Source organism: Rhizobium sp. BK060 (assembly GCF_014193145.1).
Taxonomy (GTDB): domain Bacteria; phylum Pseudomonadota; class Alphaproteobacteria; order Rhizobiales; family Rhizobiaceae; genus Rhizobium.
This window is the reverse complement of sequence record NZ_JACHYW010000023.1, coordinates 1-57,671: the sequence shown is the minus strand read 5'-3', so window position 1 is coordinate 57,671 and position 57,671 is coordinate 1. Positions and strand designations below refer to the sequence as shown.

The 57,671-nt window shown below is 59.9% G+C and carries 46 protein-coding genes and 2 pseudogenes; 24 read left to right on the top strand and 24 right to left on the bottom strand.

From position 1 onward, the window contains the following. Window positions 1–11: 11 nt before the first annotated feature. From FHT71_RS22780 to FHT71_RS22770, 3 genes are all read right to left on the bottom strand, one after another. Window positions 12–1,346 carry a HAMP domain-containing sensor histidine kinase gene (locus tag FHT71_RS22780; protein ID WP_132592981.1) on the bottom strand — a complete coding sequence of 445 codons (1,335 nt, stop codon included), beginning with the start codon at window positions 1,344–1,346 and terminating at the stop codon, window positions 12–14. Beyond that, window positions 1,346–2,083 carry a response regulator gene (locus FHT71_RS22775; RefSeq protein WP_007791399.1) on the bottom strand — a complete coding sequence of 246 codons (738 nt, stop codon included), beginning with the start codon at window positions 2,081–2,083 and terminating at the stop codon, window positions 1,346–1,348. The genes FHT71_RS22780 and FHT71_RS22775 overlap by 1 nt, the downstream gene beginning before the upstream one ends. Before the next feature lie 350 nt (window positions 2,084–2,433). Further along, window positions 2,434–3,339, bottom strand: coding sequence for a universal stress protein (locus FHT71_RS22770; RefSeq protein ID WP_183722150.1), 906 nt, complete (start codon window positions 3,337–3,339; stop codon window positions 2,434–2,436). A 266-nt stretch (window positions 3,340–3,605) separates the two neighbouring features. On the opposite strand from FHT71_RS22770, the gene FHT71_RS22765 reads away from it, so the two are divergent. Next, window positions 3,606–4,634 (top strand): CorA family divalent cation transporter, encoded by a 1,029-nt coding sequence (locus FHT71_RS22765; protein ID WP_132592977.1) that lies wholly within the window; start codon window positions 3,606–3,608, stop codon window positions 4,632–4,634. A gap of 32 nt (window positions 4,635–4,666) precedes the next feature. On the opposite strand, the gene FHT71_RS22760 is transcribed toward FHT71_RS22765, so the two are convergent. Further along, the gene (locus tag FHT71_RS22760) at window positions 4,667–5,293 is read right to left on the bottom strand and encodes a hypothetical protein (RefSeq protein ID WP_132592975.1); all 627 of its coding nucleotides are present in this window, start codon (window positions 5,291–5,293) and stop codon (window positions 4,667–4,669) included. A gap of 298 nt (window positions 5,294–5,591) precedes the next feature. Between FHT71_RS22760 and FHT71_RS22755 the strand changes: the two genes are divergently transcribed. After that, window positions 5,592–6,086, top strand: coding sequence for an Rrf2 family transcriptional regulator (locus FHT71_RS22755; RefSeq protein WP_132592973.1), 495 nt, complete (start codon window positions 5,592–5,594; stop codon window positions 6,084–6,086). 162 nt (window positions 6,087–6,248) lie between these two features. Here the strand turns inward: FHT71_RS22755 and FHT71_RS22750 are convergent, their stop codons facing one another. Continuing rightward, window positions 6,249–7,280 carry a porin gene (locus FHT71_RS22750; RefSeq protein ID WP_132592971.1) on the bottom strand — a complete coding sequence of 344 codons (1,032 nt, stop codon included), beginning with the start codon at window positions 7,278–7,280 and terminating at the stop codon, window positions 6,249–6,251. 362 nt (window positions 7,281–7,642) lie between these two features. After that, on the bottom strand, window positions 7,643–8,704 hold the full coding sequence (locus FHT71_RS22745) for an NAD/NADP transhydrogenase subunit alpha (RefSeq protein ID WP_132592969.1): 1,062 nt from the start codon (window positions 8,702–8,704) through the stop codon (window positions 7,643–7,645). Window positions 8,705–8,979: 275 nt separating this feature from the next. On the opposite strand from FHT71_RS22745, the gene FHT71_RS22740 reads away from it, so the two are divergent. Both FHT71_RS22740 and FHT71_RS22735 read left to right on the top strand, forming a co-directional pair. Further along, window positions 8,980–11,031: an NAD(+) synthase gene (locus FHT71_RS22740; RefSeq protein ID WP_183722147.1), complete on the top strand. Its 2,052-nt coding sequence runs from the start codon at window positions 8,980–8,982 to the stop codon at window positions 11,029–11,031. Window positions 11,032–11,044: 13 nt separating this feature from the next. Beyond that, window positions 11,045–11,317 (top strand): hypothetical protein, encoded by a 273-nt coding sequence (locus tag FHT71_RS22735; protein ID WP_210294262.1) that lies wholly within the window; start codon window positions 11,045–11,047, stop codon window positions 11,315–11,317. Window positions 11,318–11,361: 44 nt separating this feature from the next. On the opposite strand, the gene FHT71_RS22730 is transcribed toward FHT71_RS22735, so the two are convergent. Beyond that, a complete protein-coding gene (locus FHT71_RS22730; RefSeq protein WP_132592965.1) occupies window positions 11,362–12,264 on the bottom strand; it encodes a LysR family transcriptional regulator in 903 nt (300 codons plus the stop codon). Window positions 12,265–12,397: 133 nt separating this feature from the next. Here FHT71_RS22730 and FHT71_RS22725 point away from each other — a divergent pair, with 133 nt between their 5' ends. From FHT71_RS22725 to FHT71_RS22715, 3 genes are all read left to right on the top strand, one after another. Next, window positions 12,398–13,564, top strand: coding sequence for an HlyD family secretion protein (locus FHT71_RS22725; RefSeq protein ID WP_132592963.1), 1,167 nt, complete (start codon window positions 12,398–12,400; stop codon window positions 13,562–13,564). Between the two features lie 118 nt (window positions 13,565–13,682). Further along, window positions 13,683–15,302, top strand: a complete 1,620-nt coding sequence (locus tag FHT71_RS22720; RefSeq protein WP_183722144.1) for an MDR family MFS transporter — start codon at window positions 13,683–13,685, stop codon at window positions 15,300–15,302. Between the two features lie 47 nt (window positions 15,303–15,349). Continuing rightward, on the top strand, window positions 15,350–16,537 hold the full coding sequence (locus FHT71_RS22715; protein WP_245505526.1) for an adenylate/guanylate cyclase domain-containing protein: 1,188 nt from the start codon (window positions 15,350–15,352) through the stop codon (window positions 16,535–16,537). A gap of 2 nt (window positions 16,538–16,539) precedes the next feature. Here FHT71_RS22715 and FHT71_RS22710 read toward each other — a convergent pair whose 3' ends face one another. Continuing rightward, window positions 16,540–17,469, bottom strand: coding sequence for a LysR family transcriptional regulator (locus FHT71_RS22710; protein WP_132592957.1), 930 nt, complete (start codon window positions 17,467–17,469; stop codon window positions 16,540–16,542). Between the two features lie 195 nt (window positions 17,470–17,664). Between FHT71_RS22710 and FHT71_RS22705 the strand changes: the two genes are divergently transcribed. Continuing rightward, window positions 17,665–18,129 (top strand): Rrf2 family transcriptional regulator, encoded by a 465-nt coding sequence (locus tag FHT71_RS22705; protein ID WP_132592955.1) that lies wholly within the window; start codon window positions 17,665–17,667, stop codon window positions 18,127–18,129. Between the two features lie 3 nt (window positions 18,130–18,132). Here FHT71_RS22705 and FHT71_RS22700 read toward each other — a convergent pair whose 3' ends face one another. Beyond that, window positions 18,133–19,233, bottom strand: a complete 1,101-nt coding sequence (locus FHT71_RS22700; RefSeq protein WP_132592953.1) for an acyl-CoA dehydrogenase family protein — start codon at window positions 19,231–19,233, stop codon at window positions 18,133–18,135. 159 nt (window positions 19,234–19,392) lie between these two features. On the opposite strand from FHT71_RS22700, the gene FHT71_RS22695 reads away from it, so the two are divergent. Beyond that, window positions 19,393–20,130 (top strand): metallophosphoesterase family protein, encoded by a 738-nt coding sequence (locus FHT71_RS22695; RefSeq protein ID WP_007791443.1) that lies wholly within the window; start codon window positions 19,393–19,395, stop codon window positions 20,128–20,130. Here the strand turns inward: FHT71_RS22695 and FHT71_RS22690 are convergent, their stop codons facing one another. The 6 genes from FHT71_RS22690 to FHT71_RS22660 form a co-directional block, all read right to left on the bottom strand. After that, window positions 20,131–22,488 carry a polysaccharide biosynthesis tyrosine autokinase gene (locus FHT71_RS22690; protein WP_132592951.1) on the bottom strand — a complete coding sequence of 786 codons (2,358 nt, stop codon included), beginning with the start codon at window positions 22,486–22,488 and terminating at the stop codon, window positions 20,131–20,133. It abuts the gene before it with no gap. Between the two features lie 4 nt (window positions 22,489–22,492). Further along, on the bottom strand, window positions 22,493–23,500 hold the full coding sequence (locus FHT71_RS22685) for a glycosyltransferase family 2 protein (protein ID WP_132592949.1): 1,008 nt from the start codon (window positions 23,498–23,500) through the stop codon (window positions 22,493–22,495). Further along, a complete protein-coding gene (locus tag FHT71_RS22680) occupies window positions 23,497–24,423 on the bottom strand; it encodes a glycosyltransferase family 2 protein (protein WP_132592947.1) in 927 nt (308 codons plus the stop codon). The genes FHT71_RS22685 and FHT71_RS22680 overlap by 4 nt, the downstream gene beginning before the upstream one ends. Beyond that, window positions 24,420–25,418, bottom strand: a complete 999-nt coding sequence (locus FHT71_RS22675; protein ID WP_183722192.1) for a glycosyltransferase family 2 protein — start codon at window positions 25,416–25,418, stop codon at window positions 24,420–24,422. Before FHT71_RS22675 ends, FHT71_RS22680 begins: the two co-directional genes overlap by 4 nt. Window positions 25,419–26,683: 1,265 nt before the next feature. Next, a complete protein-coding gene (locus FHT71_RS22665; protein ID WP_132592944.1) occupies window positions 26,684–27,478 on the bottom strand; it encodes a glycoside hydrolase family 16 protein in 795 nt (264 codons plus the stop codon). A gap of 3 nt (window positions 27,479–27,481) precedes the next feature. Then, window positions 27,482–28,600 (bottom strand): acyltransferase, encoded by a 1,119-nt coding sequence (locus tag FHT71_RS22660; RefSeq protein WP_132592942.1) that lies wholly within the window; start codon window positions 28,598–28,600, stop codon window positions 27,482–27,484. A 546-nt stretch (window positions 28,601–29,146) separates the two neighbouring features. On the opposite strand from FHT71_RS22660, the gene FHT71_RS22655 reads away from it, so the two are divergent. Next, entirely contained in the window at window positions 29,147–30,106 is a 960-nt protein-coding gene (locus tag FHT71_RS22655; RefSeq protein ID WP_183722141.1) for a glycosyltransferase family 2 protein, read from the top strand. Between the two features lie 11 nt (window positions 30,107–30,117). Here the strand turns inward: FHT71_RS22655 and FHT71_RS22650 are convergent, their stop codons facing one another. Both FHT71_RS22650 and FHT71_RS22645 read right to left on the bottom strand, forming a co-directional pair. Beyond that, on the bottom strand, window positions 30,118–31,119 hold the full coding sequence (locus FHT71_RS22650) for a glycosyltransferase family 2 protein (RefSeq protein WP_132592938.1): 1,002 nt from the start codon (window positions 31,117–31,119) through the stop codon (window positions 30,118–30,120). A gap of 128 nt (window positions 31,120–31,247) precedes the next feature. Further along, entirely contained in the window at window positions 31,248–31,514 is a 267-nt protein-coding gene (locus FHT71_RS22645; protein WP_132592936.1) for an exopolysaccharide production repressor protein, read from the bottom strand. A 774-nt stretch (window positions 31,515–32,288) separates the two neighbouring features. Here FHT71_RS22645 and FHT71_RS22640 point away from each other — a divergent pair. The 4 genes from FHT71_RS22640 to FHT71_RS22625 all read left to right on the top strand — a co-directional run bounded on the left by FHT71_RS22640 (window position 32,289) and on the right by FHT71_RS22625 (window position 36,647). Further along, window positions 32,289–32,969, top strand: a complete 681-nt coding sequence (locus tag FHT71_RS22640; RefSeq protein ID WP_007791466.1) for a sugar transferase — start codon at window positions 32,289–32,291, stop codon at window positions 32,967–32,969. A gap of 75 nt (window positions 32,970–33,044) precedes the next feature. Then, window positions 33,045–34,316, top strand: coding sequence for a polysaccharide biosynthesis/export family protein (locus FHT71_RS22635; protein WP_132592934.1), 1,272 nt, complete (start codon window positions 33,045–33,047; stop codon window positions 34,314–34,316). Between the two features lie 10 nt (window positions 34,317–34,326). After that, a complete protein-coding gene (locus FHT71_RS22630; protein WP_132592932.1) occupies window positions 34,327–35,592 on the top strand; it encodes an O-antigen ligase in 1,266 nt (421 codons plus the stop codon). A 47-nt stretch (window positions 35,593–35,639) separates the two neighbouring features. After that, window positions 35,640–36,647 (top strand): acyltransferase, encoded by a 1,008-nt coding sequence (locus FHT71_RS22625; protein WP_132592930.1) that lies wholly within the window; start codon window positions 35,640–35,642, stop codon window positions 36,645–36,647. Here FHT71_RS22625 and FHT71_RS22620 read toward each other — a convergent pair. Next, window positions 36,642–39,836, bottom strand: coding sequence for a multidrug efflux RND transporter permease subunit (locus FHT71_RS22620; protein ID WP_132592928.1), 3,195 nt, complete (start codon window positions 39,834–39,836; stop codon window positions 36,642–36,644). The two genes, FHT71_RS22625 and FHT71_RS22620, sit on opposite strands and share 6 nt — an antisense overlap. After that, window positions 39,833–41,011 carry an efflux RND transporter periplasmic adaptor subunit gene (locus FHT71_RS22615; RefSeq protein WP_132592926.1) on the bottom strand — a complete coding sequence of 393 codons (1,179 nt, stop codon included), beginning with the start codon at window positions 41,009–41,011 and terminating at the stop codon, window positions 39,833–39,835. The genes FHT71_RS22620 and FHT71_RS22615 overlap by 4 nt, the downstream gene beginning before the upstream one ends. A gap of 414 nt (window positions 41,012–41,425) precedes the next feature. Here FHT71_RS22615 and FHT71_RS22610 point away from each other — a divergent pair, with 414 nt between their 5' ends. Genes FHT71_RS22610 through FHT71_RS22600 form a run of 3 tightly spaced genes read left to right on the top strand, consistent with a single transcriptional unit; the run spans window position 41,426 to window position 44,637 of the window. Next, window positions 41,426–41,890, top strand: a complete 465-nt coding sequence (locus FHT71_RS22610) for a MarR family transcriptional regulator (RefSeq protein WP_183722138.1) — start codon at window positions 41,426–41,428, stop codon at window positions 41,888–41,890. Next, entirely contained in the window at window positions 41,883–43,106 is a 1,224-nt protein-coding gene (locus FHT71_RS22605; protein WP_183722135.1) for an HlyD family secretion protein, read from the top strand. Before FHT71_RS22610 ends, FHT71_RS22605 begins: the two co-directional genes overlap by 8 nt. Further along, window positions 43,099–44,637: a DHA2 family efflux MFS transporter permease subunit gene (locus FHT71_RS22600; protein ID WP_132592920.1), complete on the top strand. Its 1,539-nt coding sequence runs from the start codon at window positions 43,099–43,101 to the stop codon at window positions 44,635–44,637. The genes FHT71_RS22605 and FHT71_RS22600 overlap by 8 nt, the downstream gene beginning before the upstream one ends. A gap of 3 nt (window positions 44,638–44,640) precedes the next feature. Here FHT71_RS22600 and FHT71_RS22595 read toward each other — a convergent pair whose 3' ends face one another. Genes FHT71_RS22595 through FHT71_RS22585 form a run of 3 tightly spaced genes read right to left on the bottom strand, consistent with a single transcriptional unit; the run spans window position 44,641 to window position 46,519 of the window. Next, a complete protein-coding gene (locus FHT71_RS22595; protein WP_183722132.1) occupies window positions 44,641–45,231 on the bottom strand; it encodes a DNA-3-methyladenine glycosylase in 591 nt (196 codons plus the stop codon). A 28-nt stretch (window positions 45,232–45,259) separates the two neighbouring features. After that, the gene (locus FHT71_RS22590; protein WP_007790580.1) at window positions 45,260–45,580 is read right to left on the bottom strand and encodes a hypothetical protein; all 321 of its coding nucleotides are present in this window, start codon (window positions 45,578–45,580) and stop codon (window positions 45,260–45,262) included. Between the two features lie 48 nt (window positions 45,581–45,628). Further along, entirely contained in the window at window positions 45,629–46,519 is an 891-nt protein-coding gene (locus tag FHT71_RS22585; RefSeq protein ID WP_183722129.1) for a LysR family transcriptional regulator, read from the bottom strand. A gap of 121 nt (window positions 46,520–46,640) precedes the next feature. Between FHT71_RS22585 and FHT71_RS22580 the strand changes: the two genes are divergently transcribed. Then, window positions 46,641–47,381 (top strand): SDR family oxidoreductase, encoded by a 741-nt coding sequence (locus FHT71_RS22580; protein WP_132592914.1) that lies wholly within the window; start codon window positions 46,641–46,643, stop codon window positions 47,379–47,381. A 95-nt stretch (window positions 47,382–47,476) separates the two neighbouring features. Further along, entirely contained in the window at window positions 47,477–48,376 is a 900-nt protein-coding gene (locus FHT71_RS22575) for an SDR family oxidoreductase (protein ID WP_183722126.1), read from the top strand. 239 nt (window positions 48,377–48,615) lie between these two features. On the opposite strand, the gene FHT71_RS22570 is transcribed toward FHT71_RS22575, so the two are convergent. After that, window positions 48,616–49,527, bottom strand: a complete 912-nt coding sequence (locus FHT71_RS22570) for a LysR family transcriptional regulator (protein WP_007790571.1) — start codon at window positions 49,525–49,527, stop codon at window positions 48,616–48,618. A gap of 167 nt (window positions 49,528–49,694) precedes the next feature. Here FHT71_RS22570 and FHT71_RS22565 point away from each other — a divergent pair, with 167 nt between their 5' ends. The 5 genes and pseudogenes from FHT71_RS22565 (at window position 49,695) to FHT71_RS22545 (ending at window position 57,508) form a co-directional block, all read left to right on the top strand. Beyond that, complete coding sequence (locus FHT71_RS22565; protein WP_007790569.1) at window positions 49,695–50,516, top strand: alpha/beta hydrolase; 822 nt, start codon at window positions 49,695–49,697, stop codon at window positions 50,514–50,516. Between the two features lie 41 nt (window positions 50,517–50,557). Then, window positions 50,558–51,748, top strand: a complete 1,191-nt coding sequence (locus FHT71_RS22560) for an efflux RND transporter periplasmic adaptor subunit (protein WP_007790566.1) — start codon at window positions 50,558–50,560, stop codon at window positions 51,746–51,748. A 123-nt stretch (window positions 51,749–51,871) separates the two neighbouring features. Next, window positions 51,872–55,078, top strand: a complete 3,207-nt coding sequence (locus FHT71_RS22555; RefSeq protein ID WP_132592910.1) for an efflux RND transporter permease subunit — start codon at window positions 51,872–51,874, stop codon at window positions 55,076–55,078. Window positions 55,079–55,187: 109 nt separating this feature from the next. After that, a pseudogene (locus FHT71_RS22550) lies at window positions 55,188–55,548 on the top strand (NAD-binding protein); the annotation flags it as partial. A 178-nt stretch (window positions 55,549–55,726) separates the two neighbouring features. Next, window positions 55,727–57,508 (top strand): GGDEF domain-containing phosphodiesterase, encoded by a 1,782-nt coding sequence (locus FHT71_RS22545; protein WP_007790560.1) that lies wholly within the window; start codon window positions 55,727–55,729, stop codon window positions 57,506–57,508. Between the two features lie 16 nt (window positions 57,509–57,524). Here FHT71_RS22545 and FHT71_RS22540 read toward each other — a convergent pair. Next, window positions 57,525–57,671, bottom strand: a pseudogene (locus tag FHT71_RS22540) (UDP-glucuronate 5-epimerase); the annotation flags it as partial.

The following is a 57,671-nucleotide window of genomic DNA, read 5'->3' as shown; positions in this document are numbered from 1 at the left end:
CGGTGCGTAATTCAAGCCGCCGTTTGATTGATGGCGATTTCGGCCACAAGGCCGCCGCCGTCCCGATTGCGCAGCGTCAGCGATGCACCGATCGCGGTCGCCAGCTGTACAGCAATGGCGAGGCCAAGCCCGGTTCCGCCGGTGTCGCGATTACGCGACTGCTCAAGGCGGAAGAATGGCTTGAGGACGGCTTCCAGCTGGTGATCGGGAATGCCGGGCCCATGATCCATCACCCTGATGACGATGGCCTCGTCGGCCCGACGTTCCACTTCGATCTCAGCGCTGCCGCCGAACTTCAGCGCGTTGTCGATGAGATTGGCCAGAACGCGCCTCAAGGCGTGCGGCCGTGTCATGATCGCGCCGCCACGCATCTCCGTTATCGCAACGTCCTTGCCGGTGTCCTGATAATCGTAGACAAGGCTCTCGATGAAGGAAGACAGGTCGATGCGCGAGGCTTTCTCGACATTGCCATGGGCGCTGCGAGCATAGGCGACACCTTCCTTGACGAGGCGTTCGATCTCGGCGAGATCCTGCATCAACTTGTCTCTATCACCGAAATCCTCGGCCATCTCAGCCCTGAGCTTCATACGGGTGATTGGTGTTTGCAGATCGTGCGATATGGCCGCGAGTATCTGTACGCGCTCCTCGAGATATTGGGCGATGCGCTCGCGCATTGCGTTGAAGGCGGTTGCGGCATAGGCGACTTCGCTTGGCCCTGTCTCGCTGAGGCGAGGGGCCTTCACATTCGGATCGAGCGTGTCCGCGGCTCTTGCGAGATTGACGAGAGGGCGAATGGCCTGGTGCACGGCAAACCAGCTGCAGAGCACCAGCAAGGCGAGTTGTGTGACGAGCACATAGGGCAGCCAGTCGGCGAGAGGCATGACGCCAGCGGGATTGACGTCGATCGTCAAGGGCGTGCCATCGCTGAGGGCCAAATGCGCCTGGAGGCGAAAGTTCGGGCCGGGGATGGTTTCGACCGTGATCGGATATTTCGGCCCGATCGCCGCCCGAATTTTGGCGGCAAGTTCGGTGCTGCGCGCGTCGAACGCGGGCTGTCCCGGCAAGCCCGGCCCAAGAACAAATCTGTAGCTTCCCCGATCAAGGCGATCGAGCCAGTCCGCGCGCTCATCCGGTCGGAGGCGATCAAGGATGGCGATCGAGGTCGAGATATCGTTTTCGAGGGTGTTGAACATCACCGACTTTGCCGCCGTATAGCGCTCGAAGAACAGCACCGTGAACGACATGGCATGCGCGATCGCGAGACCCGCAAGCAGGATAAGAAATAGCCGCGCTCCGAGAGTGCGCGGCCACAGACGAAATCCATTCAGAAGGGCGTGCGTCGCCATCAGCGGGCCTCGGTGATCTCGATCGGCATGGAAAAGACATAGCCCTCGCTGCGGACCGTCTTGATGTAGGTCGGCTCTCGGGCATCGTCGCCGAGGCGCTGGCGGACACGGCTGACGAGAAGGTCGATCGAACGGTCGAAAAGCTCAGCGTCGCGGCCCTGCGTCAGGTTGAGAAGCTGGTCGCGGTTGAGCACGCGCTGGGGATGGTCGATGAAGACGCGCAGCAGGCGATATTCGGCGCCGCTGAGTGCGATCACCGTCCCATCAGAATCGACGAGATGGCGTGCCGTCGTGTCGAGCTTCCACTTGCCGAAGCTCAGCAGCTGGCCGGCTTCCGACACCTGCAGATTGGGGGGCAACATCCGGGTGCGCCGAAGGACAGCCTTGATGCGGGCCAGCAATTCGCGCGCCGAAAATGGCTTGGCGAGGTAGTCGTCCGCACCCATCTCGAGACCGATGATGCGATCCATTTCGTCGGTGCGGGCCGTCAGCATGACGATGGGAATGGCCTTGTGTCGGCCGGCACGCAACTCGCGGCTCAGAACGAGGCCGTCGTCGCCGGGCATCATAACATCCAGGATGATGAGATCGACTGAATTTGCTTCGAGGAAGGAACGCATATGCCGCCCGTCGGCAACGGCGGTGACGCGCAGGCCATTCTTCTGCAGGTAGCTCGATACGAGCTCCCTTATTTCGCGATCGTCATCGACGATCAGGATGTGGTCGATGTGCTCCATCGCGCGATCTTCCTTGTTGCACTGTTAGTGACGCCCTTGATGTATCCGCCGTATGTTTGCGGCATCCGGGCTTGCATGTTGCCGTATCCTGCGGTTCGTTGGATACATTCGGATACAATGTCTGCATTTTGAAAGGCTGTCCGATCGAACCCATGGCGGGCCGGCAGCCGAAGCCGCGATCACGAGTTCGGGCGGTGATCGCCCTCTTTGATTGCGACGTCTATCAAAGCACATTCCAAATGGCGAGGTAGATCAATACAAACTTCGATGTCGATAATGACCCGAAAGCTGCCGTCGACGGCATTCTCTGCAATATCGGAGTTCCGTCGATAGTGCGCTTCGCCGCTCTATCAATGGCTCATCAGCAGGGGAACAGTGGCATGCGACAGCAGGCGATAGGTGACGCGGCCGAGAAGCAATTCGAGCAGATAGCCGTGCTTGAACGCGCCGATCAGAATGCAGGTCGCGTTCACCGATGCTCCAAAGTCGAGAATCGTGTTGCCGACCGAGCGGCCTGTTGACGAGGTCACGACGATCTCGGCATCGAGTCCCAGCTGACGGCAGATTTGCCTCGCGGTGGTCTCGTAGTGCCTGTTCGGCTTGTCGTCGACGCAGAGGACGGTGATGCGGTTGGCGGCAAGGAGCCAGCGCCTTGCTGCAACCATTGTGCGCCGCGCGTGGTCATGCGGCTTCCAGCCGATCAGGACATGGTCCAACAGACGTCCGCGGTAGCCACCGGCCGGTGGGACGAGCACAAGCTTGCCTTCATGAAAAAGGACATTGTGAAAGACATCACGCGCATCGAGATTGCCCCTGTAGGGCGCGATGACAAGCGACGCATTCTGACAGACGTCGCCCACGCAGCGGCGCAGGTCACCCTGGCAATCGCCGAGCACTAGGCTTTGCCGGTGAGGAGCGCCGAGTTTCCATTCGCCGAAGAGCCGCTTGACGTGCTCGAACCGCTCGTGCGTCGATCCTTCCTCGAGGTCCCGCAGCATCTGCAATTCGATTTCCTCAGCCGACACAAGCATCGCCAGTGGGTCGGCACCGATATGTACGGCGGCGATGCTATCCTGCACGGCATCGGCCGCGTCGTCGGCCAGATCGAGGCAGGACTGTGCCGAGGCTGGATCGGGCAGCAGCACGATAATATCGGCATCCTGGGTGAGGTCACGAACGTTACGCGGCGCTGCGCCTGGGCTAGGTGCGTTGAAGCCTTGTGACCGATTTTGGTGATCGCTGGTTGTCGTGGTCAAGCTGGCCCTCCTTCTTGGATCGGCCTCGCAAAGTTACTCGGGAATAATACGCCAATATGGTCGTTGTTGAAATCGTCTCGGCAGACGAAGGCCGACCTATTTGAGAATTCGTCGGCTGGATGAGCGTCGCATCATAGGCTGCGGGATATCGATGGTGATGTTTCTGGCGGTCTTGCGCCCTGATCGCGACCTGTTAGAATTTTGGGTTGCCAAGCTTTTGTGTTGGCTGCATTTTTGGGTTCCCTCTGGCTTGTATGCGGTGCGCGATGGAGAGGACAGTTGTCTCTAGGCTGAGTTACGGCGCGGAGCCCGGATTGCGCTTCGCCCTGCTCTTGGATGGGCAGGGCGGCTGCAGGCAGCTGGACATTGCCCAAGCACGACGATGGAAGCCGGACGATGGGATCATCTGGCTGCATTTGGAGCGAGACCATGCAGCGGCGGCCGATTGGGTCAAGGGGGAAAGTGGCCTCGATAGCTTCGTGACGGAAGCGCTTCTGGAAGAGGAGACGCGGCCGCGCGTCGAGCCAGTCGACGATGGCCTGTTGATCATCCTTCGCGGCGTATGTGCGACTGCGCCGGACGAAGAGCCGGAGAAACAGACCGACATCGATCTCGTGCCGCTTCACATGTGGGTCGACGCCAACAAAGTCATCTCGCTACGCGACAGCGGCCATTACATCACCGCACTTCGCGACATTCGCCTGGCGCTAGAAAAAGGCAAGGGCCCGCATCGCACCGGGGATCTTTTGGCGCTGATCGGCGACAAGCTCGTCCGTGACCTGGAGCCCGTACTAGACTCCATGGATGAGGAGGTGGACGAACTTGACGAAATGATCTTTCACGGTGAGGCAAGCGAGGTCCGCGAGCGCCTCAAGCTCTTGCGCCGGCGCTCCGTGCAGCTTCGCCGCTACCTTGCGCCGCAACGCGATGCTTTGAACCGCATCGAGCATGATGACGCACCATGGCTGTTTGAACGCGACAAGCTGCGGATGCGCGAGGTGATCGACAAGCTGATGCGCTTCATTGAATACCTCGACGCTATCCGCGACCGCACGGGCATCCTGCACGACGACCTCTCGACGGTGATCAGCGAGCGCATTGCGCGCAACTCCAACCGGCTGGCGGCGCTGGCGGCGCTGCTGCTGCCGCCGAGCGTGGTGGCCGGCTTGTTCGGGATGAACGTCGGAGGCATTCCGGGGGTCAACGACACCTGGGCGTTCGTCATCATCGTCGTGTTTGTGACGGTCACATCGGTAGCGACGCTCTGGCTGCTTCGGCGGATCGGCTGGCTTTAGCCAGCCATCCGCCGTCCCGTAATCCCTTGCCGTCAATTGGCTGCGAAGCAGTAGAACAGGCCGTCACCTCCGGTCCCGTTGAAGGCCTTGACCGTGCAGCCGCCGCGTGTCGCGTGCGAGGAATTCCATGATTTGGCTTCCGCGGAGTCGTTCAGGCCCGTTCGGTCGCTGTGACCTACGATCGCGGCACCCTCTTCGCCGCCCATCGTCCAGTTGCCGCATGTTTCCGGCGCGGCAGTACCGTCGGCTTTCGAGCCGGTCAGGATGTCGTGTCGGTTCGGCGTATCGCCGCGGCCACTAATGACTTCACCCTTCTCGTTCAGGGCGGTCTGCTTGGTCAGGTTGTTTTTGTCGCTGTGCAGCGAGGCCACGTCGTCGGCGACTTTTTCGCCCTTGGCGTTGTGCCACGGCCCGGAACCGATGCGATCCTTTGCGTTTTCAGCGTCGGTAGACAGATAGGCTTTCCAGGTCTTGCCGGTCACGCCGGCGGCCGTGGCAAGCGTATTGCAGTATGCGTCGGCACCGGCGAGGCCGCCAAGATCGCCGCCCTTGCCCGGATTTACACTGGTCACGAAGAAGCTCATGGAGGTGTCTTGAGCATGGACCCCAACTGCTGAAAAGGCCAAAGCGGCCGCGATATAGGCAAACCTACGTCTCATGGCGTCTCTCCCTGGTTGAAGTTTCTAGCGAGGCGAAGCGTATTGCAGGTAAGTGCCGGCGTAAAATCGAAATCGCGTGATGGGTCACTGTAGCTGGATGGTCAGAAGCTGGATGGTCTGAAGCGGCTACGGCCCCATTACCCTGGGCTTCGACTTCATTTCGCGGTGCGTCGCCGATGTGCGAGCCTTACCCCAGGCTTCAGTCACGTCGCCGTGATTTCAACCAAGCGTTCTTGACAATGAATTCGCGCGGCAAATATCTGTGATCTCTGGCTTCAGACGCAAGGCCCAGCTCAGCATGATCGACACGCGCTTTTCGACTGCTTTACAGATTGTCATCAGTGTGGCCGTCAACGACGAGGCAAATCTGCGCACCACAAGCCGATCACTTGCGCAAGGGCTCGATACAAGCGCCAGCTTCGTGCGCAAGCTGCTGTTGCCGCTCAATGAAGGCGGCATCCTCGCCACCGCCCAGGGCGGCAAGGGCGGCATTCGCTTGGCACGAGCGCGCGACCAGATATTGCTCAGCCAGATCTATGCTGCCGTGACTGGCGACAAGAAGATCTGGGAGACCCGGCACGACATTCCGCATGAGGGCCTTGTGGGCGAGAATATCGGCGATCTCTCGGAGTTTCTTTGCGATCGAGCCGAGCAGGCCGTCGTCGACATGCTTGGCTCGGTGACCATCGAAGACAGCGTGGCGGAGCTACGCCGCCTCGAGGCGCAGAAAGCTGCCGGCCATCCGCAGCCGGTGGACGCCGGCCTCGTGCGCGATCGCCACGCCGCCGAATAGCTTCATCCTCAAAATGAAAGGGGCGGCCCGGGCAGGGAACCCGAGCCACCCCTCCTAACTGATCGGAGGTCAATCTGATCAGAAACGTCAAGCGCCGCGCCGCGCTGCCTCGCCGCGCAACTATAGCCGCAGAGAGAGGCGAAAACGCGGCGCCGCTTCTGATTAGAATGCGCGCTGGAGGCGGAAGAAGCCCGACGTTACGTCGTTGCCCTGGTCCGGATCGAGGTAATTCACGGTCGCCTTGGCATAGAGGTTGTCGACGATCTGATAGTCAACCGTCAGACCAACCTTCCAGGCGTCGTTGTTGTCGTTGAAATCGCCAGCGACGATGCCGTAGTTGCCGTAGTACTGGGCGGCTGGGGTGATCTTCAGCTTGTCGGTAGCGTTGATGGCGTATTCAGCGGCGATAGCCCATTCGGCAGCCTGATAGTAGGAGTTCGGGCCGCTGGAGTAGACGCCTGCGAGGCCGAGGGTGCCTGGGCCGATAGCGACGGTACCCATGGCGCGAACGGCGCCTTCTTCGTTGTCGGTGTCGTAGCCGGCCGTGATCTGGTAGCCGAATACGCCGGCCTTGCCGCCGATGCCGATTGCTACGCCAACGTTGTTCGGCTGTTCGCCGGCGCTGTAGTAGCCGTCTTCCAGCTCGTCAACGCTGATGCCAGCGTAGAAGTTGTCGGCTTCGTACTGATAACGGATCGAGTTATGCAGCGTAACCTTGCTGCCGATGTCGTCCGTTTCGCCAGACAAGCCATCGTCCCACCAGCTGTAGAACAGACCGGCGCGGATGCCGGCGATGTCGATGTAAGCCGAGTCGAGCTTTGCGATCTGTCCGGACGCATTGTCGGCATTTGTCTGAAGAACGATGACACCCGTCAGCGGACCGTATTCGGTGTCGCTCTTGGCAGTGAACTGGAGCTGACCGCGGGTAACGGCATCCCAGTCAGAGGTGCCGGAAGTGGAAGCGCCGCCCGTTACAGCATTAGGGGAAGCGTTGACTTGGAATCGGATGTAACCGCTGATCTTCAGGCAGGTTTCCGTGCCCGGGATGTAGAAGTAGCCGCTGCCGTAAGCGTCGCAGACGCGGACGTATTCAACCGGTTCCGGTTCAGCAGCAACGATAGCGTCAGCAGCCTGCGCGCTCGAGACAGCAGCCAAGGCTGCCGCCGAGCTCATGAGGATCATCTTAATGTTCATAATCAGTCCAATCTTCTGTCGATTGGGCACAGGTCATCATTGCCGAAGCCGGCTCTACCTACCCCAAATTGTTTCGTACAAGCCCTTGCGGGAAACGCGGTACGTCCGCGGCGCCAAATTACATTTCCGATTAAATGTATCAATAATAGATACAGTCAAAATTGAGTTTTGCTGCAAGGCGGAAATCCGGTGTTGCACAAAGGCAACTGTCGATTCTTGCGCAAGGATGCGTTTGCTACCGCAGGCTATAACTGATTGTTACTAAACACGTTTTTGTAGTTGATGTTATCCGGATAACAATGTTGCGCCGCAGCATTTCGTCATGCGGTTGCGTACATCCTTTCTTCAGTCGCGTGCCGGAATCATCGTAAAGCGCGCCTCATTGGATTCGCTTTATCTGTGAGCGCGGCCACCACGGGATCACCGGAGTCGAGCCTGAGAACGCCATGCTCGTCGATCAAGTATTCCAGCAGATTTCTCAATCCATCACTGAAGTGCCGGCTCGCCTCGGCAGCCTCGTCGCTCGCAAGTATCGTGGAGCCGATGATTCGAATGCCGAAGACGTTGATGGTTTCGTCGGTTCGCGTCAGCGCGCAATTCCCGCCATTTTCGGCAGCGAGATCGACAACGACCGTTCCCGGCCTCAGCCGCGAAAGCATGTCCTCGTCAAACAGTACGGGGGGAGTTTGACCGGGAATCACGACGTTGGTCGTGATCAATTGCATCTTGGACAGAGGAACGGAAAGCTCGTGGCGAAGCCGTGCCAACTCCGAGGACATGCCGAGGAATTTGGCACCGAGCCGTTCGATTTTCTCCTGCGAATCCTTGGCAAGGCTGAAGCCATGGGTCAAGGCGCCGAGGCGGCGCGCGGTGGCCAGTGCCTGCAGGCTTGCAGCGTCGCTGCCCAAAGCGGCCATTTTGACCGGCCGGACAAAGCTTCCGTCCACCATCAGCATCGGATGCGAAATGCCGAACTGCCTGGCCGCTTCCAGTACGGCGGCGTGGCCGGTAATTGTTGCCTGCCTCGATGAAATGTCCGCACCCTTGATGCCCTGCATCCCGGCAAGCCTGGCAACGTCGAGATGGAGCGGCCGTTGTCCAGCTGGCACACCGGCCACCGGTGCTGCGTTCGAGCCAAGGAAAATCAGAACCGCTGTCGCTGGGAAAATCCGCGTGGCTGCCGGTTGTCGCACACTGACGAATATATCCGATGAGGACACCATGTCAGCGAACTCGGCGGGCTCGGCCCCCGCGACGATATAGGCGTCGTCGGCGTGGCCAGCGCCGACGCCGCAGCCGCGCTCGAAACGAATCGACATACGCTCGGAAAGGCGCCGCACATCGTCCGGCGTCAACGCAACGCGACGCTCACCGGGATGTGTTTCCCGAAGCAGCCCGGCGCGGACGCGGATAAGGTTAGACATTCATCGCTCTGGAAGAGGGTAAATCGAACTGTGGCGCGCGAGCGATATAGGCTGGTTCTTCCATAGTTTTATGACAGTTTTGTAATTTTGATTTGGGCAGTTTCGCGGGCTTTCCCTTTTCGCAACTGTTGGTAAGCCCTTCATTTTACAGGATACTGTTTGCAGCTTGCATGAGCGATGTCGAATAAGGCTGTTCGCAGTGCGAGATCAGGTTTTGCCTGGAGGCATTTGGATGTAATGGTCAGTCATGAGGTGCTTGGCTGCTGGAGGCATTGGTGAATTTCTATTCGGTTTATGATCAAGGTTTTGTCCGCGTTGCGGCCTGTACGCCGAATTGCGAGATCGGCGATCCCGATTTCAATGCACAGGCAACATTGGAGCTGGCGCGCCAGGGACATGCCGAGGGCGTTGGCCTCATGGTGTTCCCCGAACTCGGGATCTCGAGCTACGCGATCGACGACCTTTTGGGGCAGGACGCGCTTCTCAAGGCTGTGGATGCTGCGATCGCCGAGGTTGTCCGCGCAAGTCGCGATCTCACGCCGGTACTTCTAGTCGGTGCGCCGCTGCAGACCGGCGGGCGGCTCTACAATTGCGCTGTCGCCATTCATGCGGGCCGTGTCCTCGGTGTCGTTCCGAAGATGCACCTCCCGAACTATCGCGAGTTCTACGAGAAGCGCTGGTTCGCGTCCGGACGAAGCGTCCGCGGCGAAAGTATTCGTGTCGCCGGCGAGAAGGTGCCATTCGGCACGGATCTCATCTTCGCAGCCGAGGATATGGACGATTTCATTTTCCATATCGAGATTTGCGAAGATCTCTGGGCTCCGGCGCCACCAAGCGATTTCGGCGCGCTGGCAGGTGCGTTGATCCTCGCCAACCTTTCGGCCAGCAACATAACGGTTGGAAAGGCCGACACGCGCAAGCTTCTGTGCTCGGCGCAATCGGCGCGCAGCCTGTCGGCCTATGTCTATTCGGCCGCCGGCCCGGGCGAATCAACGACTGATCTCGCATGGGATGGTCAGGCCTGCATCTACGAACTTGGCAGCCTCCTTGCCGAAACCGATCGCTTCCCGACGACGTCGCAGATGTGCGTGGCAGATATCGATGTCGAGCGGTTGCGGCTCGAGCGGTTGCGGACCGGCACGTTCAATGATGCGGCGACGCTCAACCTTACGGCGGGGTATGAATTCCGGTGGGTAGCGTTCCAGTTCAGGAAGCCGAAAGGCGATATCGGCCTGAAGCGCGACGTTGCGCGCTTCCCCTTCGTGCCGGCTGATGAAAGCCGCCTCGATCAGGATTGCTACGAAACATTCAACATCCAGGTGCAGGGGCTGATGAAGCGGCTGCGCTCGACGGGCATCAAGCGGCTTTGCATCGGTATTTCGGGCGGTCTCGATTCCACCCATGCGCTGCTCGTTGCGGCGCGCGCCTTCGACCAGCTCGGCTGGCCGCGCTCAGACATTCTTTGTTTCACCATGCCGGGATTCGCGACGGGCGACGCAACCAAGTCGAACGCCTGGGCGCTGATGCGGAGCATGGGCGTCACCGCGGAGGAAGTCGACATAAGGCCGTTGGCGCTGCAGTTGTTGAAGGACCTGAAGCATCCATTCGCAGGTGGCAAGCCGGTCTACGATACGACCTTCGAAAATGTTCAAGCCGGCCTGCGCACGGACTTCCTGTTTCGTGCCGCAAACCAGCGCAATGCGCTGGTGCTCGGTACGGGAGACCTGTCGGAAATCGGTCTCGGATGGTCGACCTACGGCGTCGGCGACCAGATGAGCCACTACAACGTCAATGCATCGGTGCCCAAGACCTTGATCCAGCACCTGATCCGCTGGGTGATCCGTTCCGGTGATTTCGATGCGAAAGCAAATGCGACATTGGAGAGTATTCTTGGCACGCTGATTTCGCCCGAACTGGTTCCCGCCGATGAGAACGGCGTCATGCAGAGCACGGAGGACAAGATCGGGCCATATGATTTGCATGACTTCGCGCTTTACTACACGACGCGTTTCGGCCTTCGCCCATCGAAGATCGCCTTCCTCGCCTACAATGCCTGGCGGGATGCCGAGGCAGGCGTCTGGCCGCCGCATTTCCCTGCCGACAAGCGCCGCAGCTTCGATCTGCCTGTGATCAAGCACTGGATGGAGGTTTTCCTGTTCCGGTTCTTTACGATCAGCCAGTTCAAGCGGTCGGCATCGCCGAATGGCCCGAAAGTGACGTCTGGCGGTTCGCTGTCTCCACGTGGGGATTGGCGTGCACCATCAGACGGTAACGCCCGGATATGGCTGAAGGAATTGAAAGCCAATGTTCCTGACGTAAAGGGCTAGGCCAAAGAGTGCCTTGCAAAAGCGGCGCATCGCGGCAGATAAGATCCAGGAGAACACTGAGGGAGCGGTGAAAAACGTGACGGATGAACCTTGTCCATCTGAAGATCTCCCCCGCTACGAGATCCGTCAGGAATTGCGTGGAAGGTGGACGATCATCGATACCTTGACGTCGCTGCCGGCGGCAACGGACGGAAGGGATTTCGTCGGCCTCAGCAAGAGGGATGCAGAGGACATCGCTCGCGAACTGAACCTCAGCGTCGCCCAAGGCCGCGATCCTCTGATCTGATCTCCGCGCCGCCCCCGAAGCAAAACTCGAACTGAGCCAACCCTTCACGTCATCCATTTCCGGTGCTCCGCAAAGCGTTCCGCGAGCAGGTCAATGAACAGGCGAACTTTCGTCGGCAGGTGACTGCGGTTCGGATAGACGGCGTTGATGCTGAACTCGACGGCGCGATAGTCGGGCATCATCGGGATGAATCTTCCGGAGGCGATGTCGTCGAACACAACGAAACTCGGCGCCAGGAAGATGCCCTGGCCCGTCGTCGTGAGGTGCCGTAGCGTCTCGGCGCTGTTCGATACGACGTTGCCGCCGATCTTCACGCTCGCCTGGGCGCCATCGGCGCCTTCGAAGCGCCACTCGTCTCCGTAGGGGTAGTAGGTATATTGCAGGCAGTTGTGGTTGGCCAAATCCGCCGGTATCTGCGGCATCGGATGGCTCTCAAGATAGTTTGGCGAGCAGACGAGGAGGTGCCTCCACGGTGTCAGCTTCCTGACGACGAGGCTTGAATCCGGCGGCGGCACGGTGCGGATCACCAGGTCGTAACCTTCCTCGACCATATCGATCATGCGCTCCCCGACATTCAAGTCGAGGGCGATCGAGGGGTAAAGTTCGAGATACTCGCTGACAACGGGCAACAGGAAACGGACGATGGCTGCGCTGGTATAGACCTTGAGCGTACCGCGCGGTGTCGAGCTCATCGCTCCGGCGGTGTTGTCGGCTTCCTCGAGGTCGGCCAGGATCTGGGCCGAGCGTTCGTAGTAATATTTACCGGTTTCCGTGAGGCTGACCTTGCGCGTCGTGCGGTTGAGTAGCCTGACGCCCAGCCTATCCTCCAGGGACTGCACGTGGTTGCCAACCATTGTCACCGACATGTTGAGACGGCGCGCCGCCGCGGAAAAGCCGCCGCACTCCACCACGCGACCAAAGACTGTGAGGCTTGTCAGCCTGTCCATTGCGTTCCCCGATTATCCGCTCTGAGTTGATGATCCTTCCTGATTTAAGCAGATTATCAGAACGCGTGTAACAACGCATTGTCCGTCTCATCGCGTTAGGCCTCGCGACGAGGCAAACCACTGGAGAAGGACAATGGTCGAATTACCTCGCAAGGAAGCGTTCGAGGCTGCCGGCGGCCCCGAGGTAGCACGGGTCACCGAAGCCCCGGCTGCGCCGGCCGCGGATGTCGCCCCTGCCGTCGAAGCCAAAGGCCAGAACAGCCGCAAGATCGTCAAACGGACGATCGTTGCGGCTGCGCTTCTTGCCGGTGTCGCGTTTGCAGTCGACTATGGTCATCACTATTGGACGGTAGGCCGCTTCATCGAATCCACGGACGATGCCTATGTGAAGGCTGACTATACGACGGTTGCGCCGAAGGTCTCCGGTTACGTTGCCGAAGTTCTTGTCAACGACAACGATGCGGTGAAGGCTGGCCAGGTGCTCGCCAAGATCGATGATCGCGACCATCAGGCCGCATTGTCCCAGGCCAAGGCCGACGTCAAGGCTGCCACAGCAGCCTTAACGAATCTCGATGCGCAGATCGAACTGCAACAATCGATCATCGGCCAAGCCAGGGCGACGATCGATGCATCACAGGCGACGCTGGATTTTGCCCGTTCCGATGCGGCCCGCTCGCAGCGGCTGATCACCAACGGCGCCGGGACCCAATCGCGGGCCGAACAGAGCCAGTCTCTTCGCGACCAGGCGCAGGCGGCGCTTCAGCGAGACCAGGCTGCACTGGTTGCCACAGAAAAGAAGATTCCGGTGCTTCAGACTGAGCGCGATCAGGCTGTCGCCCAACGCGACCGCGCAGCCGCTGCCCAGCGTCAGGCAGAGCTCAATCTTTCCTACACACAGATCGTTGCGCCGGTTGACGGCACCATTGGCGCCCGCACCATTCGAGTCGGACAGTTTGTCACTTCGGGCACACAACTGATGGCCGTCGTGCCGCTGCACTCCGTCTATGTCGTCGCCAACTTCAAGGAAACGCAGCTGACCAACGTCCGTGCCGGGCAGCCTGTCGAGGTCAAGGTCGACAGTTTCCCCGATGTGGAAATCAAGGGCCATGTCGACAGCATTTCGCCGGCGAGCGGATTGGAGTTCTCGCTGCTGCCACCTGACAATGCGACCGGTAATTTCACCAAGATCGTCCAGCGCATCCCGGTCAAGATCGTCATCGACGATGAGGCAATGAGCGGTTTGTTGCGCGCGGGAATGTCCGTCGAGCCCGAAATCGACACCAAAGCCGCCACCCGGTAGGTCGTCCTCTGCGGGAAGGATTATCCAGCCTGACTGGATGATCCTTCCCTCCTTTCCCGAATTATCAGCCGAACCTCGTCATGAGATTGTTTTCCGCAGAGCCGGAAGGAGAAACGTCATGGCTACTCTTCAGATCGTCGCCAACAATTCGAGCCGGTATCCTGCGGCCACAGCGGCTTCGAAGCCTGCTGTCGCGATGAGCGCCTTGCGCATGTGGAGCGCGGTTGTCGGTTCGACGCTCGGCGCGTTCATGGCCGTCCTCAATATCCAGATCGTCAACGCTTCGCTCGCGGATATCCAGGGGGCGATCGGCGCAGGCAAGGACGATGGCGGCTGGATTTCGACTTCCTACCTCATCGCGGAGATCGTGGTTATCCCTCTCAGCGCCTGGCTCGCTCAGGTCTTTTCTGTGCGTAAATATCTTCTGACCAACGCCGTTCTCTTCCTGATATTCTCGGTCGCCTGCGCTTTCGCAACGAACCTCCAGCAGATGATCGTGCTGCGTGCTATCCAGGGCTTTGCTGGCGGTGTCCTGATTCCGATGGCGTTTACCATCATTATCACGCTGCTGCCCAAGCCCAAACAGCCGATCGGTCTGGCGCTCTTTGCGCTCTCGGCGACCTTCGCTCCGGCCATCGGGCCTACCATCGGTGGATATTTGACTGAGAACTTTGGTTGGCAGTTCATCTTCTACGTCAACCTGGCGCCCGGCTTGCTGATGCTGGGAATGCTCTGGGCTTCGCTCGATCGCGCTCCAATGAAACTGGGCCTGCTCGCCAAGGGCGATTGGCCCGGCGTCATCACCATGGCAATTGGCCTTGCCGCCTTACAGACGGTGCTGGAGGAGGGCAACAAGGAGGATTGGTTCGGATCGGACTTCATCGTCCGGCTGTCGGTCATCGCTGTCGTCTCGTTGACGCTGTTTCTCATTATCGAGCTGAAGACGGCTCATCCGCTCCTAAATCTCAGGCTTCTCGTTCGTCGCAACTTCGGCTTCGGCATTGTGGCGAACGTCCTTCTCGGGGTCGCCCTTTATGGCTCTGCCTTCGTTCTTCCAATCTATCTGTCGCGCATCCAAGGGTACAACTCTGAACAGATCGGCATGGTACTCGCCTGGACGGGCATCCCGCAGCTGCTGTTGATCCCGCTGGTACCCCCTCTGATGAAACGCTTTGACGTCCGTCTACTGATCGCGGTCGGTTTCTCGCTGTTTGCCGCGTCGAACTTCATGAACGTCCACATGACCGGAGACTATGCGAGCGATCAGCTCTTCTGGCCAAATGTCATTCGCGCCGTCGGACAGGCGCTTGTGTTCGCGCCGCTCTCGGCCATCGCCACGGCAGGCATCGAACAGGAGAACGCGGGCTCAGCTTCCGCGCTCTTCAACATGATGCGCAACCTCGGGGGCGCTGTCGGCATCGCCAGCCTGCAGACCTTCCTGACCAAGCGCGAGCAGTTTCACTCCAACATCCTGACCAACTCGGTCAGCGTTTTTGAAGAAGCAACACGGGATCGCGTCGCAAAACTGACGGCCTACTTCATGAACCACGGTGTCAGCGATCAGGCCGTTGCCACGCACAAGGCCGTCGTCGCCATCGCGCTCAAGCTCCGCAAGCAGGCCAATATCATGGCCTTCAGCGACACATTCTTTCTGCTCGGTGTCGCATTGCTCGTCGCACTGCTTGCAACGCTCCTGCTGAAGAAGCCGGGCCATCTGTCCGGGGGCGGCGCCCACTAGCGCCTCCGCCCGTTTCAGGGAGAAATGCCATGAACCGTATCGTCCAAATGGAAGAAACCGAAACTCGGGTGATGAGGGGCGACCGCGCAGCGGGTTCCACCGGCTCTCTGCTTTCGTTGATCGAGTGGCTCTCTGGCGATGAATGCCACGCCGTCGATGAGCCCGGTCTGATCTCCGCCCTTGGTCGCCGCCTGCGGGTGCTTGGTCTGCCGATCGATCGCTTGACGCTTCACCTCATGACGCTTCATCCGGAGCTTATCGGCCGAACGCTTGCCTGGGCTCCGGGCGATCCAGTCGAGATTCACGATCGCGAGCATGGTGTGCGCCAAATTTTTGCCAATAGCCCGCTGCGCAAGGTCATGGACAGCCGTGAGCCGCTTGTTGTCGGGTCTGGCGACAGCGCCCACGGACGCTGGCAGGACATCGATGTCTTTACAGGTCGTGGGCTCCAGCAATTGATGATCGCGCCGCTCTGCAATGCCGATGGGCCAGTGAGCGCGGTCGCCTTCGGTACCCGGCGGGCGGGCGGCTTCACGCCAGCTGAAATCCAAGTTCTGGAGCGGATCCTGCCGGCGTTGCGCAACACCTGCGAGCTGCGGGTGATGCGTCAGGTCGAACTCAGCCTGCTCGATACCTATGTCGGCCCCCTGACGGCCCAGCGCATCCTTGCCGGGCAGATCCGACAGGGCGAAATCGAATCCATTGAGGCAGCGCTGCTGCTTTGCGACCTGCGTGGCTTTACCGAGATATCGAACCAGCTCCCCAGCGACAGGGTGCTCGAGTTGCTGAACGCCTACTTTGACAAGGTGATTCCACCCATCACGCGCGAGGGGGGCGAAGTGTTGAAGTTCATGGGCGATGCGGTTCTTGCGTTCTTTCCAGGGTACGATGCGGGCCGCAGCAGCGCGTCGGCATTGATCGCGGCCAGGGACATCCTGCGTGAAATTGACGGGTTCGAGTTCGACGAAATTGCTCTCAATGTCGGCATCGCCCTGCACCACGGCGAAGTCAGCTACGGAAATATCGGCTCCGGCCGTCGCCTCGATTTCACGTTGATCGGCCCCGATGTGAATCTGGTCAGCCGCATCCAGACGGCGTGCGGAGATCTTCGCGTCCCGCTCCTGATGTCCGACACTTTCCGGAAAGAGGCGCGGGCCCAAGCCGTCTCGGCCGGCTGGCACACACTCAAGGGGTTCACGCAGAAGGTGGAGCTATTTTGCTTGCCGGAGCCGTGAATCTAGCCGAGGCTCCCGGCAAAACGCTCAGCCAGCCGATCCTTCTGGAAGCGGTCGGTGATGAAGTCGATGAAGGCGCGGGTCTTTGCCGGCAGCAGGGTCCGATTTGCATAGTAGAGGGAAATCGGCCCGGCATCGGCATACCAGTTCGGGATCAGACGGACGAGCTCGCCACGTTCGAGATAAGGCAGGGCATCTGCGGTCGCGATCATGGCAACGCCAAGACCGAAGAGGGCGAGATGACACATGGCCACGGGATCGTTGACAACGATCTCTTCGGACAGTGCGGCAGGCATCTCTTCGCCGGCGACGTTGCGCATTACCCATTGACGGACACGGCCAGTGCTGCTGGACCGCATGACGATTCCGTCGAGCGCAGAAAGCTTGGCCGGATCGAATGGCGGGACGCGATCCTTCATGTATACAGGGGAGGCGACGGCAATGAGATGAGCGGGCGCAAGCGTGCGCGCGATGACACCGGCCGTCAGCTCGAAACCGCCACCGATCGCGGCATCATAGCCTTCGGCAATGAGATCGACCGGGCGGTTCTCGAACATCCATTCCGGGCGAACAAGCGGATAGCGTTTCAGGAAATCCGGAAGCAACGGCAGGACATAGCCGGTGCCAAAGGCCGGGCTCATGCTGATCTTGAGAACGCCGGACGGTTCGCCTTGATCCGTTGTCACGGCAGCAATAGCACTCTGCAGGTTTTCCAGATCATCGCGGATGGCGGCGAAGAAGCGTTCACCGGCTTCGGTCAGTGTGAGCTTGCGCGTGCTGCGCTGAAACAGGCGAACACCGAGATTGGCCTCGAGCGTCGCGACATTGCGGCTGACGGCTGCAGGCGTGATGGAAAGCCGGCGCGCTGCAGCGGAAAATCCGCCGAGTTCAGCGCTGCGGACAAAGGACTCCAGATTTGCCAGCGTTTCCATCGGATTTTCAACGGTTGCTTGAAACCGAGAAAGACTATTGCGCCGTGAAATCGAGCGCAAGCGCCGACATGTCTACAGCCGAGCGGAAGGCGAATATAAACTATATAAATAATAGCTATTTGTTGTGTGTTCACGCTTTTGGCGTTATTTGCTGAATAATGGGGATGGAGTACTGGGGGCGTAAGGCAAAAGAAAATGCTGACGAAAAAGGGAAAGTATGGTTTGAAGGCGCTGGTCGACCTGGCGCGGCTCGCGCCCGGTGAAACTGCCTTCATCAACGACGTTGCTTCGCGCAACAACATTCCGAAGAAATTCCTCGACACAATTCTCTTGGAATTGCGAAATGTCGGCATTCTTCGATCGAAGAAGGGCCCGGGTGGCGGTTACTCGTTGTCGCGCCCAGCATCCGAAATTCGGATCGGTCATGTTATCCGTACACTCGATGGCCCGTTGGCACCTATTCGCTGCGCCAGCCGAACGGCCTTTGAAGCCTGCGACGACTGTTCCGATCCCGAGAACTGTCAGGTGCGGCGCTCCATGACCGAGGTCCGGGACGCGATCGCCGACATTCTCGACAACATGACGCTCGAGCAATTCGTCGCATCCGGCAACAAGCTGGGCGATGCCGACGAAGAAGCGGCTCTCTCGGTCGCCAACTAGGCGTTAGTCGCCGAAATAGTGCGCTGCCGCCGCTCGGTAGAGATCGTCAGCGGCCGCGTCGTTCGCGCGAATGCGTGCGTTTCTCCAATGTCGATCGAGATTGCGGCCGATGCTTGTCGCTGCGTTGCCCGACAGTTCGAACAGTGCGTTGGCGACATCAAGGGCCGTCCGGCTTGCGGTGATCTTGGCGGCGGACGCAGAGAAGAACGCGGTATCAACCGTGCCGGCGGACGGGCCGACCTGGGAAAAATCGAGTTTACCGCCGGCACTTTCGACAAGTGCGGCAGTCGCTTGCACGGAGAGTGCAAGCTTGCCGATGCTGACTGAGCGCGGGGACTCCCGAAGGTTGGCGAGCGCGGCTCGAGCAATACCGAGGTCCGTGCCTGCATGGAGCAGAGCAGCCAGGGCCGAAGCCGTAGTGTGACGTTGCGGTCCATCGTCCGTTGCCGCCTTCGCGTCGCCGGTGACGCCCTGGGCGACGGCCGTGCCGGCACCATTCGTCCTCTGCCCGAAACCATCCCAGTCATCGATGATTTGCAGGCCTTCGCTCTCGCGGGCAAGATAGAAGCGAACCCGCTCGCCCTCGGCATCGATTGCGTCGGCCACGATCCAATCGACGAAGAGAAGGCCAGGGGACCGCAGGCTCCGTCCCGTCAGCTCATAAGTGGCGCCAAGCGGACTGGCAGCACCCACTTGGTCAAAGGCCGTCGCCGTGAAGTGATCACCGGCCAGCGCGCGAGCGAAGAGCAAGTCTCTTCGCTCTTCGCTCGGGTCGTTCCGGAGCTGTTCGAGAACCGCGAAATGATGCTCAAGGCACTCGGCAATCGAAGAATCGCCCTCGGCGATGATGGCGACGATCTCGCCGAGAAGTGCGTTGGCGACATCCAGCCCCTCGTTCTCCGGGGGAACTGTGACGGCTGTCAGTCCCGACTGAAAAAGGGCGTCGAGTTCTGCGCGAGGAAAGACCCGATTGATATCCCGCTCGCTCGCCTGCAGCGCGAAGTCGGCAGCAAGGCGGCGTGCGGTCGCTATCGCCTCTTCCTCGCTTTCGATACGGTGCGCTGCGGGTCTTGTCCGGTCATGAAACCGCGATACGGTTCCCATCACTCCTCCCATCCGTTGTGCCTCTAGGATTGATGGATCGCAGGTGCAATGATAAGGCGCGTTTTTCTACGAATGCACGAGCGATTGAATTTTATTGTCGTTTGATTGCACCAATGCGAAGCGTGGTGATGCTTCGACGCCCGCAATGAGAGGTTCAACATGCCTTCGACCGTCCGTGAGCGGCTGAAACTGGATCCCGGCGATATTCCGATCTACGCCATCGGCGACATTCATGGCAGACTTGACCTGCTGCAGAAGGCGGAGCAGGCGATTATTGATGATGCTGCCGCGATCCCGGGGCGAAAGCTGATCATCACGCTCGGCGACTACATTGATCGCGGGCCGTCATCGGCACAGGTGATCTCGCACCTGATGGCGCTTCCGCCCGAAAATTTCGACCGCATCTGCTTGACCGGGAACCATGAGACCACGATGCTCGACTATCTTGACGGTCTGGTTTCCTTCTCGGATTGGATGCGAATGGGCTCGGATGCGTTGCTGCGCTCCTACGGGCTCGATCCGGAGCAGCTGCCTCTGGTTTTTTCGACTGCCGCCAAGCTCGATGGCTTCATCAAGAAGTCGATTCCGAAGCCGCACGTGGATTTTCTGCGTTCCCTGCCGATTTTCGTCGATACGCCGAATGTGCTCTTCGTGCATGCGGGCATCGATCCCATGCTGCCGATCGATGCGCAAAGCGACGAGGACCTTGTTTTCATCCGTCATCGCTTTTTCGAGAGTCGTCAGCCACTGCCGAAGCTAATCGTTCACGGCCATACGCCGAACGACGAGCCGGAGGTTCTGCCGACAAGACTAAACCTCGATACCGCGGCCTTCCACAGTGGCAAACTCACTGTTGCCAGGCTATGGAAAGGGCGCGTGCATCTATTCCAGACCTGATCAGGCGCCGGCTTCTGCCGGCTCCCGCTTCTTTGACGTCTCTTCGGTGTAGTAGCTCACATATTTGTGGCGGTAGCGTTCGGTGCCGCCGAAGTTGGTGAACTTGCCGAGCTCGGTCATGTCGGTCTTGTTGAGGATCACACCCAGAATCTTGGACTTGATCTGCGGCTCGGCGTTCAGAAGGTCGCGCACGACACTCGTTGGCGTCGAGCCCCATTCGGTCACGAACAGGAAGCCGTCGACCTGTGGGGCAAATGCCTTGGCGTCGATGACAGGACCGAGCGGCGCAAGGTCGACAACGATGTAGTCGAACATCTTGCGCGCATTTTCCATGAGGTTGAACATGCCCTGCGAGGCAAGCAACTCGCTGGTGTGCATGAGGTGATCGTTCGGCAGAACCGGTAGGATTGCCAGCTTCGTCGCAGGATCGACCTTGACGGCACTCGCCCACGGAACCTCACCGAGAACGGCCTCGACGAGCCCCTGCTGCGGAGGGGTTCTCAGCATGCGCGTCAGGCCGGGGTTGCGAAGGTCGGCGTCAATGAGCAGCGTGCGCTTGCCGCTGGAGGCGAGAAGCGCGGCGAAGTTGGCCGCCGTGGTCGACTTGCCTTCTCCCGGCATCGCCGAGACGACACCGATGACGCGGTCCGATTTGCCCTGGAACATGACGTCGCTCGCAAGCTTCGCGTTGCGCAGGGTTTCGGCGAAGACCGAGCGCGGCGCTTCGAGCACGACGCGCATGATGCGTTCGAAGGTCGCGCCGGAATCGGCGGCTGCTTCGGCAGGGGCCAGCGCAGGATTGGCACGGGGCCGGAAGATCTTGCCCTCGCGCGGCGGCTTGCCGATCAGCGGCAAATAGCCGAGGAATTTGAGGCCAAGGATCGTCCTGACGTCGCCTTCAACACGGAAGAAACGCTCCCGGAATTCCTGGAAGGCCGTGAGCGCACCGCCGGCCATCAGGCCAAGGACAATGGCAAGGCCGAGTGTCATGGTCTTCTTCGGGCTGGATGGCGAAACCGGGACGCCAGCCTCAGAGATCACGCGGGCCTTGGCGATCGGGAAGGACTGCTGCTGCGATGCCTCCTCGTACTTGCCGAGGTAGGATTCGTAGAGGGTCTTTAGGGCAGTTGCCCGCTGCTCGAGATCATTGAGCTGGACAATCGACTTGTCGGCTTCCGAATTCTTGCCTGTCAGGTGTTCGATGTTCTGGCGGAGCGAGGCTTCCCGCGAGCGGGCGACTTCGAACTCGTTGCGGTAGCTGGAGGTCAGTTGTTGCAGTTCCTGATAGATCTGGCGAGTCAAATCCTGCTTTTCGGCACGCAAGGCGACGGCCTGCGGGTGGTCCTCACCGAAGTTCGTCGTGACCTCCTGTTCGCGCTTGCTCACCGAGATGTAGCGGGTGCGCAGGTCCTGGATCACCGTGTTGTCCGTCTGGCCGGACGAGATTGCCGCGTTGTTGACGGCGTTGTCGGGGCCGAGGTCGACGATCGACTTGAATTGGTTGTAGCGGGCCGAAGCGCTGGCGCTGTCGGCCTGGGCGACGATCAACTGCTTGTTGAGGTCGGCAAGCTGCTGTTCCGACATCAGCTCACCATTGGCGGACGTCAGGCCATTCTCGGCCTTGAACTTCGCGACATCGAGTGCTGCCTGCTGCGACCGTTCGCGAAGATCTGCGAGGCGCTGCTGCAGCCACACCGAGGCGCTTTCCGTGGCATCGAAATTGGCGTTCAGCTGGTCATTGAGGTAGGCCGTGGCGTATGCCTTGGTGATCCGTTGCGCGAGAAGCTTGTCGGTCGAGCGGAAGGAAACGGCCAGAACGGAGCTGCGATTGACCCGCGATACCGCCACGGCCTCCTGCAGCAAGGCTGCCGCCATCTGGCGGCGACCGTTGCGAGCATCGTCTTCCGTTACCGGCGGGCCACCAGGCGCCAAAGCGGTGACAATCAGCTTCATCCCGGACTTGAACAGCGCAGCGGGCGATTTCGGAGGGTCGAGGATCGTCTCATTGTCCTGAAGCTTCTCGGCATCGACCACGCGAAGCGCAAGCTCGTTCGACTTCAGGATTTCGACGGCGCTGGCGATCTGCATGTCGACCTGCTGTGCGCTGGCCGCCGGCGTCGGATCCTGCGCGTATTTCGCAATATCGTCGTCGAGCAGGATCTGCGTCATCGACGTGTACTGCGCCGTCGCGAAGAGCAGATAGACAACGGCGAGCGTCACTGTTGCGGCAACGCAGAGCGCAATCGCGCCGGCGCGGCGGATAACAATGGCGATCAGGCGATCGATGTCGATGAAGGAATCGGAATCGTCGGCCGCTTTGGGCAGAGAACTGTGCAAGGTCAGGTTCCGTTGGTTCATGGCTCTATCCTTTGCGGGAGCGGGTCACGCCATCGATGGCTGTGAGGTCGGTCTGCGGGCTTACCAGTTGGCGAAGCGGCGCGAGTGCGCGATGGATCCGCATGGCAATCGGCATCCTGAGATGCGCCACTGCCGACGGATTGCTCCAGGCCGTCTTGATCGCTCCGGAGATCGACCGGTCTTTGATGTTCTGTACGAGGATGAGGAATGCGCGGCCTCGGCGGAGGCTTCGTTCGCGAAACTCCTGTGCGGCCGCCGCCTCCGCATCCAGCGTGTGATCTCGAAGGAAAGCCTTATCCCCCTCGATCATGGCATCGATGTGGTGAAGGGCGAGAACGCGTGAAATCGACCCCTCACGGATCTGATAGTCGTAGCCGGGGAATGGCTCGATCACGCAGCGCCCACCAAGAGCCATGGCCGAGGCGAGGAACAGATAGTCCTCGCCGACTTTCAGGGCTTCGTTGAAGCGAAGTCCATGCCGCTCGATGAAGGCGCGCTGAAAGATCGGCTTGAGATAACCAAAGTTATGCGTTGTCTGAAACAGGGCATTCGATCTTATGAATACAGGAAGCGTCAGCTCCGGCGTCTGCGCCAGCGATTGTTCGGCAAACATTGTTTCCGGCGGCGTGCCGTCGGCGCGAATGACCCGGAGATTGTCGACGGCAATCTGAGCATCAGCCTTCTCGGTGCGCTCGATCATGCGCTGCAACCGCTCCGGTTCGACGGTGTCGTCGGAATCGAGCACGGCAAGCCAGCGGCCGGTTGCGGCAGACAACGCCGCATTGCGCGCTGCGGCAGGCCCGCCGTTGCGCGCAAGCGCCAGCAGCTTCACGTTTCTGTCGGCGTAGCTTTCTGCAATGGCTCTCGTCTCGTCCGTCGAGCAGTCATCGGCAACGATCACCTCGACCGAAACGCCCCGTTGTGCAAGCGCGCTATCGATCGCATTGGCAAGCGTCTGCGCCGCGTTGTACGCGGCGACGATGAAGCTGACGTCGGGCTGGGTTTGCGTCATGCAGCCTCCGCCGTTCCGTACTGACGGATTTCGCGAACGCCCAACAGACCGCTGACGACCCCGGTATGCATGAGGCCGCGAAGGACGTAGCGATACCGTGGGATCGGGGAAAAGATGCAAGCAAGTGCCGCGCCATAGCAAAAGATTGCCTTGGCGGCGGCAAGGCCGATCTGTTTCAGTCTCTGCAAGCCGGTGTTCGTTTCCTGAAGCAGCCGCCCATGTGTCTGGCCGAAACGGAAGCGGCGCTTGGCAAGCCAGGACAGGCCGGCGCGGCTTTCGGTCACCGGTTCATAGACGTAGGCCTCGGGCGCAAAGGCGATCCCGCCGCCTTCGGCATGCATGTGGCTGAAAAATTCCGTGTCCTCGCCGCCGGTACGTCCAAGCGCGAGGTTGAAACGACGACCGGCCACATGGGGCGAATCGAGGCGAAGGAGGACGTTGCAAGTGTAACCGGTGCGGATTTCGCCGCCGACCCAGACGGGCAGGGTCGAGTGGAAGTCACCCTCGCGCATCCAATTCGGCGCCGTCGAGGAATAGACACTGCGGACAGGGCCGAGCACGGCATCCGCCTTGGTCTTGCTGGCAACAGCAAGCAATTCCACCAGCCATTCCTCGCTGGCGTCCTCATCATCGTCGATGAAGGCCAGGAAGTCGCCGGTCGCGTTGTCCAGGCAGGCGTTTCGCGCAATCGAGATGTTCGACGCCGGGCAATGCACATAGGCAATTTCATGCGGAATGGTCGGGCGAAGCGCATCAACCCGTTCCTTCGCACTCGCAACCTTGTCGTTGTCAGCAACGATGATTTGCAGCGTTGCTCCATCAGGCACGGCGAGGACCGCAAGCGAAAGCAGCGCTTCGTCAAGCGAAGCGCGGCGATAGGTGCAAACGCCGATATCGATCTGCATGGATTTCACGTCGCTCATGAGGAGACCTTTCTGCCGCGGAAGCTCAGAAGCTCCATCCAGAAACCGGCTGACCAGGCAAAGTGCATCACCATTGCCGAAACGGCGGCGAGCGGGCCGTAGGGGTTCCTGTGGCCGATGGCCATCCAGAAGCCATAGCCGACGCAAGCAACGGCCCAGAGGCTGAACGGGATGACGGCTGCCCAGTTCAGGACGGCAAGAAACGCGCCGATGAAGACCGGCACGACGAGAAGCGGAAGCATCTGGCGAAGATTGGGCATGCTGCCGTGCTTGAGGATGTTCTTGGCCCGACCCCTGCCATAACCGAGGTACTGGCGAAAGAGTGTCGAGATGGTCGAGCGCGGATAGTAGGTCATCCGCGTCTTATCGGTCATCCAGATGCCGAAGCCTGCCTGCTTCAAGCGGTAGTCGAGTTCCGCATCCTCGTTATGGCTGAAGGTTTCATCGTAGCCGCCGACAGCGTCGAAGGCTGCGATGCGCATCAGTGCATGATGGCCGTGATTCGTCCAATGCCCCTTGGCGCCCTCGCGATGCTTGGAGCCACCGTTCCCGAGCTTGGAATTCTGAGCAAAGGCTGTTGCCTTCTGGAAGACGCCGAAGCCGACGGTTTCCATCGCGACCACGACGGAGTCCGCCTGGGTCAACACCGCCTCCTGCACAAGGCCACGGCAGTAGTCGGCCGGGTAGTCGCCGTGCGCGTCGATGCGGATCAGGTAGTCGTAGTCACGGCCAAACGTTTGGACGGCGAGATTAACGGCCGCACTCTGGATCCGCCGCGGATTGTGCAGCAGGACGATTCGTGGATCGGCGGCGCTGATGCGGGTGACGATTTCGCGAGTTGCGTCCGTACTGCCGCCATCGGCGACAACGATCTGGGCATTCATGTGATCGAGTTCGAGGCTTAATTTGGCGAGCAGAGCCTCGATGTGCTTCTCCTCGTTCAGGCAGGGAATGATGATGAGACTGGAGACGCTGGCACCGACGTCAGGCTTCATGGTTGTCCACCCTTCTGGAGATACGCTTGTGGGAACAATTGCGCCGGCGCCGCCCCTCTCTGCGGTTGCCGGAACAAGGCGGGAAAGTCTTGCGACGAGCGCCACGCAATCGCTGCGGTCGGCAAGCCAGGTCTTGCGATCCTTCGCGGCGACGGCCTCACTCAATGCGCGGTAACGCTCGCCGGTCATGTTTTCGAACAGGTGCTCGAGCTGTGTAACGTTCGCTTCCGAAAGCGCGAGGCCTATGTCGCGGGTATCGAGGAAGCGTGCCGTTTGCGTACCTTTGAGCGCGATCGGAACCGCTCCGTACAGGCAGCCCTCGTAGAGCCGGTTCGGCAGGAGCCAGCTCGAATTGAGGCCCTCCTCGAAGAAATCGATGGCCCAGGAGAAGTGGACGTCGTCGTAGATCGCCCGCAAATCTTCCGGGTTGCGGTAGGCGCCTTCGAAACGGAGGTAGGGCTCGCCGCGCACGAAGGCATCGAAATCCTCGAATTCGGAGTAGGCGGGACGACCGCGCAGCACGATCTCGACCTTGCCTTCCATGCGGCGCGAGAAATCGGCAAGCAGGCCGAGCGACTTGCGGCAGCGAAGCGCACCGAACCAGCCGATTTTCCACGGCTCGCCGGGTTGCTTCAGGGGCCGTGCGAATGCCGGCTCGATAGCTGCTTCGTCAAGGGAGATGACCTTGTTTTCAATCAAAAGCGTTTCGGCTTTGACCCCGGAGCGAGGACCGAAATAGTTCTCGATGAAGGCCGGAGAACTCGTCAGGATGAGTTTTGTGTTCTTGCCGAAATGCGCCTCGGCGCGGCGGATCGCCTTGCCGACGATGTCGTCGCGCAGCAGAAGGCGATGGATATCCAGGCATTCATAGGCAACGGGAACGTTGCCGCCGAAAAGCGCGTTGGCTTTATGCGCGACGGCCAGCGCTTCCAGATTGCGCCCGATGATGAGATTGGGCTTCTCCACGTTCTTCAGCAGAGCCTTGAGGCCCGCCATCGCCTTTGCGACAGCACTCATGCGTTGCGCAAACTTAGCGTCTGCGGTGCGGCCGAGTTCGATCGGAACCACCCCATGCACTTCGGCAAGCCGATTCTCTCCACGGCGGAAACCAGCCAGCACGACGTCGGCGCCTCCCTCGCGCAGCATCAGCACCCGCCGCCGTACGGCAGGGTCTGCCAGGTCGTGCACAAGGTAGAGCACTTTGAGCATCGAGGTTCCTTTTCGTGTGACGGCTTCCGCCGCGCTGAATTTCTGCGGGATGCTGGTCAGTTGAGCGTGCATGCGATCGATTCAGGGAACTGGCACTTGTCGCCGAGCGCGGTGAAAGCCACGCGCTCGACGCTCAGAACGGCCGGCTTCGTGTAGTCGAAGCGACCCATCCAGTTCGAAAGCGTGTCCGAACCCCAAAGACTGAAGAAGATCTTCTGCGGGGTGGACGGTATCTTCGATGGATCGGTAACGTCCTGAACAAGCTTGCCGTTCAGGTAGTAGCGCAAGCGATCCTTTTCCCAGATGAAGGCATAGTCATTGAAGCCCTCATCGGCTTTGCTGCCAACCGGAACGAGTTTCTCGTTACCGCCCTTGGCCTGCACGTATTGGTTCACCTGCACCTCGCCGGTGTTCTTGCCCAGCACTTCGAAGTCGATCTCATCGTGCTTTTGCTTGTCGGCAGGGCCGATGTAAGTGAAGAACGCAGAGTTCAGGCCCGAGCCGGTGCCCGCCTTGATGCGGGCTTCATAGGTGCCATAGCCGTAGCGCTTGGTCGTCTGGATCTCGCCACACGAATAGTTCCGATCCTTGGATTTTCCGTCCGCGAACGAGAGCTGCAGGGCACCGTTCTCAACCTTCACGTTGTTCTTCGACCAGGTGCAGTTCTGGTGAGCGCCGTTGTTCCAGCCGTCCGAAACGTACCAGAAGCCACGGTTGATCTTGTCGAAATCATCGACAAAGGACTTTCCGGATGCCTGTTGCGCCGAAGCCGGCAGCGCTGAAGCGCAGGCTGCCGCGATCGTGATGAGGCTGAGGCAAAGTTTTCGCGCATGGGCGATTTGTGTCGTCATGTGTCACCTTTGCTGTGTAACGAGTTTGCGAGAGACGTCCTGGGGCGAGGCCGGCGTCGGCGACCGTTTGGTTCGGCCGCCTGTCAAAATTGCGTAGAGGCGCGGGAAATTCTTCCGGCACAGCCCGTTCGACAGAGTGAGAAACGGAAACAGCAGGGCGAAAGACAGGACGAAGAAGAGCGGATAGAAGCTCAAGTCCGTCTTGCCCCAGAGGATCCAGAGAAAGACGAGCAGCGGGTAATGGGCGCAAAAGATCCAGAAGCTCAGGCTTCCCGTCTTCGAAAGCCGCTGGCCGAGTTGCGTCTTGATCAGCAGAGCCGACAGCAGCCAGAAGCCGAGCGCGCCGACGATTGCCAGGGCGTTGCGGAAGAACTGCACCCAATCCGGTAGGGAAGGGCCAGTGAAGAAGATCGCCGTTGCCAAAAGTGCCGAGGCGGCGAGCAGCAAGAAGACGCCAACCGGCGCAAAGCGGTCGAGAGCCTTCAGGTCGAACTGCTGCAGGGCAATGAAGATGCCGAGACTGAAGCTGAAGAGGATCGAGCGCTTCAAAACGATGTAGATCGACAGCTCCGGAACCAGCGCGATCACCAGCAAGGCGGTCAACGTCAAAATCGGAGCGCGACTGATCAGCCATGCCAGGATCGGCGAAAGCAGGATGCAAACGAAGAGATCACGAAGGAAATAGAGCGGCACGTTGGCCGGAAAATCTTCCACCGCCAGCACTTGCGTCATCAGATCGCGGCCGGACGCACGGAGTGGATCAGGCAAATAGCCGTCGCCGACCCCGACACTGGTGGCCAGAATGATCGCCGCGATGAACGCGCAGTTCCAAAGCAGGAACGGCAGGAAGACCGTCTGCGCCTTGGTGCGCACGGTTTTCCTGTAGCTGAAGTTTTCCTGCCCGCTGCGAAACAGCAGGTAGCCGGAGATCGCACTGAGACAGGGAACGCCTACACGAAAGAGCGCTTCCGTCAGAAAGATCCGGACCCAGTCAAATGCGCCGTAGGTCCCGTCATAGGGACTGCTGGCGGCGTCGAACGGTATATGGACGAACACAATGCCCGAAATGAGCACGATGCGCATCAGATTGATCCGCGACGATACATTCGCATCAACATTCACGTTATCAGTCACCCCTTTTGGGCCGCACCTCCCCTTGCGACCGTTTTCAATCAGAGCAGACTCGAGCCCGCACGCCGAAGTTAGGGCGAATTCGCGGAAGAAAATATGGCAGTGCAGCAAAAGTGATCGGGGATCCCACTTCGTAACAGTCGTCCTGTCCTGGCTCATTATGGGAAAAAACCTATGTATCGGTCCGCCCGAATCGTCCTGAACGTCAACGACAGCAGTGCATTTTATAACATGATGATATTCATCAATTTCTGGGTCCTTTCCCCGTCAGGCAACCTAAAAGTTTTTGTCGACTGGTGAACGATTGTTACAACGCGAAGCTGACGAACCGCTCCGATCGTGGCCGAATTGCGGCTTGAGACTGAGCTATCGTTTCGTTTCGATACGGTCTTGTGTGATCCGGTCTACCCATTCGCTTTGACAAACTTCGGCCGAAATGAACGTCATCATTTTGCAGTGCAGCAGACTTGCTGCGCTTTCAGTCACCCCTAGATGCGCTGGGGCGGAAACATCACTCGCGTATCTCAAGGAGAGAGTATGGCGACCTTCACGATCATCATCCCCTTTTACCAGCGTCAGGACGGGATTCTTGGCCGCGCTCTGGCGTCGGTCTTCTCACAAAGCTTCAAGGATGTTGATGTCATCGTCGTCGACGACCAGTCACCACGCTCCGTGGATGCGGACCTGGCGCTCCTGTCGGAGGAGGACAGGGCGCGCGTCACGGTGATCGCCCAGGCGAATACTGGACCGGGTGGGGCGAGAAATACAGGCCTCAATCACGTCCCGGCGGCGACGCGCTATGTTGCCTTTCTCGATTCCGACGATGTCTGGACACCGGATCACCTGGCAAATGCCATTCATGCGATGGAAACGTTAGGGGGGGATTGCTACTGGGCGTCCATCGAAGGGGGCGAGGAATTCGACTATCATTTCGGTATCGCCGCGCTCGAGAGAGAGGACGGCGCGCGGCGCCTGATGGACAAGCCGCTGATCCTCGAGGTACCGGATCTTGCCGGCGTCATGCTGAAGAACTGGGCCTTCCTGCACATGTCCTGCATGGTCATTGGCCGGCCGCTGTTCGAGAAGGTTCGTTTCGACGCGGCCCTGCGATTGGCGGCCGAGGACGTGCTGTTCTTCTGTGATTGCATCATGACGGCAAAACAGGTGCTGCTCTGCGGAGAGCCGGGGGCGCTGCGCGGGGAAGGCATCAACATTTTCCACGGCGTGGATAACGCCTCACCAGAGTTCCTCAAGCAGCAATTCATCACCTGGATGGCGCTTGACCAGCTCGAGAGCCGATTCTCCCGCAGGCCGCAGGAGATCGAGACGATCAAGGAACACAAGAACACCGCGCGCAAGCAGGCGATCTGGAGTCAGATCGGCCTGCTGCGCCGGCGCAAGAAGCCGGATTTCACGCTACTCGCACGCTGGGCAGCGCGCGATCCCCGTTTGCTTCAGAGCGCGCTGCAGCTGGCTGCGGCCAAGTTCGCGAGATAGTCGAACCCCGGCTACTTGGCCGGGGCGCTCAGAAGATATCTCAAGCCATTGCCTTGCGCGGTGACGGATACGCCACCGGGATTTCGCAGGCGCTCGGTCTTGTCCATCAGGATGCCCGTTGCAACGGGCGCGAAGGCTGCCGGGTGCGTTGCGATGTAGGCGATTGCTGCTAGCGGGCCTGATTGCGATTTGATGTCGAGGAACCGCCGCAGCTCATATTTGCCGCGAACATGCCGCTCATGCCGACGCACGGCTTCTGCGGCCTCTGGCAGCAGCCTTGACGATGTCAGGAGCGCGCGATCGGCCTCGTAAAGGCGGCGAAGATCTTCGGTGCGATGGCGACCGCTGAGCGAATTTCCGCGCACGACAGCCCCGTAGCCGCAGCTGTGGATCACCTTGTAGCGCGCGCCGAGCGCCAGCGCCCTGATGTAGAGGTCGTAATCCTCTCCAAGCCGCATCTCCTCGCGGTAACGCAAGCCATACTTGTCCAGGAAGGCCCGTCGCATGATCGGCTTGAGAAAGCCGATCTCACCGCGGCGGACGCCACGCTTGGATATGTTGCCATCGACAAAGGTGGGCAGGTCGAGGAAGAGCGGACTTTCGGCAAATTGCTGCAGCCGCTGGTGCGCCTGGCTTGCCGTCTCGGCGTCGACGAAGGCGATGTTATCGGCAACGAACTCCCAGTCGTCCTCCGCAAGCATCCGGCGAAAGCGTCCTTCGAAGAAGAAATCGTCAGCGTCGAGGATCGCGATCAGGGGTGCCGAAGAGATGTCGATGGCGTGGTTGCGGGCGGCGGATGGCCCTTTGTTCTGGTCGAATTTGACGACACTCAGCCTGCCGCTGGCGTCATCCGCACGTCTTGCAGCCTCCGCTGTGCCGTCATTGGAGCCGTCATCAACGACGACCACTTCGGCCACTTCTGGCTCCCGAAGCGCTGATTCAACAGCGGTTTCGATCGTGTCCGCCGCGTTCTTGGCTGCGATGATGACGCAAATGCTTGCCGTTTTTGCCACGCGTAGCCTCCGTTGTTTTCGCTCAACAACTAGGACGTCAAAATGTGGCGGACAACGGGCGGCCGTTCAAATGATGTTACGAGCGAGGTTGCCTCCATGCCGGAGACTATCGGTTCGAATCGCGATGCTTAGCGGTTGAACGGTTCAGAGCCTTTGAAGGGCGTCACGGGTAGCTTTTCCGCTTCTTCGCGCTTTATCGCGGGGCGGATCGTGCGGCTCCTGGATTCCTTCCAGACAAGGTAAAGCACGCCGCCGAAGTAGCCGGCCTGAAGCAGGACGGCGCAAATCGCGGTCTTGATCGCGGTGCCGGCGAGGGAACCGCTCAGCCAATACGTTGCTACAGCAAATACGGCCAGCGCGCCGAGCATGCTGAAGATAACGCGAGGTGCATACATTTGTTGCCTCCTCCATCGGAGCTTCGTTCAACGAACAATCATTGAAGACGAAACCGCCATCAGGATCCTTCCTAGGATAATGTTTTACAGGACTTCCTGTTTCAACTGAAGCTCTGGGGACGTTTTTTTGCGTCTGCGACATGGGTAGTACCGCGACGATCTTAAAGGTTTCTTCCGGCTATTGGTAAAAATGCCACGTGTTGCCGCTGTCCGGCGGCTTTCGCCAAAGATGATTAAAAAAGATTACGCACATCGCTGGTTGCGCGCAATTTGGCAATACACGTTACCATTAGTGCCACAATGTCGGTCGCACGGGGCCGGCCGGGGCGGCTTTACGTTCAACTTTTATTACAAAGTTTTAATTTCAAACGTTTAGCTGGTGCAGTGCAAAATGCATGGTGCAATGCAATAAAAGCTCTGTCGGCAAATAGAAACTGGCGCTCTGCCAGAAGCCGCGAATGCAAACCATCAATTGCCGGCACCAGGCCTGAACGACCTACACTTCAGTATCTTTGACCCACACAGCTATGTCCGAAACTTTTATTGGTACACGCAGAGATTATTTCGATGCCGCCAAAGAATTGTATAGCCATTTCAGCGGAATCTTAAAAACAAAAAAGTTGAACGGCGGCTGCAAAAACACGTCGTAAAGCCTCGGTCTTAAAATTGTGGCTTAAAAAAACAAAATCACCTCATACACTTCGAATTCGTCAGCGCTTGCTAAGCGGCCTGAGCCTACCCGACCAAACGGCAAACATAAGTGGAGTTACCTCTATGAAGTCTGCGACGAGATCGGACAGTTCGCCATTTTATGGCGCAGTTCATCAGAGCGTGTTTCCGCCGACTGGCGGGATCGCGAAACGGGCATTCGATGTGTCCGCCGCCTGCCTCGGGCTCATTTTTCTGAGCCCGCTTTTTTTGATGGTGATGTTGCTTGTGAAGCTCTCCGACAGGGGGCCGATCTTCTATGGGCATCGCCGCATCGGCCATAATGGCCAGGAGTTCCGTTGCCTGAAGTTTCGGACAATGGTCACCAATGGTGACAAGGTTCTGCAGGATCACCTGCGCAACAATCCGAAGGCCATGGAAGAGTGGCGTGCAACGCGCAAGCTGCAGGACGACCCCCGGGTCACTGCCGTTGGTGCCGTTCTGCGCAAGTTGAGCCTTGATGAGCTGCCCCAGCTCTTCAATATCATTCGTGGCGAAATGAGCGTCGTCGGTCCGCGTCCCGTTGTTCGAGACGAACTCGAAATGTACGAGAATGCGGCCGTCTATTATCTGCAATCCCGCCCCGGCCTCACGGGCCTCTGGCAGATCAGCGGACGCAATGACGTTTCTTACGCGACCCGCGTCGCCTTCGACACGCACTATGTCGAAAACTGGTCGCTGGTTCGGGATGTCGTGATCATCGCACGCACAATCCCGGCGGTATGCGCTCAACGCGGCAGCTACTAAGCCGCATCTCAAAGCCCAAACATTACTGCGCGGCAACGCCTTGCGGCTTGTCGTGCTGAAACACGGGGAAGGTTCATGGAAAAACGCTTTCTTGACGGCAAGTCCGGACGACGTCGCACGCTAAGATCCGGTATTGTTGTCGCAGCCGGGCTTGGTGCTTTTCTGGCGTCTTCATCGCTTGCTGCTGCCGACGACTACCGTCTTGGTATCATGGACAAGCTGAAGATCCGGGTGGCCGAGTGGCAGACCGCGGATGGTAGCATCCGTGACTGGTCGGTCGTCAGTGGGGACTACACGGTCGGGCCTTCAGGAAGCATTTCCCTGCCTTTCGTCGGCGATATGCCTGCCTCGGGCAAAACGACCGATGCAATCGCCCAGGAGATCGGTTCGGCACTGCAGAAGCAATTTGCTCTGAAGGACCGACCGTCTGCCTCGGTCGAGCTCTCGGAATTCCGGCCGGTCTATCTGTCCGGCGACGTCGAAAAGCCCGGCGAGTACCCGTTTGCGCCGAATCTGACGATCGTCAAGGCGGTGAGCCTTGCCGGCGGTCTGCGCCGCGCGGACGCCGGGCAGCGATTTGCCCGCGATTTCATCAACGCCAAGGGGGATGCGGTCGTCTACTTGGCCGACCGGGCACGCCTGCTGGTGAAGCAGGCGCGGCTGCGGGCCGAGATCGCGAACCAGGATACGATCGAAATGCCTAAGGAGCTTCAGGACAAGCCGGAGGCGAAGCCCCTGCTTGCCAGCGAAACGGCGCTCATGAATACACGCAAGAAGCGGCTGACGTTGCAGCTTCAGGCGCTTGCCGACCTCAAGCAACTGCTGCAAAGCGAGGTCGAGACTCTCGCCAAGAAGACTGAAACGCAGACCCGGCAGCTGCAGCTTGCAACAGAGGACCGCGACAAGGTCGAGGATCTTGCCGAAAGGGGCCTTGCGCTCAGCAACCGCAAGATGGCCGCTGAACAGCGGGCAGCGGATACCGAGGCGACCCTTCTCGATATCGATACCAACTCGCTGAAGGCTAAGCAGGACATCAGCAAGGCCAATCAGGACGAGATCACGCTTCGGAACGACTGGGATGCGCAGCTTGCCCAGGAACTGCAAAACGCCGAGGCTCAACTCGACGAACTCAATCTCAAGCTCGAAACCAGCAACTCGCTGATGGCGGAAGCATTGACGCAATCGACCGATGCCGCCCGCTTTGACACCAGCACCGGAGCTGCGAGCATCGCCTATTCGATCGTCCGCGAAGTTGACGGCAAGGCGAAGGAGATTCCGGTTCAGGAAAATACAGCACTCCAGCCCGGCGACCTTATCAAGGTCACCGCCGGATTGGCGATGAGATAACGAGGCCGCAATGCGGATCGCAAAATCTGTGCTCATTCAGCCAGGCGGGAACGCGGCTTATGCCATCCCCGCCGTGGCGCTGTCACTTTTTTGCTTCGCCTACTCGATCAAGTTCGGGCAGGTGGCGATCCTGCTTTACTATGCGCTCTGGCTGCCGCTCGTCGCCGTGGACTACAAGAAGGTGCTCGGCAGTCATGGTCGCTACCTCTGGATCTATGCGTTTGCGGCACTTGCCTTCCTGTCGGTCTTCTGGTCGGCCGTTCCCAGCATTTCGCTGCGCGCCAGCATCCAGTATCTGACGCAGGTCATCTGCGCCCTGATTGCGGTGCGCGTGCTCGATGTCAGAACGCTGACGGTGGGCATGATCGCCGGCGTCGGGATCGTTCTCGTCTACTCGCTCCTGTTCGGTTACTACGAGTACGATCCTCTGGACGGCACCTTCAGTTTCGTGGGCGCCTTCGCCTCGAAGAATCAGCTTGGCTTTTATGCGTCGCTAGGCCTGATCGTCTCTTTCGCGGCTGTCTTTATCTTCGGTGAGAGACGCCTCTGGATGGCCGCGTCAGGTGTGGTCGGGCTTCTGTCGGCATACTGCCTCATTGCCTGCCAGTCGGCGACGTCGGTACTGACGACTGCCGTGGTGATTGCCCTGATGATGGGGCTGCGCGTCGTCATCGCACTTGCCCCCGACCATCGCAAGCTGCTGGTGATCGGTGGCGGCGTCGCCGTCGTCATCCTTGCCGTTGCCGGTGTCTATCTGGGGGCGGTGGATGCTGTTCTCGGCATCTTCGGCAAGGATTCCACGCTGACCGGCCGCACCTATCTCTGGCAGCAGGGGATCGAGGCGGCCAAGCAAAACCCGGTATTGGGAATCGGCTACCAGGCCTATTGGGTCCAGGGCTTCTCCGAGCCGGAGCGGCTGTGGGAAGAGTTCTTCATCGGTTCGCGCAGCGGCTTCCACTTCCACAACACCTACATCGAAACGGCCGTCGAGCTGGGGCTCACGGGCGTCATCGTTCTTGCCGTCATGCTGTTGCGGATTCTGTGGGGGCACTTGCGCCGCGTCATCGAGGACTTCAGGAACGATGAATCCTATCTGCTGTTCTCGATCGCGATCTTGCTGACGATCCGGTCCTTCGTCGAGATCGACATTCTGACGCCATACAACGTCGGGACGTTTCTTTTCTACTTTGCCGCCGGGAAGCTGGCGATAGCGCGCCGCCAACCGGCGTTGAGCTCATGGCAACGCCAGACGTCGCCAGAGCCCGTCACTCAATAACGTCATCGCATTTCGACCGGCCTTGACCGGTCTTCCGAGGAAACCGGATGAAGACACTTTACGGCATCCAATATCTGCGCGCCTTCGCGGCACTTGCCGTCGTGGTCTTCCACGCAGCGGAAAGGACCGGTGAGCATTTCGCCATTGGTGCCGCCGGCGTCGACGTCTTCTTCGTGATCAGCGGCTTCATCATGTGGGTCATCAGCGACCGCAGACCGATGACGCCGCAGGGTTTCCTGCTCGACCGCATTCGGCGCATCGCGCCGTCCTACTGGCTGGTGACGAGCGTGATGATCGCCGGTGCCGTGGTCGGCCTGTTTCCGAACCTGAAGCTGACCGGCGCCCATATCCTTTCCTCGCTCTTCTTCATTCCCGCTCAGTCGCCGAGCACGGGTGATATCTGGCCGGTCCTCGTCCAGGGTTGGACGCTGAATTTCGAGATGTTCTTCTACGTGTTGTTTGCCGGGGCGCTTTTCCTGCCGCGTCGCTGCCGGCTGGCGTACCTGACGGTCGTCTTCGGAGGCTTTTTCCTGATCGGCCTTCTCTTCGAGCCCGCATCGCCGGTGCTCAAAACCTATACCCGGCCGATCATTCTGGAGTTCCTCGGAGGCGTTCTTCTCGCCGAATTGTGGATCAGGCGGTGGATTGCAGGCACCAGTCTGGGGCTTGCTTGTGTCGGCGCATCGCTCTCCGGCTTCGCCACCATCTTCCTGATCGGAGCCGATTTCGATGAAGCGATCTGCGGGCCCCTTGCCATGGCGCTGGTCTACGGCATGGTGTCCCTCGAGGCGGGTGGGAGCATCGGCCGCGTACCGCTTCTCACCTATCTCGGCGATGCCTCCTATTCGATATACCTCTGGCACACGCTGGCGATTTCCGTGATCGCCAAGGCTGCCGGCGTGGTCGGGCTGTCGACAACGCCGACCATCGCGATCGCCGTTGCCGGCGGTACGATCCTCGGCGCGGCTGCCTACGAGCTCGTCGAGAAGCCGCTCCGGAAGATCTGCCAGTCAGACCTGCTCAAACAGAATGCGGTCGAGCGGCGTCCTTCATGAAGAGGTTTCGGGGACAGCCTCCTCGGAGGGCGGCGCGGTCTCGGCCTGCGCGACAGGCTTTTTCCGGCGCGCGCGCAGCACGACGTAGAAGACGGGTGTCAGGAACAGGCCGAAAATCGTTACGCCAAGCATCCCTGAGAAAACGGCCGTCCCGAGCGATTGACGCATTTCGGCGCCGGGGCCGGTGGCGATCATCAGCGGCACGACACCGAAGATGAACGCAAAGGCGGTCATCAGGATCGGCCGTAGACGCAAGTGACTGGCCTCGATCGCGGCTTCAACGGCCGACTTGCCTTCATCCTGCGCCTGTCTTGCGAATTCCACGATCAGGATGGCGTTCTTGGCCGCCAGCCCGATCAGCACGATCAGCCCGATCTGGGTCAGGATGTTGTTGTCCATTCCGCGCAGATGGACGCCAAGCAAGGCAGCCAGGATTGCAAGGGGAACGATGAGGATGATGGCAAGCGGCAGGACCCAGCTCTCATACTGTGCCGACAGTGCCAGGAAAACGAAGACGACCGACAGGGCGAAGATGTAGATCGCCGTGTTGCCGGTGTTTCGTTCCTGGAAGGCGATTTCCGTCCATTCGAAGGTTGTTCCTGCTGGCAGCAACTGCTTCGCAAGCCCTTCCATCTTGTCCAACGCCGTGCCCGTCGAAACGCCGGGAGCGGCGTTACCCTGTACGGGTACTGACACGTACATATTGTAATGCTGGACGAGTGAAGGACCGCTGGTATCGCGGATATCGACCAGTGTGCCAAGTGGGACGAGTGCGCCGGTCGCGGATCTTACCTTGAGGGCGAGGATATCGTCACGCTCGACGCGATATTGCTGATCGGCCTGCGCGCGCACCTGGTAGACACGCCCGAAGGCATTGAAATCGTTGACGTAGGATGTACCGAGATTGATCGACAGCGTATCGAATATGTTGGAGATCGGTACGTTCAGCATACGCGCCTTGTCGCGGTCGATTTCAAGGAAGTACTGCGGGCTATTGGCGGAGAACGTCGTAAAGACGCCGGTCAGACCCTCCGTCTGGTTGGCCATGCCCATTAGCTGGTAGGCGACGCCGAGGATGCGGCGCATGTCCGAACTTTCGCGATCCATGAGCTGCATCTTGAAGCCGCCGGCATTGCCGATACCGGAGATTGGCGGTGGCGGGATGGCGATGATGAAGGCCTCCTGGATCGCCTGCAGGCTCCCGTATAGCTGTCCGATGATCTTGGTTGCCGTCTGGCCGTGCTCCAGGCGGTTTTCGAAAGTATCGAAGGCGGCGAAGACCACGCCGGAGTTGGAGGCGTTGGTAAAGGTCGCACCGCTGAACCCGGAGAAGGCCACGGCATTCTTCACGCCTGGCGTGTTGCGGATGATTTCCGAAGCACGCTCGATAACCGCGTCGGTGCGGGAAAGCGCTGCACCGTCAGGCAATTGCACGACGACGATGGCGTAGCCCTGGTCCATGACCGGGACGAAGCCACTCGGAACGATCCTGCTCATATAGTATGTCGCCCCCAGCAGGCCGACGAAAACCAGCAAGGCGACGCAGAGTGCGGCGACCGTCTGCACAGTGTGCCGCACGATCCAGGAATAGCCTGCACTGAGCTTGTCGAAGCCGTTGTTGAACCCATTGGCAAGCGCGCTCCCGAAACGCGCGATCGGGTTGCGAGGTTTCTCGTGCTCCTCGTGTGGCTTCAATACCAATGCGGCGAGGGCTGGCGAGAGGGTCAGTGAGTTCAGCGCCGAGATGGCGGTGGCGACCGAGATCGTCACGGCGAACTGCCGATAGAACTGACCCGAAATGCCGGGGATGAAGGCAGTCGGAACAAAGACGGCGATCAGCACGAGCGAGATTGCGACGACGGCCGTGCCGACTTCGTTCATCGTCACATGTGCGGCCTCCCTCGGCGTCATCCCCTTTGCCAGGTTGCGCTCGACGTTTTCGACGACGACGATCGCGTCGTCGACAACGATGCCGATTGCCAGCACGAGACCGAACAGCGTCAGCATGTTGAGCGAGAAGCCGAAGGCAAGCAGAAAGGCGAAGGTGCCGATCAGCGAGACCGGGATGGCAACGATGGGGATGATCGCCGTGCGCCAGGATTGCAGGAATATGAGAACCACGATGGCGACGAGGATCGCGGCTTCAGCGATCGTCTTGTAGACCTCGTTGATGGATTCCGCGATAAATTCGGTCGGGTTGTAGACGATGTCGTAGCTGAGACCTTGGGGAAAATCCTGAGCGACGGTGTCCATCGTCTTCTTGATTTCAGCCGCAGCCGCGAGCGCGTTGGTTCCGGGGCGCGCGAAAATGCCGAGCGCGACGGCGGGCTTGCCATTCAGATAGCTGTTTGTGACGTAGTCCTTGGCGCCGAGTTCGATGCGGGCGATATCCTGCAGCTGGACGAGACGCCCTTCCGCGGTCGCCTTGACGATGACATAGCGGAATTGCCGGGCATCCGAGAAACGCCCCTGCGTCGTCACCGTATATTGGAAGGCATTGGTGCCGGCGGCCGGCGGCCCACCGATCGAGCCGCCGGAAACCTGCACGTTCTGTTCGCGCAAAGCGTCGACGACGTCGCTGGAGGTCATGCCGTAGGCCGACAGTTTCTGCGGATCGAGCCATATGCGCAGCGAATATTCACGCTCGCCGAAGAGGATGACGTCGCCAACGCCATCGAGGCGAACAAGCGTGTCGCGGATGCGAGTGCGCGCGTAGTTGGAGACATAGAGCTGATCGTAGCGAGAGTTGGGTGACAGCAGATGCACGACCATCATCAGGTCGGGCGAACTCTTTGCTGTCGTGATGCCGATGCGCCGAACCTCTTCAGGAAGGCGAGGTTCGGCAATGGCAACGCGGTTCTGGACAAGGACTTGCGCCTTGTCGAGGTCTGTGCCGAGTTTGAAGGTCACTGTGAGTGCCATCGAACCATCGGCCGTCGAATAGGAAGACATATAAAGCATGTCTTCGACGCCGTTGACCTCCTGCTCGATCGGTGTCGCCACGGTGTTGGCAATAGTCTCGGCGTCAGCGCCGGGATAGGAGGTGCGGATCACAATGGTCGGCGGCGCAATCTCGGGGTATTGCGCCACGGGCAACTGAAAATAGGCGATGGCGCCGACAATAAGCAGCACAATAGAAAGCACCGACGCAAAGATCGGTCGGTCGACGAAGAAGTGCGCAAATCTCATCGGCTGAGCTCCAGGCCGGCGGCTTCCGGCGCGATCTCTTCGCGGCTTTGCGCCAGCTCGACCATCTGCGGCGTGACCTTGCTACCCGGGCGGGCGCGCAGAAGGCCATTGATGACGATCGTCTCGTTGCCGTCCATGCCTTCGCGGATGACGCGATAGCCGTAAAGGCGTGGTCCAGGCCGGACCGGCTTTGCGGTGACCGTTCCGTCGTCTCCAACGACGTAGACGACGCGTTGGTTCTGGTCCGAGCCGATCGCTTCGTCCGGCACGAGGATCGCCTTGTAGACATTCGAGGCCTCAACGGAGACGCGACCGAACAGACCTGGTTGGAGCACGTAGTTCGGATTGTCGAATCGCGCGCGTATGCGCTTCGTACCGGTCTCGCTGTCTATGCGATTTTCAGCGAAGTCGAGCTTGCCTTTGAATGGCTTTTCGTTGGAATCCGTGATCCTTACCTCAACTTCGACGCCCCCACCGCCCTCCTGCAGATCGACCCCGCGCTCGCGGGCGGTCTGCGCGAAATTGAGAAGGCGGCGCTCGTCGACGTCGAAGTAGAAGTCGATCGGATCCACCGTAACGATGGTCGTCAACACTGATTGATCGGCCTGGACAAGGTTGCCGACGGAGATCAGCCGGCGGTCGATGCGCCCGCCGATCGGGGCCGTGATCTTTGTATACTCGAGGTCGAGCGCTGCGCGATCAGCCGTCGCTTGCGCGCCGCGGACGTTTGCCTGCGCCGAAACCCATTCGCGCCGGCGGTCGTCAAGGATCGATATCGACTGGCTGCCGCTTGTTGCCAGGCTCTCGGCCCGCTTGAACTGTGCCTCGGCGTAGACGAGCGTTGACTTGGCTACTTCCAGTGCTGCGTTCGCTTCGTTCAGGGCGGTGATGAACGGCCTTTGGTCTATGACGAAGAGCAGGTCGCCCTGCTTGACGAGTGCGCCGTCGGTGAAGTGCACCTCCTGCAGGTAGCCCCCGATGCGTGAGCGCACTGATACCTGATCGACTGGTTCGAAGCGGCCAATGAATTCGTCATTGTCGACGACATCGCGCACGACAGGCTTTGCGACTGAGACGGGAGGAGGGGCGGCGGCTGGCTGCTGTGCCATCGCCGCGGTGAACGGCATGAGAGCAAAGGAGCCGATGGTCAGCAGGTGTCGAAGCAAGGAAGGCATGGCGGTTTCCTTATCCGGACGGCCGCAAGTGCTGCCGTCGCTTATGCTGATGTGCTGCGATTCATGTCTGCATGTCTCTGAACAAGGGCGCTCCCTCATTCACCTATGCCATTGCGAATTTACAATCGCGGCTGCAGGCCGCGCACGCGTGCTTGTCATCGCGAAAAAGTGATCGAACGAAGATCACTGCATTTCCGATAACCCTCTGGATTTTTACTTTAAACGGCTGCCGATCGAAATTGCAAATGCCAACCGGTTGCAATTTCGAAAGACCTTCGAAATTTCTGCGCGTATTCCAGTGCGGCATTTTGGCCGCAGCTGCGGAATCTGGGAGGGACCCTATTGTGCCCTGCCCACGCTTAATATATCTGGGCATATTATAAGTGTGCTTATCAATTATCGGCACTGTCTCCTATGAATGGCAATCCCACTCTCGGCTTCCTGTTGCACGACGTCGCACGGCTGCTTCGCAAGCGGTTCGAGCAGCGCGCGCGTTGCCTTGGGCTCACGCGGTCGCAATGGCAGACGCTTGCCTACCTGCGCAGCAACGAGGGAATCCACCAGGGCGGGCTTGCCGAGATCCTGGAAATCGAGCCGATCACACTTGTCCGCATTCTTGACAAACTCGCCGACCGCGGTCTCATCGAGCGTCGTCAGCATCCGACCGATCGCCGCATCTGGCTTCTCTATGTGCGTGAAGAGGCACACCCGCTGCTTGCCGAGATGCGCGACCTCGGTGAGCTGACGCGCGGCGAAGCATTCGAGAGTATCTCTCCCGAGCAGCGGGACCAGCTGTTCGACATCCTATCCGCAATGAAGACGAACCTAGTGCAGGCCTGCCGAACCCCGGTAGCCGCAAATGAGACCAGACATGGCTGAGAAGTCCTCCCTGCGCGTCGTTGCCGACGCAAATGCCAAAAACCCAGTTGAAGAAAATGACGCTTCCCCTCGCGAGGAAACAGTAGCCGAGGCGCCTTCATCCAATTCAGCGCCCGCTACTGCTGTGGCTGCGCCCGGCGGTGCGAAGGTCCGCCGCCGGCGCAGCACGCGGCCCGTTCTGTTCGCGTTGCTGCCCGTCGCGCTCGTCATCGGTGGCTATTACTACGTCAACGGCGGCCAAGTCATGTCGACGGACAATGCCTATATCCAGGCTGACATGGTCGGTCTGACGACCGACGTTTCGGGTATCGTCGACCAGATCAGCGTGCACGAGAACGAGGCTGTCGAGAAGGGCCAGGTGCTCTTCAGCTTGCGCCAGGATTCCTTCAGGATCGCACTCGACGGTGCGCAGGCGCAGCTTGGCGCCGTGCGCAACCAGATTCTCAATCTGAAGGCCAGCTATCAGCAGTCGCTTGCTGAGATCACACAGGCCGAAGCCGATATTCCCTACTATCAGACCGAGTTCGACCGCCAGCAGAACCTCCTGAACAGCTCGGCTGCGACACGTGTCGCCTATGACCAGGCCAAGCACAATCTCGACGCCGGTCATCAGAAGGTTGCCGTTGCCAAGGCCGAAGCGGCAGCGACGCTGGCGCAGCTCGGCGGCAATGCCGACCAGCCGGTAGAACAGAATCCGCTCTATCTCGAAGCCAAGGCGAAGGTGGACGATGCGCAGCGCGAACTTGACCACAGCGTCGTCAAGGCGCCGTTCGACGGCATCGTGACAAACGTCAACTCGCTGCAGCCGGGCTCCTACCTGCAAGCGTCCACGCAAGCCTTCTCGCTGGTTTCGGCAAGAAACCTCTGGATCGCCGCGAGCCCGAAGGAAACGGAACTGACCTATGTCAAGCCGGGTCAGCCGGTGACGATCTATGTCGACACCTACCCTGGCGTGGAGTGGAAGGGCAAGGTCGAGAGCATCAGCCCGGCCTCTGGTTCCAGCTTCTCGCTGCTGCCGGCGCAGAACACGACCGGCAACTGGGTCAAGGTCGTGCAGCGCATTCCGATGCGGGTCAGCATCGATGACGCCGCCGGCAAGCCGCCGCTTCGCGTCGGCATGAGCACGGTCGTCGACGTCGATACGGGTCGTTCCCGCGGTCTTCCGGATTTCGTTTCCAAGCTTTTGGGCCGCTCTGGCGGCAAGGACCATGAGTAACGCTGCATCGCCGGCCACCCCGGTCGCCAATCGCGGCGCGATCACGGCTTGCGTCATCCTGGCCGTGATCATGCAGGCGCTGGACACGACGATCGCCAACGTCGCGCTGCCCTATATTCAGGGCAGTGTCTCGGCGAGCGCTGACCAGATCAACTGGGTTCTGACCTCCTATATCGTGGCGGCTGCGATCATGACGCCGCCGTCCGGCTTTCTGGCCGCCAAGTTCGGGCGCAAGCAGGTACTGCTGGCGGCAATCGCGGGATTTGTCGTTGCCTCGGTCTTGTGTGGCTTGGCTCAAAGCCTTCCTCAGATTGTTGCCTTCCGACTTCTCCAGGGCCTTTTCGGCGCGTCTTTGGTTCCACTCTCTCAGGGCATCCTCCTCGACATCTACAGTGTCGAGGAGCGCGGCTCGGCCATGGCCTTATTTGGCGTCTCGGTCATGGTCGGGCCGGTCCTGGGACCTGTCATCGGCGGCTGGCTGACCGATAACATCAGCTGGCGCTGGGTGTTCTACATTAACGTGCCGATCGGCGCGCTGGCGTTTGCCGGCATCGTGATCTACGTCACCGAGACGAAACTGGATGCGTTGGCGAAGCTCGACTGGTTCGGGTTCGGAATGATGAGTCTCGGCATCGCAGCGCTGCAGCTGTTCCTCGACCGCGGCGAACAGCTCAACTGGTTCGCGTCCGGCGAGATCATGATCGAGGCGATCGTCTGTGCCGGCGCCTTCTATCTGCTGATCGTGCATACGCTGACGGCGGAAAAGTCCTTCGTGAATCCGAAGCTGTTCCTCGATCGCAATTTCTCGGTGAGCATGCTCTTCATCTTCGTGATCGGCATCACATACCTTGCCTCGCTTGCGCTGATGACGCCCTATCTGCAGACGTTGATGGGCTACCCCGTCATGACCGCCGGCATCGTCATGGGGCCACGCGGCCTCGGCACGATGCTCTGCATGTTCATCGTCGGCAGGCTGATCGGCAAGGTCGACACGCGCCTGCTCTTGGTGTTCGGTCTCGGCCTGACGGCCTGGGCGATGTACGACATGACCGGCTGGACGCCTGATGTTTCGCAGTGGACGATCGTTTCCGTCGGTTTCGTCCAGGGCGCCGGGCTCGGCTTTCTGTTCGTGCCACTGACGACGATCGCCTTCTCGACGCTGCCGGCGCACATGCGCGGCGACGGAACCGGCCTCTACAACCTGTCGCGCAATATCGGCTCGAGCGTCGGCATCTCGATTGTTTCGGCGCTGCTCGTGGAGAACGCGCAGGTGAACCACGAGAACATCGCGGCCTATGTGACGCCGTTCAACCGCGCCTTCGAGGCGACGGCGGCGCAGGGGATGAGTCCGTTGACTGCTGCAGGTCGCGCCTCGCTCAACGAGGTCATCACCCTGCAATCGACGATCATAGCCTATATGGACGATTTCAAGCTGCTGATGCTTATGTCGCTCGCGGTCATTCCGCTGGCGCTGCTGCTGCGCAAGCCGAAAGTCGCCCCAGCGATGGATCACAGCGCCGTTATGGAGTGATGCTCAGCGAAACGGTTTGCTGAGATAGCGAGATCCGGAGATGCCGAAGCGCCATGGTGCTTCGGCATTTTTCGTTATGCCGATCCGTTTGCCGGCGACAATTTCGACGGGAGCCGACGGGGCAATCGAGAAGGGCGGCCGGTCGAGCAGCCTGTCATTCAGCGTGAGGTTGATACCGAGCGCCTGACAGAGCTTGCCGGGACCGCTGCAGAGCTGTGTCAGCGCATCGTTGCTGCGGCGCTCCATCATGGTGGCGATGCCGGCTTCCGGCTCGATTGCGCGGATCAGCACTGCCGAGCCGGGCGTGCAGACAAAATTCAAGCACCAGTGCATGCCGTAGATACGGTAGATGTAGACATTGCCTGGTCGGCCGAACATCGCACCATTTCGTGGCGTTGGGCCGCGGAAGCTGTGCGAGGCCCCGTCATCGGGATAGTAAGCTTCGGTCTCGGTTATGCGGCCGCCGACATGGCCAACGCGCAGATGGCAACCGAGCAAATCTCGGGCGACAGCGATAGCATCACGCTCGAAATAGCGCGTAAGTTCCGGGCCGGCGAGGGGAACGGCGCCGATCGCGCCAACGGCATGTGTCATCTGTTTCGGGCTTCCGGTATCTCAGACCCTAATGACCGACCTTCGGGTCGTGTGCCGAGATGGAGGAACCCGTTACCGATACGGGGTCGCTTGCCGGGAAGGTATCCTCGAGACCTTCTTCCAGTTCTTCTTCGAGAAGCGCAGCATCCTTGCCGCGTGCGCCATCGGCCTGTGAACTCTGGAGTGTTGTCGCGAGCAACGCCCTTGCACGGGTGATCGCATTGTCGCTCGTCAGGCCGGGAGAGGCAGCGGCATAGAGCGTGACCGATATGTTATTGCCCGACTGCTCCGTGAAGATGACAACGAAACTGCCTTCCTTCGGATGCACGGTGACGTCTGTAATGGCCATGGAAGATCTCCCGGTTCTGACAGCTGACCCCAAGTGAAACGCTTTTCGCTAGGATTGTCGAGCAAAGACCTTCACCAGCCAATCGATGAAAACGCGAACACGGGGTGAGAGCTGCCGGTTCCGCGGGTAGAGCAGGGAGACCGGGGTTTCCGTCAGCGGGAAATCCGGCAGGACGTGAACGAGTGTGCCCGCCGCGAGATCCCTTTCGGCGTGATATCGCGGCACCTGTATCAGGCCGAGGCCGAGCCTCGCCACCGACATGAAGCTTTCGGCGGCGTTGACGGTCACCGTCGCGGGCAGGGTGACATTGCGGATGCTGCCGCCGACCATGAATTCCAGTGGTAGAACGCCGCCCGTCGCAGTCGAGCGGAAACCGACCATGCGGTGGCCATCGAGCCTGTCCGGATGCTCGGGCAGGCCATGCTTTTCGATATAGGCGGGAGCGGCAAGGGTAACTTCCTCCAGCATGGCGACGCGTCGCGCCACCATGTCGCTGTCATCAGGCGTGCTGACGCGCAAAACGCAATCGATGCCCTCGCGGACGAGATCAACCAGCCGATCGCCCTCGCTCATGTAGAACTCGATATCCGGATACATCTCCAGAAAAGACGGCAGGCTCGGCAGCACATAGTGCCGGGCGAGCGTGCCATGCACGTCCACGCGCAACATGCCCTTCGGCTTGGCCCCTGCAAAGGCGCCCTCCGCGTCCTCGATATCCGCGAGGATGGAGATACAGCGCTGATAGTAGGCTTCGCCGTCGAGCGTCGGGCTGACATGGCGCGTCGTCCTGTGCAGCAGGCGCACGCCAAGGCGTGCCTCCAACTGCTTGACGGCATCGGTCACCGTGGAGCGTGGCAGGCCGGTGTCTTCGGCTGCGAGCGTGAAGCTGCGGCGCTCCACGACGCGGGAGAACGCCCGCATGGCATCGAATCTGTCCATCTTATTTGTTCGTCATATTCGGATAGTGATGCCGAATAATGGCTGATTATCCGCAATTAGAAAAGCGGCATCTTCTGCTCATCGAAAACGCGCCGAGGCGCAACGAAGAAGGAGAAAGGCAATGAGCAACAACGAGAGCAAAGTCGCACTGGTTACAGGTGCTTCGAGGGGCATCGGCGCCGCAATCGCCGAACGTCTGGCCAAGGACGGTTTCACCGTCGTCATCAACTACTCCGGAAACGTCGCGCTCGCCGAGGAGCTGGTGCAGAAGATCGAGCAGTGTGGTGGCAAGGCGCTGACCGCGCAGGCGGACGTCAGTAATCCCGAAGCCGTCCGCCGGATGTTCGATGCGGCGGAAGCAGCCTTCGGCGGCATCGATGTGCTCGTCAACAATGCCGGTATCATGCAGCTTTCGTCGATTGGCGATGCTGACGATGCCAATTTCGATCGCCAGGTCAGCGTGAATTTGAAGGGTACTTTCAACACCCTGCGCGAAGCCGCAAAGCGGCTGCGAAACGGCGGTCGCATCATCAACTTCTCGACGAGCGTCGTCGGCCTGAAGCTAGAAAATTACGGTGTCTATGCGGCAACGAAGGCAGCCGTCGAAACACTGACGGCGATCATGTCGAAGGAAATGCGCGGTCGCGACATCACCGTCAACGCCGTGGCTCCGGGGCCGACAGCAACCGACCTCTTCCTCGATGGGAAGTCGGATGAGCTGATCGCTCGCATGGCCAAAATGAACCCGCTGGAGCGCCTGGGAACACCGGACGATATCGCTGCCTCGGTCTCGTTCCTCGCCGGCCCGGACGGCTCCTGGATCAACGGCCAGGTGCTGCGCGCCAACGGCGGCATGGTCTGATCTTTGGCGCCCGTGCGGCGGGTTGGTCCCGCCGCCGATCTCACAACAACAGCAATCAACCGTCACCCCTTGAATATCGACTAAGGAACAGGACAATGGATAAACAGGTCATCGTCATTACCGGAGCATCCAGTGGCTTCGGCGCTCTCACCGCCCGTACTCTCGCCAGGGAAGGGCATATCGTCTACGCCGGTATTCGCGATACAGTCGGCCGCAACGCGAAAGCCGTTGCCGATATCGCGGCCTTCTCGCGGGATAACAATGTCGATCTGCGTTCGGTCGAACTTGATGTGGTCTCCAACGCGTCTGTCGAAGCCGGGATCGCCAAGGTCATCGCAGAGGTGGGCCAGCTCGACGTCGTCGTCCATAATGCCGGCCATATGTCGTTTGGCCCGGCTGAGGCATTCACGCCTGAGCAATATGCGGAGTTGTTCGACATTAACGTGCTGTCGACACAACGGGTGAACCGTGCAGCGCTTCCCCATATGCGCAAAGAGGGCAGAGGGCTGGTTGTCTGGGTGTCGTCGTCCAGCACACGCGGCGGCACGCCTCCCTATCTGGCGCCCTACTTCGCTGCCAAAGCCGCGATGGATTCGGTTGCCGTCTCCTATGCGTCGGAGCTTGCCCGGTGGGGCATCGAAACCGCGATCATCGTGCCGGGCGCCTTCACCAAGGGAACCAATCACTTCGCACACTCCGGTTCGCCGGCAGATGCCGCGCGTGCCGCCGAGTACAATGATGGCCCCTATAAGGGCGTGCCGGAACAGGCGCTGCAGGGGCTGGCGGCTCTTGAACCTGCTGACGCCGACGCAGGCTCGGTCGCGAGGGCGATCACTGAGGTCATTGCCATGCCGTTCGGCACACGTCCGTTCCGTACCCATGTTGACCCGTCCAAGGACGGTGCCGAGGTCGTCAATGGTGTCGCCGACCGGGTTCGCGCCGAAATGTTCCGGCGCATCGGCCTGGAGGATCTCCTCAAGCCGGCCATTCACTAAACCATGGTACTCGCCATTGTTGCGTTTTTGCGAACTTGCTGTGCACGAATCAGCACTTAACAAATGGCAGGAAGCAGGCCTATATTATTGGTGCAAAGGCGACTGGAAGACCTCCAACTCCGGGCGCCTACCTCAGATACCGGCCGAGCCATTTCCCTGGTGACGCGGCAGGGTCTGAAAGGAATTTGATGACAGACATTGCGGCCCGTCGAAGGAACACCTTCCGGGCCGCAACTGTCTCACGGATCGTTCAGTTTCGCGTCCGAAAGCAATTTCACCAGCCAATCAACGAAGACCCGGACCTTGTTGCTGAGGTGCCGGTTCGGCGGATAGACGATGTAGAGCGGGAATGGTTCACGGCTCCATTCCGGCAGGATTTCCACGAGGTCGCCTTTGGCCAAAGCGTCACGGATCATGAAGCGCGGCAGCTGTGCGATGCCAAGCCCGTTCAATGCTGCATTGACGAAAGTCCGGCTGTCATTGACCGACAGCAGGTAACGCGGATTGATCTCCAGATCCTCATTGTCCTTGCGAAATTCGAAAGGAAGCGTCCGGTTGGTCTGCGCGCGGAAGTAACTCACTGAATAATGGTCGTTTTCGAGCTCTTCGGGGCGGGTCGGAATGCCGAATTTTTCGATATAAAGTGGTGCCGCGCAGGTGAGCATTTCGACTTCGGAAACACGCCTTGCGATCAACGATTGGTCGGCCGGCGTGCCGCCGCGAAGCGCGCAATCGACGTTTTCTGCGAGGTAGTCGACGGTGCGGTCGCCCACGCCGAGGTCGACGCGGATATCCGGATATTTCTGGTAGAAGTCGCAGAGCGCGGGTACGACGATCCAGTCGGCGAATGCGCCGGCCATCTCGACTCGCAAGCGACCGGTCGGTAGCCCTTGTGAGTTCGACAGACTGCCGTCCAGCTCCTCTAGCTCGGAGACGATCTGGGCCGCGCGTTCATAGTAGAGAGCGCCGTCGGTCGTCACCATGACCCGGCGTGTGGTGCGGTTGAGAAGCTTGGTGTGCAGATGCGCTTCAAGCCCCTGGATGAGATTGGTCACCGTCGCCTTGGGCATGGCGAGCGTGTCGGCGGCCCGTGTGAAATTGCCCGTCTCTACGACGCGGATGAAGGCGCGCATTGCCGAGAGCTGGTCCATCGGAAATCACCTAAGCAGGTTGCACTGCGGTATTGTTCGAAATTCGGAACAGTGTAATCGCGCTATCGCTTCTTATTCCGACAATGGAATAACAATATCTTTTCTGCAGAAATTGCAAGCCATCTCGGCTCGCAATACGCTATGCGGGTCAAACGCGAGCCGAAACGATGACGGTGCAGGTGAAAGACATGGTGATGGAGAAGGTGGCCACCGGCCCCGTTTCCGCACGCGTCTATCAGGGCGCCGAGTTTGGCAAGGGCTCGCCGATCGTTCTGTTTTTTCATGGCGGCGCTTTTCTGCAGTCGGGCGTCAAGGATAGCGTGGTTGCAGAGAGCTTGGCGAAGGCCGGCGCGATCGTTGCCGTCCCGGATTACAATGCGCCGCTCGGCAATGTCTTTCCGAAGCCGCTCGAAGTCGGCTATTCGATCTTCTCTTATCTTGCCAACAAGCGCGCGTCGGGTATTGGCGATCGGAACTCGTTGTTGATCGTGGCAGGCGAAGAGGCGGGCGGCAATATTGCTGCCGGCGTCGCTTTCAAGGCACGTGACCATTATGCGGATGCGCTCGATGGCCAGGTTCTGATTTCGCCGCTGCTTGATCCATTCATGGGCACGTCCTCGATCCGCAAGGCGGATGGCATCGGCATGCGGCAGCGTTGGGCCGAGGGCTGGAGCCACTATCTCAGTGGCGGCGGCTGTCACCCCTACGCGGCACCGTGTTTGTGTTCGCGTATTGCAGGGGTCGCGCCGGCACTCGTTCTGACGGCAGAGGATGATCCTCTTCGTGACGAGACGCTGGGTTACGCCGACCGCCTGAAGCAGGCAGGCGTTGCAGTTCGCCGGAATGTCCTCCCCGCCGGGGCAGGCTGGCCATCGCTTTACGGCGGGAAATCCGAACAGGCACCGAATTGGGAACAGACGATCACCGACCAATTCGAAAGCTTCGTTCGGGATATTAGCAGCCAACCTATTGCATTGAAGACGAACTGATTGAATCCGGCCACTGAGAGAGGGCCGTAAGGAGAGTAACAATGACGTCCAGTAAGAAGCGCTGGGCCCTCGTGGGCGCCGGCCTAGGACTTGCCGCGTCCGTTTCGGCCGCAGCCATCTTTTTCGAACTGCCGATGAGCACCACTGCCACGGCTGCTTCCGCACCTGCGCAGGCTCCCGCTGTGCCGGTGACGGTTGCCATCGTGGCCAGCCGTGACGTAACGACATGGCAGGAGTTTTCCGGCCGGCTTGAGGCTGTCGACCGCGTGCAGATTCGTTCACGCGTGGCCGGAGCCATTCAATCCGTGCACTTCCGTGAAGGCGCGTTGGTGAAGGCGGGCGATCTGCTTTTCACCATCGATCCCGAGCCCTATCAGGCGGCTGTTTCCCAGGCAGAGGGCCAGGTGGCCTCTGCCGAGGCGAAGGTCAACCTCGCGCAGATCGAGCTGGAGCGCGGCCGCAGGCTTTCGGATAACAAGACGATTTCGCAGAGCGATCTCGACCAGCGCCAGAATGCCTTCACCGAAGCGCAGGCCGGTCTCCGCACCTCCCAGGCGGCCCTCCGTTCGGCACAGCTCGAGCTTGGCTACACCGAGGTCAAAGCGCCGGTTGCTGGCCGTGTGGGCAAGATCGAGATTACCGTCGGCAATCTTGTTGCTGCAGGCTCCACGTCTCCCGCTTTGACGACACTCGTGTCGGTCGATCCCATCTACGCAAGCTTCAATGCCAGCGAGGAAATGGTCACAAAGGCACTCGCCGAGCTTCCGGCTGCTGATGGCGCCGTCCCTGCCGTCGAGCAGATCCCGGTCGAAGTCGGGACGCTGGCCGATCAGGGCACTCCGATCAAGGGCAAGCTGCAGCTGATCGATAATCAGGTTGACGCGGCAAGCGGCACGATCGGCGTTCGCGCCGTCTTCGACAATCCTGGCGGCAAGCTGATCCCCGGCCAGTTCGTTCGGGTCCGCATGGGCGAGCCGAAGGCCGAAAACAAGATCCTGATCAGCGACCGCGCAATCGGCACCGACCAGGACAAGAAGTTCGTGTTCGTCGTCGATGCCGAAAACAAGGTCAGCTATCGACCCGTCCAGCTTGGTACTGCAGCGGAAGGCCAGCGGATCGTTGAAAGCGGCCTGACTGTCGGCGACAAGATCGTCGTCAATGGCCTGCAGCGTATCCGTCCGGGCGCAGTGGTTGCGCCGCAGGCGGAAGAGAAAGTCGCCACGGCTCAATAAGCCGAAGCATCCGGAGCGTCTCGGCGCTCCGTGAGAATTCCGAAATGACGTGATCCACCGGCGGCCTCCCAACCGCCGGAGAGGGTCGTTGCATCCCAGTTTCATCCCGGAGAGGGCTTTGAAATGAATTTCTCTAGATTCTTTGTCGACCGTCCGGTGTTCGCCGGAGTCCTATCGGTCCTCATCGTGGTCGCCGGTCTGCTTGGCCTGCGCGCATTGCCGATCTCCGAATATCCGGAAGTCGTTCCGCCATCGATCGTCGTGCGCGCCACCTATCCCGGCGCAAACCCGGAGGTCATCGCGCAGACGGTCGCGACGCCGCTCGAAGAACAGATCAACGGCGTCGAGGGCATGCTCTATATGTCCAGCCAGGCGACTTCCGACGGCGTCATGACGCTGACGGTCACCTTCAAACTCGGCACGGACCCTGATAAGGCACAGCAGCTCGTGCAGAACCGCGTTTCGCAGGCCGAACCGCGTCTGCCGGAAGAGGTGAAAACCATCGGCATCACGACGGTCAAGAGCTCTCCCGACCTGATGATGGTCGTGAACCTGATCTCGCCTGACAACCGCTACGACATCACCTATCTGCGCAACTACGGCGTCCTCAACATCAAGGACCGGCTGGCGCGCATCGATGGCGTGGGTCAGGTGCAGGTCTTCGGTTCGGGCGACTATTCCATGCGTGTCTGGATCGATCCGCAGAAGGCTGCCGAGCATGGCCTTGCCGCCAGCGACGTCACCAATGCGATCCGCGGCCAGAATGTGCAGGCGGCGGCCGGTACCATCGGCGCTTCGCCGAGCCTGTCGGGCGTGGACCTGCAGCTCAACGTCAATGCGCAAGGTCGTCTGCAGACGCCCGAGCAGTTCGGCAACATCATCGTCAAGACCGGATCCAATGGCGAAATTACCCGTCTTCGTGACGTCGCCCGGATCGAACTCGGCGCCGCCGACTATTCGCTGCGCTCCATCCTCGATGGCAAGCCGGCCGTCGCCATCCCGGTCTTCCAGTCCCCCGGCTCCAACGCCATCACCATCTCGGACGAAGTCCAGAAGACGATGGAAGAGCTGAAGACGGCCATGCCCGATGGCGTCAGCTACGAGATCGTCTATGACACGACGAAGTTCGTCCGTTCGTCGATCGAGAAGGTTGTCGACACGCTGCTCGAAGCTATTGCGCTCGTCGTCATCGTCGTCATTTTATTCCTGCAGACATGGCGTGCCTCGATCATCCCGCTGATTGCCGTTCCGGTCTCGATCATCGGCACGTTTGCGGTGATGTATGTCTTCGGCTTTTCCATCAACGCACTCAGCCTCTTCGGCCTCGTCTTGGCGATCGGCATCGTGGTGGACGATGCGATCGTCGTGGTTGAAAACGTCGAACGAAACATCGAGAACGGGCTCAGTCCGCGGGCCGCGACCTACAAGGCAATGAAGGAAGTCTCGGGCCCGATCATCGCGATCGCACTCGTGCTCGTCGCTGTCTTCGTGCCGCTCGCCTTCATCAGCGGCCTGTCGGGACAGTTCTATCGCCAGTTCGCGCTGACGATCGCGATTTCGACCGTCATCTCGGCCTTCAACTCGCTGACATTGTCGCCGGCACTCGCGTCGCTCTTGCTGCAGGACCATCACGCCAAGCGTGATTGGCTGACACGCGGCATGGATGCCGTCTTCGGCTGGTTCTTCCGTGGCTTCAACAAGGCCTTCGGTGCCGGTTCCCGGGGCTATGGAAAGGGCGTCGCCGGCCTCGTGTCGCGCAAGAGCATCGTCATGCTGGTGTATCTCGCGCTAGCCGGCGCGACCTACGGCCTGTTCAACGCCGTGCCTGGTGGTTTCGTGCCGGCCCAGGATAAGCAGTATCTGATCGGCTTTGCCCAGCTGCCGGATGCTGCGAGCCTAGACCGCACCGAGGACGTCATCAAGCGGATGAGCGACATCGCGATGGCTGAGCCCGGTGTCGCACATGCCATCGCCTTCCCGGGCCTGTCGATCAACGGCTTCACGAACTCCTCTAATGCCGGCATCGTCTTCGTGACGCTGAAGGATTTCGAGGAGCGCAAGTCGCCGGCGCTTTCGGGCGGTGCGATCGCCATGTCCCTGAACCAGAAGTTCGGGGCGATTCAGGATGCCTTCATCGCGATGTTCCCGCCACCGCCGGTCAATGGTCTCGGCACGACGGGCGGCTTCAAGATGCAGCTCGAAGACCGCGCCGGTCTCGGCTATCAGGTGCTCGACGAGGCCAATAAGGCGATGATCGCCAAGGCTTACCAGACGCCTGAGCTGACGGGCATCTTCTCTGCCTATCAGATCAATGTTCCGCAGCTCTATGCCGATCTCGACCGTGAGAAAGCGGAACAGCTAGGTGTCTCGGTGACTGACGTTTTCGAGACATTGCAGATTTATCTCGGTTCGCTCTATGTCAACGACTTCAACGCCTTCGGCCGTACCTACAGCGTGCGCGTCCAGGCCGACGCCAAGTTCCGCGCACAGCCCGAGGACATTGGCAAGTTGAAGGTTCGTTCGGCATCGGGCCAAATGATCCCGCTGTCCGCGCTCCTGAAGGTGAACGCGACAACCGGGCCGGAGCGGACCAACCGTTATAACGGTTTCCTCTCCGCCGATATCAACGGCGGTCCAGCTCCGGGCTTCTCGTCAGGTCAGGCTCAGGCGGCGATCGAGAAGATTGCCGATGAGACCCTGCCGAAGGGCATCAGCTTCGAATGGACGGATCTGACCTATCAGCAGATCCTGGCGGGCAATTCCGGCGTGATCGTCTTCCCGCTGGCACTGCTGCTCGTCTTCCTCGTGCTCGCGGCACAGTATGAGAGCCTCGCCTTGCCGATCGCGATCATCATGATCGTGCCGATGGGCGTGCTGGCGGCTTTGACAGGCGTCTTTATGACCGGTGGAGATAACAACATCTTCACGCAGATCGGCCTGGTGGTGCTTGTCGGCCTCTCGGCGAAGAACGCGATCCTGATCGTGGAATTCGCCCGCGAGCTGGAATTTGAAGGAAGAACTCCGGTCCAGGCTGCAATCGAGGCAAGTCGCCTGCGTCTACGCCCGATCCTGATGACCTCAATGGCGTTCATCATGGGCGTCGTGCCGCTGGTGGTCTCGACCGGTGCGGGTGCCGAGATGCGTGCCGCCATGGGCGTGGCCGTGTTCTCCGGCATGATCGGCGTCACCTTCTTCGGCATCTTCATGACGCCGGTCTTCTACGTGCTGGTCCGCAGGCTGTCGGGCAACCGTCCGCTGATCCAGCACAAGGAGCACGAGCACGAGCAGGAAGAGAACGAAGCGAAAGTCATACGGCTCGCTGCCGAATAGCCCCCACTCCGCAGCGAGACGTGGAAAGGCGGAGCATTGCTCCGCCTTTCCTGTTTTCATAGGCTGACCATGCGGCCATGTCTCGAAGGATAAAACCGGGCGAGGGGATGCGTCGAAGCTCACCGAGCGTGGCATCAGCCATCTCGATGTGCCGGTTTCGGGCGGTGTCGTCGGGCGACTGCCGGTACGCTTGCGATCATGGCGGGCGGCTTCGCCGAAAGCCGCATTCTGGACTTCTACGGCCAACGAATGGTCGATCGCGACTTGGTACTGCCGGTCCTTCGAAATTGCAGCTCAAGGATCTGAACAACATTGTTGCAACGGCAGGAAGTCTCGCTTTGACCCTGTCGCTGACGGAGGCGGTCCGTGCTGAGTTTGCCGAATTTGTCGAACATGGTGGCGGTAAGACCGATCACAGTGGTCTGCTGTTGCAGCTCGAAGAAAAGAACGGTCGTTGCTCGAAAGGCTGAATTGCCCAGACACTCCGATCTCTGCCAAGATCGGTGATGCGCTCGGCCTACAATTGTTGATGGATTTTTAGTGTGTTCTAATTAATCTCTCGCCAAAAGGTTGGTTCTGCATACATAATGCTTCTCCATTGGAGCCCACCGATATTGTTACTTAAAGCTGCATGAGGCTTGGACGGCGTTGGCATCGAGCAGTCCCACACGGTCCGAACGAGAGTTTCAGGATATCCTGCGGCGCCTTGAGCTTGCACTCGACGCGTCACAGATCGGCGTGTGGGAGCACAACCTCGATCAGAATGAGATTTCCTGGGATGTCCAGATGCATCGGCTTTACCAGACCGGGATGCGGAGCGGTCCGGTCCCGACCGCCATCTGGTCAAACGCGATTCACCCCGACGATCGCGAACGCGCCGAGAAGGAGTTCGACGACGCCGCTGCCAAGCAGGGGCAATATAACTCGGAATTCCGGATCGTTTGGCCAAACGGCGAGATAAGACATATCCGATCGCGCGCTCATTTCTATGTGAACGAGGAAGGGTCGCCTTCCTTCATCGGCGCCGAGTGGGACGTTACATCAGACGTGCTTCTTGCGAACGAGGCAGCGCGCCAGCGCGCGGTCGCCGAGGCGCGGACCCTGGCTTTGGAAGAGAGCAGCGCACGCATCGAATATGCGGCGGAACATGATTATCTGACAGGCCTTCCCAACCGCCGCCTTTTCGACAAGCGCCTGGCGGAACTGGCCGAGGATGCCTCAGTCTCCACGCTTGCGGTTCTGCATCTCGACCTCGACGAGTTCAAGCAGATCAACGACAGTCATGGCCACGCGGCGGGCGACACCGTATTGCGTGCCGCGGCCTTGCGGATCGAGGCCGCCATTCCGAAAGCCGCGATGGCGGCGCGTATCGGCGGGGACGAATTCGTCATCCTACTCGTCAATTTCGGAGGGTTGACGGAACTGAACCGTATGGCGTGTGACGTGCAGCGGCGCTTGAAGAAGAAGATCCGCTTCGGCCACGAGATGCTGCAATCAGGAGCGTCGATCGGCATTTCCTGGTCTGCAGATCGTTTGGGATCCAACCTGCTCGCCGAGTCCGATATCGCGCTCTATGAGGCAAAGACATCTGGGCGCGACCGCATCGAATTCTTCTCACAGCAGCTCAAAGACGATCTGATGGGCAAGCGGCGCCTTGCCGAAGAGCTGAAGCTTGCGCTGGAGCAAGGCGATATCATTCCATTCTACCAATTGCAGCTCGATGCCCACACCCGCGATATCGTAGGTATCGAGGCTTTGGCGCGTTGGCATCATAGCGAGCGCGGCACCCTCTCGCCCGGTATCTTCCTGAAGATCGCGGACGAGTTCGGTCTGTCCTCTGAGATCGATGCTTCGATCCTCCGACGCGTGCTCGCGGACCGGCTGAACTGGGGGCAGCATGGAACGACCTTACCGCGGATTTCGGTTAACATTTCGGGACAGCGTCTCTACGATCCGCAATTGATTGACGATCTCGAAACGCTCGATATACCGGACGGCGCCCTGGTGTTCGAACTGGTCGAGACGATCTTCCTGGATGATTGCGACGATGAGCTTCTGCAGACTGTCGATCGCATCAAGCAGATGGGCATAGAAATCGAGATCGATGATTTCGGTTCCGGCCACGCATCGCTCATCGGTCTTGTCCGACTCCGCCCGGCGCGGCTAAAGATCGACCGGCAACTGGTGAGCGAGGTGGACACCTCCTCCGAGCAACGCCGCGTCGTCAAGTCGATCGTCGAGATCGGCAAGGCTCTCGGTGTCGACGTGATCGCGGAGGGCGTGGAGACCGAAAACCATGCCGTGACGCTGGCCAAGCTCGGCTGTCACACATTGCAGGGCTTCGCGCTGGGCCATCCGCTGCCGGCATCCGAGATCGATAGCATCTTTGCTTCGAAAAAGGAGGCGCTAGCGGCCAACCTTCGCCGCTAGCCCCGCAGTAGAGCATTTACGGCTCGAGTTCGCCGCGTGCTTCCAGATACCAGTCGACAAAAGCCTTTACGCCGACATCCAGTGTCGTCTCCGGCTTGTAGCCGGTCAGAGCCAGCAGCAAATCGGGGCTGGCGAAGGTGCGCGGCACGTCACCCTTTTGCAT

What these genes read in the sequence shown, in the direction of transcription:
- FHT71_RS22710 (WP_132592957.1), bottom strand. Translation starts at nt 17,469, where the DNA reads ATGGAAACGCTGGCAAATCTGGAGTCCTTTGTCCGCAGCGCTGAACTC.
- FHT71_RS22695 (WP_007791443.1), top strand. Translation starts at nt 19,393, where the DNA reads ATGCCTTCGACCGTCCGTGAGCGGCTGAAACTGGATCCCGGCGATATT.
- FHT71_RS22730 (WP_132592965.1), bottom strand. Translation starts at nt 12,264, where the DNA reads ATGGACAGGCTGACAAGCCTCACAGTCTTTGGTCGCGTGGTGGAGTGC.
- FHT71_RS22645 (WP_132592936.1), bottom strand. Translation starts at nt 31,514, where the DNA reads ATGTATGCACCTCGCGTTATCTTCAGCATGCTCGGCGCGCTGGCCGTA.
- FHT71_RS22760 (WP_132592975.1), bottom strand. Translation starts at nt 5,293, where the DNA reads ATGAGACGTAGGTTTGCCTATATCGCGGCCGCTTTGGCCTTTTCAGCA.
- FHT71_RS22630 (WP_132592932.1), top strand. Translation starts at nt 34,327, where the DNA reads ATGCGGATCGCAAAATCTGTGCTCATTCAGCCAGGCGGGAACGCGGCT.
- FHT71_RS22715 (WP_245505526.1), top strand. Translation starts at nt 15,350, where the DNA reads ATGGAAGAAACCGAAACTCGGGTGATGAGGGGCGACCGCGCAGCGGGT.
- FHT71_RS22580 (WP_132592914.1), top strand. Translation starts at nt 46,641, where the DNA reads ATGAGCAACAACGAGAGCAAAGTCGCACTGGTTACAGGTGCTTCGAGG.
- FHT71_RS22680 (WP_132592947.1), bottom strand. Translation starts at nt 24,423, where the DNA reads ATGAGCGACGTGAAATCCATGCAGATCGATATCGGCGTTTGCACCTAT.
- FHT71_RS22605 (WP_183722135.1), top strand. Translation starts at nt 41,883, where the DNA reads ATGGCTGAGAAGTCCTCCCTGCGCGTCGTTGCCGACGCAAATGCCAAA.
- FHT71_RS22565 (WP_007790569.1), top strand. Translation starts at nt 49,695, where the DNA reads ATGACGGTGCAGGTGAAAGACATGGTGATGGAGAAGGTGGCCACCGGC.
- FHT71_RS22655 (WP_183722141.1), top strand. Translation starts at nt 29,147, where the DNA reads ATGGCGACCTTCACGATCATCATCCCCTTTTACCAGCGTCAGGACGGG.
- FHT71_RS22560 (WP_007790566.1), top strand. Translation starts at nt 50,558, where the DNA reads ATGACGTCCAGTAAGAAGCGCTGGGCCCTCGTGGGCGCCGGCCTAGGA.
- FHT71_RS22675 (WP_183722192.1), bottom strand. Translation starts at nt 25,418, where the DNA reads ATGAAGCCTGACGTCGGTGCCAGCGTCTCCAGTCTCATCATCATTCCC.
- FHT71_RS22615 (WP_132592926.1), bottom strand. Translation starts at nt 41,011, where the DNA reads ATGCCTTCCTTGCTTCGACACCTGCTGACCATCGGCTCCTTTGCTCTC.
- FHT71_RS22665 (WP_132592944.1), bottom strand. Translation starts at nt 27,478, where the DNA reads ATGACGACACAAATCGCCCATGCGCGAAAACTTTGCCTCAGCCTCATC.
- FHT71_RS22725 (WP_132592963.1), top strand. Translation starts at nt 12,398, where the DNA reads ATGGTCGAATTACCTCGCAAGGAAGCGTTCGAGGCTGCCGGCGGCCCC.
- FHT71_RS22635 (WP_132592934.1), top strand. Translation starts at nt 33,045, where the DNA reads ATGGAAAAACGCTTTCTTGACGGCAAGTCCGGACGACGTCGCACGCTA.
- FHT71_RS22625 (WP_132592930.1), top strand. Translation starts at nt 35,640, where the DNA reads ATGAAGACACTTTACGGCATCCAATATCTGCGCGCCTTCGCGGCACTT.
- FHT71_RS22595 (WP_183722132.1), bottom strand. Translation starts at nt 45,231, where the DNA reads ATGACACATGCCGTTGGCGCGATCGGCGCCGTTCCCCTCGCCGGCCCG.
- FHT71_RS22600 (WP_132592920.1), top strand. Translation starts at nt 43,099, where the DNA reads ATGAGTAACGCTGCATCGCCGGCCACCCCGGTCGCCAATCGCGGCGCG.
- FHT71_RS22780 (WP_132592981.1), bottom strand. Translation starts at nt 1,346, where the DNA reads ATGGCGACGCACGCCCTTCTGAATGGATTTCGTCTGTGGCCGCGCACT.
- FHT71_RS22610 (WP_183722138.1), top strand. Translation starts at nt 41,426, where the DNA reads ATGAATGGCAATCCCACTCTCGGCTTCCTGTTGCACGACGTCGCACGG.
- FHT71_RS22750 (WP_132592971.1), bottom strand. Translation starts at nt 7,280, where the DNA reads ATGAACATTAAGATGATCCTCATGAGCTCGGCGGCAGCCTTGGCTGCT.
- FHT71_RS22755 (WP_132592973.1), top strand. Translation starts at nt 5,592, where the DNA reads ATGATCGACACGCGCTTTTCGACTGCTTTACAGATTGTCATCAGTGTG.
- FHT71_RS22585 (WP_183722129.1), bottom strand. Translation starts at nt 46,519, where the DNA reads ATGGACAGATTCGATGCCATGCGGGCGTTCTCCCGCGTCGTGGAGCGC.
- FHT71_RS22765 (WP_132592977.1), top strand. Translation starts at nt 3,606, where the DNA reads ATGGAGAGGACAGTTGTCTCTAGGCTGAGTTACGGCGCGGAGCCCGGA.
- FHT71_RS22555 (WP_132592910.1), top strand. Translation starts at nt 51,872, where the DNA reads ATGAATTTCTCTAGATTCTTTGTCGACCGTCCGGTGTTCGCCGGAGTC.
- FHT71_RS22590 (WP_007790580.1), bottom strand. Translation starts at nt 45,580, where the DNA reads ATGGCCATTACAGACGTCACCGTGCATCCGAAGGAAGGCAGTTTCGTT.
- FHT71_RS22640 (WP_007791466.1), top strand. Translation starts at nt 32,289, where the DNA reads ATGAAGTCTGCGACGAGATCGGACAGTTCGCCATTTTATGGCGCAGTT.
- FHT71_RS22690 (WP_132592951.1), bottom strand. Translation starts at nt 22,488, where the DNA reads ATGAACCAACGGAACCTGACCTTGCACAGTTCTCTGCCCAAAGCGGCC.
- FHT71_RS22745 (WP_132592969.1), bottom strand. Translation starts at nt 8,704, where the DNA reads ATGTCTAACCTTATCCGCGTCCGCGCCGGGCTGCTTCGGGAAACACAT.
- FHT71_RS22575 (WP_183722126.1), top strand. Translation starts at nt 47,477, where the DNA reads ATGGATAAACAGGTCATCGTCATTACCGGAGCATCCAGTGGCTTCGGC.
- FHT71_RS22620 (WP_132592928.1), bottom strand. Translation starts at nt 39,836, where the DNA reads ATGAGATTTGCGCACTTCTTCGTCGACCGACCGATCTTTGCGTCGGTG.
- FHT71_RS22570 (WP_007790571.1), bottom strand. Translation starts at nt 49,527, where the DNA reads ATGGACCAGCTCTCGGCAATGCGCGCCTTCATCCGCGTCGTAGAGACG.
- FHT71_RS22720 (WP_183722144.1), top strand. Translation starts at nt 13,683, where the DNA reads ATGGCTACTCTTCAGATCGTCGCCAACAATTCGAGCCGGTATCCTGCG.
- FHT71_RS22775 (WP_007791399.1), bottom strand. Translation starts at nt 2,083, where the DNA reads ATGGAGCACATCGACCACATCCTGATCGTCGATGACGATCGCGAAATA.
- FHT71_RS22700 (WP_132592953.1), bottom strand. Translation starts at nt 19,233, where the DNA reads ATGGGAACCGTATCGCGGTTTCATGACCGGACAAGACCCGCAGCGCAC.
- FHT71_RS22685 (WP_132592949.1), bottom strand. Translation starts at nt 23,500, where the DNA reads ATGACGCAAACCCAGCCCGACGTCAGCTTCATCGTCGCCGCGTACAAC.
- FHT71_RS22705 (WP_132592955.1), top strand. Translation starts at nt 17,665, where the DNA reads ATGCTGACGAAAAAGGGAAAGTATGGTTTGAAGGCGCTGGTCGACCTG.